Here is a 56818-nt window from a genome sequence, read left to right as displayed (position 1 = left end):
AACCCGATGTGTCTTTATCTGTCGCTGCCATAACTTATCTGTAGCTTAAAAATATAGCTATTGTGAAGGGTACAGTGATTGCTTGGCGATGGCTGCAACTGTCTAACCTAAAGCTCAGTAAACTCTTAGGAATTCTCCCAAAAGGTGCGAAAATGTCAGCGATAGGAGTGTTTTAACGTTTTGCGAATGGATCGCGGACCAAAATCGTGTCTTCACGGTCAGGGCTGGTTGATACCATAGCGACGGGGCATTCAATCAACTCTTCTACGCGGCGGATGTATTTTACGGCACGTGCAGGTAAGTCTACCCAGCTACGAGCACCTGCTGTAGAGCCCATCCAGCCCGGCATCGTTTCGTAGATTGGCTCAACCGCTTCTTGGATATCGCTGGCGGCTGGCAGATAATCATAAATCTTACCATCATATTTATAGCCGATACAGATTTTGAGTTCTTCAAATGTGTCCATCACATCAAGTTTGGTCAGGGCGATACCGCTAATGCCGCCAATCTTACAGGCTTGGCGAACCATGACTGCATCGAACCAACCGCAACGACGTTTACGACCGGTAACCGTGCCAAATTCGTGGCCAATCTCGCCAAGTTTTTGGCCGACTGCGTTATCTTGCTCCGTTGGGAAGGGGCCGCTGCCAACACGTGTTGTGTAGGCTTTGGTGATGCCGAGGATATAATCCAATTGGCGAACACTGATACCTGCGCCACTCGCAGCAGAGCCCGCTGTGGTATTCGATGACGTTACGAACGGGTAGGTGCCGTGATCGACATCAAGCATGGTACCTTGTGCGCCTTCGAACAGGATGTGGTTACCTTCGCGGTGTAATTGGTCAATCAGCATCCAAGTTGGTGCCACATAACTCAATAGCTCATCGCGGATTTCGCGGAGCATTTTGAGGGCTTCATCGAGGTCAGCAGGTTCAATGCCAAAGGCTTCAAGCAATGCATTATGGTGTTTATACATGGCGGTGATGCGTTGAACCATCACCTCATCATTGGTTAAGTCACAGATCCGCAATGCGCGGCGCGCTACTTTGTCTTCGTAAGCAGGGCCGATGCCACGGCCTGTTGTGCCGATTTTCCCATCGCCACGTGCGGCTTCAGAAGCTTGATCCATTTTGCTGTGGATCGGTAGAATCAGAGTCGCATTTTCGGCGATTTTGAGGTTCTCAGGTGTGATCGAGATGCCTTGTGCGCGGATGCGTTTCATTTCATCCATGAGGGCCCATGGGTTGATCACCACACCGTTGCCGATGATGCTGATTTTACCACCACGAACGACGCCGGAAGGAAGTAGGCTTAGTTTGTAAGTGACGCCATCGCAAACGAGTGTGTGGCCTGCATTATGTCCACCTTGAAAGCGTACCACGACTTGCGCGCGCTCCGAAAGCCAGTCAACGATTTTACCTTTACCTTCATCGCCCCACTGAGAGCCAATCACTACCACATTAGACATCGCTTAAGTTTTCCTTTTCGAGAAGATGTTTACACTTATGTTCTTTTGCTTCTTGCGTCGCTTCAGCCGCAGTCCTAGCGGTTGAATAAACCGTATGCCAGCCTTTTTCGCGTAAATCATACGCAATTTTTTCATTTGCGCCTTCAAGCACTAAACAACGAGGGGATTCATCGGCTATTTTACTATTTCGGAGTAAGGGCGTAAGATAAAGGGTGAAGCCGTAGGCGGGGAGGCCTTCATGCGCAATATAACGCCCGCCACGGCCAATTTCGCAACCGAGTGACGTCGAAAAAATGGAGAAAGCGATACTATCGTAATAGCCAAAACCGCTTTCCTCGAGTGGGTCAAGTGTGAGGGAGAGGTTCGGAAAGGCGGCTGCAATGGCGCGAACTTGCTTAACCCATGACATGGCGAAAATAGGAAATTGAGGGGCAAGTTCTTCAAATGTGCCCAAGCTTACGCCATCTATCAAGGTTAGTAGCGCTTCAGCAACCGGATGGTTGATGGCCATGATCGTGTGGCGATCTTTCTGCTCAACGGCGCGTCGTGTTGTTTCACGTTTCTTAGCGGGCAGTTCTTTGAGAAGCGTTGTTAAAAGACCGGGCAAGGTGAGGTCTAAAGAAAGATCATTGACCTCAATGGCACTCAGCGTCTCTTGTGCGCAGCGTAATATCTCAATCAATGAGCTATCGCTTTTTGCGCCAATGCACTCAATGCCGGCTTGAATAACTTGACGAGATTTGTCGAGCCCATCTCCTTTAATACGCAGGCAAGTACCCGCATAGCATAGGCGTAGTGGGAGCGCTTCATTATCCATCCGGCTGGCGGCGATGCGAGCGATTTGCGGCGTCATATCTGCGCGCAATCCCATCATACGTTGGCTCTTAGTATCCATCACGCGAAAGGTTTGGCGGTTTAATTTCGTTTTTTCAAGCAAGCTGTCTTCAAACTCAAGTAGGGGAGGCGAAACTTCCTCATATCCGAAATTGCGGAAACGTTCCAAAACGGTGTTGCGAAGCCTCCGCTCACGCCACGCGTCAGGGGATAATAAATCAGCAAAACCGGAGGGTAGGAGGCTAGAAGATGTTTGCATGTGATTAAACTTTTGTAACTTGAACGAGGTGCAGTCTACTGATTACTTAAGCAGGGTCAATGACTGGCATATAAACTTCTGGCACAAGCGGCATTGTCGCGGTAAGAAAGACGCATGAATACTCCCTATAGTTCCAAGCAAAATATTCCTTTTTGGCAGAACCCCAAAGCGCTTGCATTGATCATTGCTGTTGTGATTGGTGTGTGGGTTCTTTCCGGTGTGATTATTCCATCAGACCGAGCGTCTACTGAAGGTGTGGAGAATGCTACCAAAGCGGCTGCGAAGCCTATTAATACGGCGGATTTGCCGATTAAGATTGAAACGTTGCAGGCGCAAAAGCGTGCCCGTTCAATTACCCTGAATGGGGTAACGGAACCTGAACGTATTACGCTTATCGAAGCGGAGACCGAGGGTAAGGTTACTAAGATTCTGCATAAAGAGGGCGCGTTAGTCGAAAAGGGCGGCACCTTGATGCTCCTTGATGTGCGTGATCACCGTAATAAAGTGACGGAAGCCAATGCGGTATTGAAGCAGCGTAAAGTAGAGCTGAATGCGGCGCAAAAATTATATGAAAAAGGCTTCCAAAGTAAGGTGCGATTAGCACAAGCAGAGGCAGCGGTTGCTTCGGCGCATAGCCAGTTAAAGCTAGCGAATCTTGATTTAAGCTATACCACTATCCGTGCGCCCTATACAGGGTTGATTGAAGAAGTGTTGGCGGAAGAAGGCGACTTGGTGGGTAAAGGTTTCAATACACAAACGGTGATGCGTTTTGTGGATATGTCACCGCTTAACATTATCGGTCAAATTTCTGAAGTTGAGCGTGCCAAAGTAACCAAAGGGGATTTGGCGCATATCCGTTTTAGTTCGAGTGATGAGGTGACGGGTAAGATTAGTTTTGTCGCCTCCGTAGCAGATGAAGATACGCGTACGTTCCGTGTTGAAATTGAAATTCCGAATGAGGATGGAAAATTGCAAGCCGGTGTGAGCGCTGAAATCTCACTGCAATCGGATGAGCAATCGGCTTACGAAGTTCCCTCCTCTGTACTGTCGTTGAATGATATGGGAGCGGTGGGTGTAAAGCGTATTACCGAAGACAATATCGTAAAATTTGAGCCAGTTGAAGTCGTTTCGCAATCACCTAACGGGGTTTGGATTGCCGGGCTGCCCGAGGAAGTGCGCTTGGTCACGGATGGAGTGGCGTTTGTATCCGAAGGACAGGTGATTGATGTTCAAGAGAGTGTTCCGGAAGGTGCGGAAACCATCACGCCTGAATCGGCTGAACCAACGCTTGAAGCCGAAGGATGATTGCTCGTTTTATTGATGCAGCGGTTGAACGCCATCGCACGGTATTTCTGCTCCTTGCTTTTATCCTGTTCGCAGGTAGCTTGAGCTATCAAAATGTACCTAAGGAATCGTCGCCGGATGTGCAGATTCCTATCATTTATATCTCCCTACGCCATGAAGGTATTTCGCCGCAAGATGGTGAACGCCTCTTGCTGCGTCCAATGGAGAAGGAACTACAATCTATTGAGGGTTTGAAGCGTCTAGAAGGGCATGCTAGCGAAGGAGTCGCTTCTGTCGTCTTAGAATTTGATGCGGGTTTTGATTCTGACAAAGCGTTGGAAGATGTGCGTAATAAGGTAGATGAGGTGAAACCGGAATTGCCGGAAGAAACCGATGAACCGGTCGTACAGGAGGTGAATTTTAGTCGTTTCCCTGTGTTGAATGTGATTTTAGGCGGTGATGTGTCCCGCCGAACGCTCATTAAACTAGCGCGTGATTTACAGGATAAAATTGAGTCGATCAGCGAAGTGCTGGAAGCCAAGATTTCTGGTGACCGTGAAGAGGCGTTGGAGATTATCATCGATCCGCTTTTGCTTCAGGGGTATGGGCTGACGACACAAGAAGCGTTCTCGCTGCTTCGCAATAATAACATTCTCGTGCCCGCCGGCGAGCTTGATACAAGCGGCAGTAATTTTGCGATTAAATTGCCGGGCGTGATTGAGACAATGCAAGATTTGCAGAACCTGCCGATTCGCGTGAAGGGCAATGCGGTGATTACGTTGGATGATATTGCCGATATTCGCCGTAGTTTTAAAGATGTGCAAAATGAAGCGAGTATGAATGGTAAGCCTTCGGTTGCTTTGGGCGTCTCGAAACGTAGTGGCGCTAATATCATAGAAACTGTACAGCAGGTGCGTGACTTGGTGGCGCTCGAACGCACAAGCTGGCCAGCAGGGGTGAATGTGACTTTCAGCCAAGATGAATCGAATAAGATTTATGAGATGCTGTCTGATCTGCAAAATAATATTATTTTTGCTGTGCTGTTGGTGGTGATTGTGATTCTGGCTGTGATGGGGATTCGTAACTCTATTTTGGTCGCCGTGACGATTCCGGGAGCGTTCTTATTCGGAGTTTTATGCCTGCATTTGGGCGGCTTTACGTTGAATGTTGTGGTGCTATTTAGCTTGATTCTTTCGGTTGGTCTGCTGGTCGATGCCGGAATTGTGGTGAGTGAATATGCGGACCGTAAAATGATGGAAGGTGTGCCTGTTGAGCAAGCCTATCCGATGGGTGCGAAGCGGATGGCATGGCCGGTCATTGCCTCAACGGTCACGACTCTTATTGTGTTTGCACCGTTGCTTTTCTGGCCGGGTATTGTCGGGCAATTTATGCGCTATATGCCGATTACTCTTATGTTTACGCTGACCGGATCGCTGCTGATGGCGTTAGTGTTTTTGCCCACGTTAGGCGCAAAATTGCGGTTGCCGGGGAAAATTGATCCGGTGCAAGCGAAGCGTATTATGGCCGCAGAGCAGGGACATTGGAGCGAAGTAGGAGGCTTCACGAAAGGTTATGTTGATCTCTTACGAACCTTCCTGAAGCGTCCACTCTACCTCGTATTCGCGACGCTAATCGGGGTGAGTGTTATTATCACTGCCTTTATACAGTTCGGCGCAGGCGTTGAGTTCTTCCCAAAAATTGAACCGGATAATGCGAAGCTTCTGGTACGTGCGCGTGGGAATATGTCTGTGACTGAGAAAGTGACGCGCGTGAAAGAAGTCGAAGCGGCACTGCTTGAAATGAAAGATGAAGTCCGTATTTTCTACACGACAGCGGGTAAGCTCGGCGAAGATAAGCGTAACCGTACGGAAGATACGATTGGTGAAATTCAGCTGGAATTTGTGAATTGGCGTGATCGCCGTAAAGCGGATGAAATTTTGGCAGATGCTAAGCGCCGGACGGCTGGCGTAAAGGGCGTGATTGTCGAAACGCAAAAGAAACAAGAGGGTCCGCCAACCGGTAAGCCGGTGCAAGTTGAAGTGGCGAGTCGTTTCCCTGCATTAATTGAGCCTTATACCTCGCGTCTCATTGCCGCGATGGATAAGATGGACGGCTTTAAAGACCGAGAAGATGATCGCCCGATTCCTGAAATTGAATGGGAGCTGACCGTTGATAGAGAATTGGCCGGGCGCTACGGCTTGGATATTTTGACCATCGGTAACTTCGTGAAAATGGTGACGAACGGTATCATTGTGACGACGTATCGTCCGGATGATGCGGATGATGAAGTCGATATTTTGCTGCGTTTTCCTGAAAAGTATCGCAGCCTATCACAATTGGATCAGTTGCGACTTAATACGACGGACGGGCGCAGTATTCCGATTTCAAATATCGTGTCCCGCAAAGCGAATCAGAAAATCACGACGATTAATCGTGTTGATGGAAAGCAGATGATGAGCATTAAGTCCGACCTGAAAGAAGGCGTGCTGGCGGATGCGAAAGTAAAAGAGATTAAAGAATGGATCGCACAGAATTCCCCGAGTGCGGATTTGGAAATTCGTTTCCGGGGTGAAGATGAAGAGCAAAAAGAAGCAGGAACCTTCCTGGCAGCTGCCTTTATTATTGCACTCTTTATGATGGCGCTGGTTATGGTGACGCAGTTTAACAGTATCTATCACATGATCGTGATTATGAGCGCGGTCTTTTTCTCGACCGGTGGTGTCATGCTGGGGCTGCTTATTGCCAATGAGCCTTTTGGCATTGTTATGTGTGGGGTGGCGATTATTGCGCTTGCTGGTGTGGTTGTGAATAATAACATCATCTTCATTGATACTTTCGTACTGTATCGCAAACAAAATATGGAGCCACATGAAGCATTGCTTCGCACCGGTGCTCAACGTTTGCGGCCAATTTTGCTAACGGCTATTACGACCATGCTTGGGCTGGTGCCGATGGTATTTGCGATGAATATCGATTTTCTTGGGCGTGATGTAAGTTTCGGCGCGCCCTCAACGCAATGGTGGAAACAACTTTCTACTTCCATTGCAGGAGGCTTAGCCTTTGCGACTTTCCTTACCCTATTATTCACCCCGTGTTTGCTCTTGCTCGGAGAACGTTTTTTTGCGAGAAAAGAGCGGAAAACAATCACACAATAAAAGAAGAATCTAAATGGAACTTGCCCAAATTATCGGTTATCTCGGAACGCTTGCTATCACGGTTTGTTATATTCCGCAGGTGCTGCACACTTATCGCTCTAAGGATGTAACAGGAATCTCATTGGGGATGTACTGCGCGTTAGCAACCGGTGTTGCATTGTGGTTGTTTTATGGAATCCTCAAATCAGATATCCCGTTGATGCTATGTAACAGTATTAGCTTGTTGATGATCATTTCGATTTTGACGATGAAAGTCCTTTACAGCAAAAAGCCTGAAGCTTCGCATGTCGATTGATCCGGTTTCCTTTGCACAGGATTTAATTCGTTGTCCCTCAACCACGCCGCAAGAAGCAGGTGTAATGACGGTGCTACAAGAGGCGTTAGAGTCGCTAGGCTTTAAGGTTTGGCGTGAGACGTTTCATGATGAAAATACGGAATCGGTTGAGAACCTCTATGCGCGTTTAGGCGATGCGGAGCCTAATCTTTGTTATGCTGGGCATTTAGATGTAGTGCCGATCGGCGATAGTGCCGCTTGGAGCGTCGATCCTTATGTCGGTGAAATTCGCGATCAGTATCTTTACGGGCGTGGTACCGAGGATATGAAGGGCGCGATTGCTTGCTTCGTTGCGGCAGTTTCTCGTTTCGTTGAAACTAACCAAGGCAAATTTGGTGGCTCACTTAGCTTTCTCATCACGATGGATGAAGAAGGGCCTGCCATTAACGGCACTAAGAAAATGCTGCAATGGATGGAAGAGAAGGGCGAGAGGATTGATATTTGCCTCGTCGGTGAGCCGACTAATCCGCATCATTTAGGCGAGATGGCGAAGATTGGTCGTCGAGGTAGCATGAATTGCGAACTGATGGTCAAAGGTACGCAAGGACATGCCGCTTACCCACAATTGGCGGATAACCCCATTACGAAGCTTGTGCGCATTCTGCACCGTTTCAAAGCGGAGGCGATTGACGAGGGAACCGATTATTTCCAGCCAAGTAATTTAGAAGTTTCATCTGTTGATATTGGAAATCCCGCTTTTAACGTGATTCCCGCGCACGCTTCCGCACGCTTTAATGTACGCTTTAATGATAGCCGCCCTTACGTGGAAATTCAAAAATGGATACGTACGATTTGTGAAGATGAAGCTGAGAAGTTTGATTTAGAGATGACGGTGACCGGCGAAGCATTTCACAGTGCCCCCAACCGTCTGACGGGTATTTTGCAAGAGGTGAGCCAGAAAATTACGGGGCGTGAGTTGGAACTTTCGACGACCGGTGGAACCTCCGATGCGCGCTTTATCAAAGACTATTGTCCTGTCGTTGAGTTTGGTACGACAGGCCGAAGAGCACATCATGTGGATGAAAATGTATCGCTTGAGACCCTCGTGCAGCTTACAGATATTTACGAACAGGTCATAACACGCTACTTTGCGTAAATGGCTGATCATATTGCTCCCTTAAAATCGACCCTGCATACGATTGCAAATGCGCGAACGCATGGAGTTTCCTATGTGGTCGAAGTTGATTCCGGTGTGTCAGGGCCATCGGCGGCACTCCTTGCCTGCACGCATGGTAATGAACCCGTTGGGCTGGCGGCATTTCAGTATTTATTATCCGATTTGACTCTACTCCGAGGAAAAATTTATTTTGTCGTTGCGAACCCGAAAGCGGCTGAATGTTATTTCAATGCTGGTTGCTCGGATGCCAAAGAAGACTCGCGCTATATTGATAAGAATCTTAATCGTCTGCCAGAGCTAGATGAACTCGCAGGGAGTCAGGTCTATGAGTTTCAGCGCGCCGCCGAATTACTCCCTATTTTACAGCAAGTAGATGGAGTGCTCGATTTGCACTCGACCTCATCAGATGCGCCTCCCATGCTTTTATGTGTGGATGAAACCAGTGCTGAATTGGTGAGGGATGCGGTCTTTCCATTTGAAAATGTGATTGCCGATATTCACAAACATATTAGTGGTAAGTTTTTGATCGAATATGCGGAACAAGCAAAGGTGAAAATTCTTGCAGAGTGCGGGCAGCATGAATGTTTAGAAGCTTCACAGCGGGCGATCGATGTTTCTCTCGCATTCTTGCATTGCATGGGATTGGTTGAGGACTTTCAACCTTCAGATCGGACCAAAGAGATTGCTTATTATCAATGTAAGCAAGCGGTTTTCTTGCCGCAGAATTGCGATGAGTTACGTTTACGCAAAGTGATCGAAGCGTTCGAGTTTGTTAAAAAAGGACAAGTGCTTGCCTGTAATGGAGCGAATATAGAGGCGGAATCTCCTGATTCAGGTTACGCGGTTATGTGCCCCGAAACAGACAACACGCTTGATTGCTCAGAGGCGTTGTTATTCTTGTGCGATAAGCTCAGCGTTTAAATATATTGCCCAGCGGCGTACCCGCTCGCCCATGCCCATTGGAAGTTGAAGCCCCCTAAATGACCAGTGACATCGACCACCTCACCGATGAAATATAAGTCGCTGACTTTCTTGCTCTCAAAGGTTTTGGAGGAAATCTCATTCGTATCGACACCGCCCAGGGCCACCTCCGCTGTGCGGTAGCCTTCGGTTCCATTCGGCGTGATATTCCACTCTTGAATTTGTTTGGCGATCGCTTCCAGTGCTTTATTGCCTTGCTCAGCAAGCTTTCCAGCGTAACCATATTCTTCGCAAAGATAGTGAGCAACGCGTTTGGGTAATAAATTCTGCAAACAGGTTTGAATCTCTTGTTTGGGGTTTTGGTCGCGGTTTTCTTTGAGCAACTCTAGGACGTTTTCTTCCGGAAGTAGGTTGAGGCTAATCGTGTCGTCATCTTTCCAATAAGAAGAGATTTGCAAAATAGAAGGGCCGCTTAATCCGCGATGCGTGAAGAGCATACCTTCTGTAAAGGAGGTGTTATTGGTTTTGGCGATCGCATTGAAGGAGACACCGGCGAGAGGCCTTAATTTGTTGAGTAGTTTTTCCTCTAACGTAAAGGGCACCAGTGCTGCGCGGGGCTCAATGACCGCTAAATTGAATTGTTTGGCAATTCGGTAGCCCCAATCAGTCGCACCCATTTTGGGAATGGAAGGGCCACCCGTAGCAATCACAAGGGACTCGCATGTGAGTGTCTCATCACGGTTTGTTTGGATTGAGAACCCTGATTCCAATTTCTCAATTTTATTAACTTCTGTTTGCAATTGGACCGTGACGTTTGCTGCCTCACACTCATCTAAGAGCATTTGAATAATCTCTTTTGAAGAACCATCACAGAAGAGCTGACCGAGGGTTTTCTCGTGATAGGCAATACCGTGTTTCTCAACCAGTTCGACAAAATCAGCGGGTGTATAGCGCCCCAGTGCAGATTTGCAGAAATGAGGGTTTTGCGAGAGATAGTCGTTAGCTGTGGTGTGGATGTTCGTAAAGTTACAACGTCCGCCGCCTGAGATTCTAATTTTATCTCCGGCTGATTTCGACTTATCAATGAGTAAAATCTTGCGCCCGCGCTTGCCAGCTTCCATCGCGCAGAATAACCCTGCCGCGCCGGCGCCAACAATAATACTATCATAATGCATGGTGCTGGCTGGACTAAACGTCCAGTGCATCTTTCAGTTTATCGCCGTGCAAGCTGGTTTGTTCGGTGATAAATTTGAAGCGAAGTTCCGGCTTTTTGCCCATGAGGTCGTTGACACGTTCTTCGGTTGCATCTTCATCATCTTCGGCGATTTCGATCTGAAGAAGTTGTCGATTTTGCGGCAACATGGTGGTTTCTTTTAGCTGCGGCGCGGTCATCTCACCGAGACCTTTAAAACGCCCCACATCGAGTTTTCCACCTTTGGCGGTTAGTTCAGCCACCATCGCATCTTTTGCGGCTTCATCTGCAGGGTAGAAGGTTTTGCCTTTATGCGTGACGCGAAATAAGGGAGGTTGGGCAAGATAGAGGTGCCCTTGGCGCACCAGCCATGGCAATTCCTGATAGAAGAAAGTCATCAGAAGCGCGGCGATATGCGCGCCATCCACATCTGCATCGGTCATGATGATGACTTTATCGTAACGTAGATCATCTTCGCGATAATGTTTCCCAGTGCCGACGCCGAGCGCTTGCAGCATGTCGGAAATCTCGTTATTGGCGCGAATCTTTTCGGCGGTAGCAGACGCCACGTTCAAGATTTTACCACGCAACGGTAAGATCGCTTGAGTCTCGCGGTTACGCGCTTGTTTGGCAGAACCGCCAGCTGAGTCACCCTCAACCAAAAATATTTCAGTTCCTTCGCGGTTGCTGCGGGTGCAATCGGAAAGCTTGCCCGGCAGGCGTAAGCGCTGGGTGATGGTTTTACGCGCCGTATCCTTTTGTTTCTTACGGTTCATACGATGTTCCATCCGCATTTGGATGAATTCCATTAATTTACCCGCCTGTGCGGCATCGTCAGAGAGCCAGTGATCAAACGGATCGCGAATGGCATTTTCGACCAATTTGGTGGCGCCCGCACTCACAAGCTTATCTTTGGTTTGCCCTTGGAATTGAGGATCTTTGATGAAAACCGAGAGCAACATATAAGCAGACCCTGAAATATCGTCCGCCGTAATTTTTGCGAGATTGCGAGTATTTACCATTTCGCCGTAAGCTTTGATTCCCTTGCTCAGAGCAGCACGCATTCCGCTCTCATGGGTTCCGCCATCAGGAGTGCTTACGGTGTTACAGTAAGAGCGACCAAAGCCTTCATCTGTATCCGGCCAAGTGATCGCCCATTCCACGCGTCCCATTCCATCTGCCAACTCTGCTGTGCCGGTGAAAGCATTTGGCGTGGCTAAAGGCGATTTTCCTATTTTCTCTTCGAGGAAATCAGCCAAGCCATTGGGGAATTGAATTGTATCTTTCGCGGGAACTTTGCTGCCTTCTTGTAAAAGTGACTCATCGCAGGTCCAGCGGATTTCGACGCCGCGGAAAAGGTAGGCTTTAGAGCGTGCAAAACGGTAAAGTTTTTCAGGGCGAAATTTCGCCGCATCGCCAAAAATTTCTTCATCTGGATGAAAGGTGATCGAGGTCCCTTTGCGATTGGCAATCGTGCCGCCTTTTTCGATTTTCGTTTTCGCATGGCCGCGGCTATATTTTTGTGTATGCAGGGTCTTGTCGCGGATGACTTCGACCTCTAAATGGTCGGACAAGGCATTGACTACCGAGATTCCAACACCATGCAAACCGCCAGAAGTCTCATAGGCTTTAGAGGAAAATTTACCGCCAGAATGCAAGGTGGTTAAAATCACTTCGAGCGCAGATTTATCTGGAAATTTAGGATGCTTGCCAATCGGAATTCCGCGACCATTATCGCTGATCGTAATGACGTTATTAGGCTGTAAGTTAATTTCAATACGCGAGGCGTGACCGGCTACGGCTTCATCCATTGAGTTATCGAAAACCTCATTCACCAGATGGTGCATGGCGTTCTCATCTGAGCCGCCAATATACATACCGGGGCGCATGCGAACCGGCTCTAATCCTTCGAGGACTTCAATGTCATCCGCGGTGTAAGTCTCTTGTTTGGCGGCGGTTGCCCCGCTCTTGCCGTCTAATTGTAATTCCATTGCCTATCTATACCAGCTCTCAAACCCGCTGCAAGAGCTGATTTTAGACAATTTATCATTGCGAGGAATGCTGTGGTATCGACGAGGCAATCTTAGAGGTTCTAACGGCAGGAGACTCTGGATTAGCGGCGCGACATCCGCGATGATGATATCTTCACAAAACTGTAACACACGCGCTCAATTGGCTTTGCTATATTAGGAGTATGGAAAACACACAAAACGACCCGAATATGCAAGCCCAAACCGAACAGGCAGCGGCTCAAGAAATGCAGACCAAGCTGCTGCTCGATATCGTGCAAAAAACCGGCTTGGATGCGAATAACCCAGCGCATCAAAAGATGGCCGCAGAAGTGTTGAATAATGTTTTTGAGTTACAAGACCCGGCTCGCGAAAAAGAGCGCAACGGTATTATGCGCGAATATGGTTTGCAGCCCGATGAGTTCAAGGCGGCGATTGAAGGGGTTATAGCGCAGAGCGATCAGCTAAACCAAAAGCTTGAAGAGATGGGCAATAAAGCAACGGATTTGGCTGAAAACAAGCTTAAGAAAAGTACAATGATCAGCACAGTTATCGGCGTGGTTGTGGGTGCGATAGCAACCTATGGTGTTCATGCAAAATGGTTAAAAGGACTTGATAAGGGCTGGAAAAAATGGGGGGGAGGAATTGCAACCATGGTGGCAACCTCTTTGGCTGGTGGTGCAATTGCTGATCAATTTACAAGCAAACCCATCAAAAAAGAAATTGAAGGAATAGCGGTGCAAGGAGAGGAGCTGTCGATTAAAAATCAGCAACTCATAGTGCAAGCCCAAGAACTACAATATAATATGATTCGCGACCTTTCGGCGGGAATGTTGAAAACACGCGCGGAAGCGGCGGCGAAGCCTCCTGCACCCGTAGCGCCTATTGTCTCGGTGCCAACAAAGCCCGTAGCGGCGGCTCAGAGACCCCATCCACAGGAAGAAAAACGAAACACCTTGCAGAAGATGACCGATACGGTTGGTATCACCGCGCCTGAGGGAAAAGAAAGTGCGTTAGATAAAGTACTGGATACAGTGGGTGCCAAAGCTCCGATCGATAAAATTCTAGGAAATGCGCCTGCGGCAAGTAATGTTGAAAAAGTTGAAGAGGATAAACTGAAAGCGGCCTCGGCGACGACTTTATTAGGTGGCTAAGCCGCTTTATCTGAACGAGGGCTATTTAGCTTCGCCAATTTCTCTAATATCTGATGTAAGAACGCCAAGCGCTGCGATTGTTGGCGATGGCGTGCATCGTAGGTCATGACCAATTTCTGATCGGCGCGGATTTTAATTTGTTGTTTATGCTGATTGATAAATTCCATCAGTGCTTGCGGATTATTCACTTTATTTTGATAGAAGGTGAGGACGATCCCTTTCGGCCCGGCATCAATACGTTCAATTTTCGCCTCGCGACAAAGAAGCTTGAGGCGCAGCGTTTCGAGGAAATGCTCAACCGTTTCAGGTGATTTCCCAAAGCGATCGGTCAGCTCCAACGCGAAATCATCAATTTGTTCATTGCTGCTAAGCGTGCCCGCACGGCGGTAAAGGCCGAGGCGTAAATCGAGATCAGAGACGTACTCTTCCGGAATAAGTACCGATAGGCCGAGCTTGATTTGCGGGCTCCAATCTTGGATCGCGGCAGATTCCTCGGCGGTCTTATCCTTGCGCGCTTTTTGTACGGCTTCTTCCAACATATGTTGGTAAAGTTCCACACCTACTTCGCGGATTTGACCGGACTGTTCTTCGCCCACTAAATTCCCAAAGCCGCGAATTTCCATATCGTGACTGGCAACGGTGAAGCCTGCGCCGAGCGTATCAAGCGTTTGCATGACCTCTAAACGGCGCATCGCATTGGCGGTGAAATGCTTGTTATGCGGCAAGGTGAGGTAAGCGTAAGCACGGGTTTTGCTTCGTCCAACACGCCCGCGAAGTTGGTACAGTTGCGACAAGCCAAAGCGATCCGCGCGGTTGACAATCAGCGTATTGGCAGTTGGGATATCAATACCGGATTCGATAATACTGGTCGACATGAGTACATCATATTTGCCTTCATAAAAGTCATTCATCAGTGTGTCTAATTCGCTGGCTGGCATCTGCCCATGGGCTACGATGACTTTAATTTCCGGCACTAGATCGGTGATGCGGTTTTTGAGTTCGGCAATATCTTTAATATAAGGGGTCACATAAAAACTCTGGCCGCCACGATGGAATTCGCGCAACAGTGCCTCGCGGATCATAACCGGATCATAAGGCGACACGAAGGTGCGAATGGCAAGGCGATCAACGGGCGGAGTCGTAATAAGCGAGAGGTCGCGCACGCCGGTCAGCGCCATCTGCAAGGTGCGCGGAATCGGCGTCGCAGAAAGGGTGATGACGTGGATATTACTGCGTAGCGCTTTGAGTTTTTCTTTTTGTTTTACGCCAAAGTGCTGTTCTTCATCGACGATTAGTAGGCCAAGATCTTTGAACTTAATGCGTTCGGCCAGTAGTGCATGCGTGCCGATCACAATATCGATTTTTCCTTGTTCAATAAGCTCGATGGTCTGTTTAGTTTCCTTCGCGCTGACGAGACGAGACAGTTGGCGAATTTCAATCGGAAGCCCTTTGAAACGTTCCTGAAACGTTTTAACATGTTGGCGAACGAGTAGGGTGGTTGGCGCGATCAGTGCAACTTGCACGCCACCTTCAGCCGCCGTCGCCGCAACGAATGCAGCACGTAATGCAACTTCGGTTTTGCCGAATCCAACATCGCCGCAAATCAGACGATCTGCCGGACGGCCTGTGCTAAAATCTTCCAAAACATTATCAATAGAACTCTGCTGATCTTCGGTTTCGACAAAAGGGAAGCGACGACAAAACTCGTCATAGAGTCCTTCTGCGGGACTGAGAATCGGCGCTTTGGCGATATTACGTTTCGCGGCAATTTTCAGCAATTCTTCCGCTGCCATTTTGATGCGTTCTTTGAGGCGTGCTTTACGGTTTTGCCAGTTACTCGCGCCGAGTTTGTCCAGCAAGTTTTCGCCATCGCCGTCACCTACATCGCCGTAGCGGGTGATGATATCAATATTTTCAACCGGCAGGAACAGGCGAGAGTTTTCAGCGTAAACGAGCTTGAGGCAATCATGGCTTATGCCTCCTGCTTCGACGGTGACAAGTCCTTCAAAGCGGCCAATGCCATTTTCCTTATGCACGACCAATTCGCCTTCGGTGAAGTTGGCGGCTTCGGCGAAAAACTGTTCGGAGGTTCTGCGCTTTGTACGTTTCTGTACACGGCGCTCGCCGAGGATATCTTGCTCCGAAATAACAGCGACTCTGTTCGAAACGAACCCGCGCGCTAGCGGCACGGTCACGATTTTTGTTTTGGCCGCGAGTGTCAGTTTCTCTTTTAAATTCTCCTGCGAGCCATCAGAGATAGAGGCGATAAAGATCTGCTTGCCATCATTAATCTGTTGCTGAATATACGTTCTTGCAAACTCGAACGGGTTCTTGCCATCGCGTCTTTCACCGGAAAATTCACGTCCCTGTTTGATGGCTTGGCTGGCACCTTTCGCATCCGAAAAGGGCGAGAGGGTGATGTGCTGAATATTATGGGTGAGCACTTGCCATTCATCCTCCATCACGTAAAGCCGTGCGGGGGGGAGCGGGTGATAGATCGCCGCGTCACGGATAATCATCTGACTACGTGCTTGGAAATAATCGTCAATCACCTCACATCGGTCCGTGCGGGCAATTTCGGTTTGATGCGCGAATATCGTAATCACATCATCCGGCAGGTAAGTATAGAGCGTGTCGAGGTGCCCGTAAAATAGCGGCAACCAATGTTCCATTCCCGGGTGCGTATGGCCTTGGCTGATGGAATTATAGAGTTGATCCGGTTTGCTAATTGCGCCGAAGCTTTCACGGTAATTATCGCGGAAGCGTTCGATAGATTTCTCATCAAGTAGCACTTCGCTCACAGGGTGCAGGGTGATCTCCCCAATTTCCTTCTTATCGGAGCGCTGGCTGAGCGGATCAAATCCTTGGATTGATTCAATCTCATCGCCGAACAGATCAATACGACAGCCATGTTCATAGCCGCTCGGAAAGAGGTCAATAATATTTCCGCGTAGGGCAAATTCGCCGGGTTCCATCACCTTACTCACGCGCGTATAGCCATTGGCGACCAAGTAACGCATCAGCGCATCGCGGTTGAGGTCCGAGCCTTGAGTCAGCAAGAGCGTCGCATGCTCAATCGAGCTGCGCGGCGGGAGTTTCTGTGTGAGCGCATTAATCGTCGTGACGATAATCAGACGCTTGCCCGGCGGTGTGTTTAAAATATGCGACAGCGTGGAGAGCCTTTGCGCCATCAAAGAATGTTTCGGCGAACTGCGATCATAAGGCAGGCAATCCCATGCCGGCAAGGGCAGGATGACCGCGCTTTTCGCAAAGGCTTGAAGCTGCTGCACCGCTAAATCCATCTCGCGATCATTAGGCGCAACGAATAAAACCGGCTTAGCCGACTCATGACTCACCCGAGCCGCAACAAAGGCCTCCGCCTCCTTAGGGGTGTCTGAATAGATAAAGTGGTTAGGCATTCTTGAGTTTTACTTTAGCCATCTGAAAGGTTTGAATCTCGGCGATGATGGATTTGTGTTCTTCGGGTTTGGCTTGGGCGTCGGTCAGCCAGCGGTAAATATCCCAATCATCTTCCTCTAAAAGGGCTTCAAAGGCGCTTATATCTTCGGCCTTAGGTAGCCATGCATCGGCGAAAGGGCCGAGAATATCATCGGTCTCTTTGCAGCCTCGGTGCCAGCTTTGGTAACGTAATCGCTTCTTATGGTCGTTCATTTTGTTTTTTAACCCGTTTTTAACAATTTAATGTTTATAGTGATACAGCTGGATGAGCAACGAAGGATTGATCTATGTTAAACACTTATCGTCGTCATGACGCGGTTTTGATCGTGTGTCAGGATAATAATGCGCAACGCATTGAGGTTGCCGCTATTAACGAGCAAGCCAAGAAGATCACAGGTTACAGTAGCGAGGAAGTGGTGGGTAAGCGCCTGCACGAGCTTGTTGATGATAATTTACGTGAGGTTTTGGATGAGCGTATCCACTTTGTTGTAGGACAAGATGATGTGGCCGATGCGTTGATGCGCGTGCGCAAGCTCAGCTTAAAAACAAAAAACGGTGCGATGCAAGAATTTCGCCTACGTGTCGTGCGTTCAGAGGTGATGGACTCTAATCCAACTTTCCACCTTGTGTTGGAAGATGAGCGTGTGGCTCTGGAAAATGATGGCTTTAAGGAGGTTCTGAAAGAGAATTTCCGTGGGCATGAAGTGCTCGAAGAACAAACAGGGCTACCTAACCGTTCCTCGCTTATGAAGGATCTTGAGCTATTTCAATTTTTTGCCAAGAAGCGCGAAGCAACGGCTTGTTTTGCAGTATTGCAGTTAGATAATACGGCAGAACTTTCGGCGATGATGGGCGCGCAGGTGCCGTATCAGGTGTTGAAGCATCTTGGACAGCTTTGTGCGCAGCGTTTGCGTACTGAAGATACGGTGGGTTTGTTTTCAGGGCAGGCTTTAGGGCTTATTCTGATGCAAATAACGCCTGAATCAGCACGTTTGGTGCTGAACCGTTTACGTTGGTCAGCCGCTTCGATGCCAGTGATTTTGGATACAGGGAAACGTGTAGATCCGGAAATTAGTATTGCTTTCCATATGATTGGTGAAGCGACTCCTGAAGCGATCATGATCGGGTGTGAAGAGCAAGTCAGGACCTCTTCAGTCGAAGGTGGCTCGTTGCATGAGGTAAAAATTTAAGCGGCTTTTGGCACTAGTTTTCGATCTTTAATCACCTGGTCATACACGCCAAGTACCTTGTTACACATGGCTTCGGTACTGAAGTTTGCAACCACATGTTGACGTGCATTCTGGGCGAGAGCTTGCTTTGAATTCTCATCGAGCATGAGGGCTTGTTCAATCGCTTGCGAGAGTGCCTTAGAATCTCCGGGAGGCACGAGCCATCCCGTTCCCGTCTCGCCAGTCATCACGGTCTCCATCGCACCGCCATGCGAGGTGGCAATGATTGGTTTTCCCATCGCTTGCGCCTCGACCGGCACACGGCCAAAAGCTTCCGGCTCTATGGCCGGCGAGATAACCACATCAGCCACATTATAGGCATCACGCATATCGCGTGAGGTGCCGGCCATGCGGACATGCCCGTGTAGTTTATATTTTTCGACAAGTTTTTCTAACTCGCGTTTATAGCCAGGGTGTTTGCCTTGTTCGCCTAGGAGTACGCAATAAAACTGGCGATGCGGTAGCTGGCTGAGTGCTTTGAGCAGCACATGTTGCCCTTTCCAACGGGTGAGGCGGCCAGGCAGTAGGATAACAGGAAGCCCTTCCGGCAGATGCCATTTTTGGCAGAGATCCATCGTGCGTACGCCGCTGCTTTTCTCTGGATGGAAATATTCCACATCGGCGCCGCGATGAATTACACGGATAATATCAGAGGAAGCGCCATATTCTTTGGCGACGTGTTCGCCGACGAAATTGGAAACGGCGATGATACGTTCGCCACGGGTCATGATCTCGTTATAGCGGTGCTTTAAGCCTTTGCCGTAGCCATTATAAACGCCGTGGAAGGTGGTGATAAAGGGAACGCCTGTGCGTTTGGCGGCATAATAAGCCGACCAAGCCGGCGCGCGCGAACGTGCATGGACGATCTCAACTTTCTCGCGTTTGATGATCTCGCTTAGGCGTAGCACGTTTTGCCACATAGTGAATGGGTTTTTGCTGGTGAGTGGGAGTTCGAAATGCGTGGCGCCGTATCGGGTTAGTTCATCGACCATGACGCCGCCTGCAGAGGCGACTAAAGCCTGTGAGCCTGACTCTTGCAATGCGCGTGCGACTTCAACCGTGCCACGTTCAACGCCGCCACTACCTAGCTCGGGGAGCACTTGGAGTACTTTAACCATAATTACTATTGATTAACCGTTCATTTACCTTCAACAATGGCAACACTGTTACTGATTAGATAAGAAAGATACCAGTAAAAATGAAGCCACAGATGTTCAAATGCCCTGATGGGGGTGAAATAGCGTATCATAAAACCGACGGTGAAACACCGGGGGTTATCTTTTTAGGCGGTTTCCGCTCTGATATGACGGGCAGTAAAGCCATGGCTTTGGAAGAGTTCTGTAAAGAGCGTGGTCAGCAATTCATTCGTTTTGATTATTTTGGTCATGGTGAATCGGGCGGTGCTTTTGTTGAAGGTACGATCGGTCGTTGGGCCGATAACGCGATTGCGGTGCTGGATGAACTTGCGGGCGGAAAACCACAAATCCTTGTTGGTTCGTCGATGGGCGGTTGGTTGATGCTGCTTGTCGCACTCAAACGTCCGAAGAAAGTCGCCGGTTTGCTCGGTATTGCGGCAGCGCCTGATTTCACGGAATTACTGATGTGGGATAAATTTACGCCGGAGCAGCAAACTGAAATGCGCGAAAAAGGCGTCATTGAAATCCCCAATTGCTACGATGAAGAGCCTTATAAGATCACCATGAACCTGATTGCTGAAAGTGGCGAGCATCTCGTGCTTGATGGCAATATCGATATTAATTGCCCGGTGATGCTTGTGCACGGCATGAAGGATGAGGATGTGCCATGGGAATTCGCCATGACATTGAATGAGAAACTCGCCAGTAAAGATGTCCGCACTCTGTTAGTGGATGATGGCGATCATCGTATGTCATCGGAGAAGCATCTGAAGATTATTCGTAAACAATTAAATCGTATGTTGGATGAGTTAAGCCAGCAGGAAGATGCGGCGTAGCTAAATGGCGGTAAATTTCAAAAATGCGGAGTTCATTATGAGCTGCCCAACGTTAGACTATGTGCCCCCACCGAAAGCCATGGAAGTGACGTTCGCAGGGCGTTCAAATGTTGGGAAATCCAGCTTATTAAATGCACTGACTGGCCGCAAGCAGCTGGCGCGTACTTCTAATACTCCAGGGCGCACACAGGCACTCAATTTTTTCGAAGTGGATGAGCAGTTCTTCCTCGTCGATATTCCAGGTTACGGCTACGCGCGTGCGAGCAAAGACGATATAAAAAAATGGCATAAGACGATGAAAGAATACCTGCTGGGTCGTCCTAATTTACGCCGAGTATTCCTGTTGATAGATAGCCGCCATGGTATCAAAGACGTTGATATTGAGATGATAAAGTTGCTCGATGATTCAGCGGTAAATTATCAATTAATCCTGACAAAAGTCGATAAAATCAAACAGACGGAACTCGCCAAAGTGATAGATGAATGCGAAGCTTTCGTGCGTATGCGCGGCGCGGCGCATCCTGAAATTATCGCTAGCAGCTCTGAAAAGAATGATGGTATAGAGGCTATCCGTAAAGAAATTAAAGGGCTGCTGAGCAGTTAAACGATGAAAAAATACCCCCTATCTGGCCGCCAAGATAAATGGCTTCGCACGGCTGCAACCGTTGCCGCGGCTTTGCCTTATATGCGTCATTTTGCGGGTAAAACTTTCGTGGTGAAATATGGCGGTCATGCGATGGGCGATGATACGCTCGCGGAAAAATTCGCGCGTGATATCGTGCTGCTTAAACAAATTGGTATCCACCCGGTTGTTGTTCATGGCGGCGGGCCGCAAATTGCGAGCATGCTGAAGCGTTTGAATATTGAGAGCGAATTTGTCGATGGCTTGCGTGTCACCACAGAGAGTATTGTTGATGTGGTGGAGATGGTGCTTTCGGGCGCGATCAATAAATCTATCGTTACGGCGATTCAAAAAGCCGGCGGGCAAGCGATGGGGCTGTCAGGTAAAGATGGTAACCTCATTCAAGCCAAAAAGCTGCAGCGCACGAAGAAAGATCCGGATTCCAATATTGAAAGCGTGTTGGATCTAGGGTTTGTAGGCGAGCCGACAAAGGTAAACCCCGCCATTATGGAAGAATTCACGAAGTCTGACTTTATTCCCGTAATCGCGCCGATTGGTATTGGCGAAGATGGCGAGACCTATAACATTAATGCCGATACCGCAGCCGGTGCTGTCGCTGCGGCGATTGGTGCGGAGAAGCTCATCATGCTCTCCGATATCCCCGGCGTGTTGGCCAAAGATGGTGAGCTATTCAGCGAATTAAGCTTAGGCGAAGTGGATCAACTCATGCAGGACGGCACGATCAGTGGCGGTATGATTCCAAAACTTGAAACCTGCGTCAGCTCGCTGAATGCAGGCGTAAGCAAAGCGCACATCCTCGATGGGCGTATCCCGCATGTGATGCTGGTGGAAATCTTCACTGAAGCCGGTGCTGGCACCATGATTAAGAAAAAAGACTAAGTTTGTTTTCAGGGCTATCGCCCAACAGGTTCGGGCATCCCCCACAACCGCCGGGAGGCTTGTTCTTATTTACAACATTCAACCGGGTATTTCCCTAGTGTTAAGCTATGGTCTTTTATTCCCCGATCCTCCCGACTCATAATGAGTGAGTGACCACCAGCGGGGAAGCCCCACTGGTGGCCGGGGTGTTCAAAAACTACCACAAGATAGCTGCGACGCTTTCAGCGTGAGCCTGTTACATAACGTCACCACCCCGACCCTAGGAACGAGGAGACAGTGTAGTTAACGATTGCTGTCACACAACCGCTTGTGGAGAGGTTTTTGAAAGCCCCGAAGTATCTAACCTAGATACTATTGTGCCAATAAATACAATCTGGGCGGGTAAGTCAAGCCAGAAAATTAGCTTAAAGAAGTTCGCGCTTGCCTACGTGGTTGGCTTGGCTGACGACGCCTTCTTCTTCCATTCTATCAATCAGGCGTGCGGCGCGGTTATAGCCGATCTTTAACTTGCGTTGGATGTATGACGTACTGGCTTTATTGTCGGTGCGTACGATGTTGACGGCTTGATTATAGAGCATGGTTTCTTCATCCATCTCGCCGCCGCCATCGAACAGATCACCTGCTTCATCTGGGTCAATGGTTACATCTTCGACATAATTAGGCTCGCCTTGGGTTTTAATGAAGGATACTAAATGTTCGATTTCTTTATCAGACACGAACGGGCCATGCACACGCGTGACTTTACCGCCACCCGCCATATAGAGCATATCACCCATGCCGAGCAGTTGTTCCGCCCCTTGGTCGCCCAAGATCGTGCGACTATCAATACGTGAGGTGACTTGGAAACTGATACGGGTTGGGAAGTTGGCTTTAACGACACCGGTAATCACATCGACCGATGGGCGCTGTGTGGCCATGATAATATGGATACCAGCGGCACGTGCCATTTGAGCAAGCCGTTGGATACTGGTTTCGATGTCTTTACCGGCGACTAACATAAGGTCTGCCATTTCATCGACCACGACCACAATAAAGGGTAGCGGGTTCATATCCATCGGCTGGTCTTCGTAGATTGGCTTGCCGGTTTCAGGATCAAATCCGATTTGGACGGTGCGTTTTAATTCTTCGCCTTTCGTCTTAGCGGCGCGGATGCGTTTATTATAGCCGGCCACGTTACGCACGCCGAGATTGGCCATTAAGCGGTAACGATTTTCCATCTCTTTGGTCGTCCATTTGAGGGCGACAACGGCTTTCGGTGGTTCCGTCACAACCGGACAGAGTAGGTGAGGGATACCTTCATAAACCGAGAGTTCAAGCATCTTCGGATCAATCATGATGAACTTACATTCTTCCGGCGTGTGATGGTAAAGCAGCGAGGCGATCATCGTATTAATCGCGACGGATTTACCCGAACCGGTCGTACCTGCGACGAGCAAGTGAGGCATTTTTGCGAGATCAACCACTACTGGTTGCCCGCCAATATCCTTGCCGAGTGCAAGGGGCAGGTCACTATCGGTTTGCGTGAACTCGCCATCTTCTAGCATCTCGCGGAAATAGACCGTTTCGCGTTTGCTATTTGGTAGTTCTATCCCCATGGCGTTACGGCCTGGGATGACCGAAATACGCGCAGAGATAGCACTCATAGAGCGCGCAATATCGTCTGCTAGGCCAATCACGCGTGAAGATTTTGTACCGGCGGCAGGTTCTAGTTCATAGAGGGTGACGACAGGGCCAGGGCGGATGCCGACAATATCTCCCTTTACACCGAAATCATGCAAAACAGATTCCAGAAGTCGGGCATTCTGTTCTAACGCCGTATCACTCAATGTGTGTTTGCGTGAAGATTTGGGCGGGGGTTTCATCAAGCTTATATCCGGCAACTCATATCCACCTTCGCGGCGGGTGAGTTGCAGGCTTGCCTGTTCTTCTTTTTTAGACGTTTTCTGTACGCGTTTACTGACTTTAGGCTCCGGTCGGGGGTGCTCTTGTATTTCTGGTTTTGCAGTTTTGTGTCGTGCGCGACGTTTCTTGGGGCGTGGGTTCTGAATTTCGCCCTCTTCTTTATTGCCAATAAATGGCAGGAATCGAATCAAGGTGCTTATCTTCGGTAATTCGTAACCATCAAACGTAACGCGGCTGCTATAGCGGAAGAGGCTTGTGATTTTGCGGATGATAGTGAAAACTACGTAACCAAGCAGTAGGTTAATACCTTTCCATTCACGTGGATTGATGCCAGAGCTAATGCCCCAGAGAGCAAGGAAAGCGACGATCATAAAGGCCGCGCCGATGAGTTTGATCGGTCCAGCAGGGAGCTGCGCTTCGAGTAGGCTTCCGATCGCCCCGCCTAATCCAGCAGAAATCGGCCAGCCGGAAGGAAAAGGTATGAGGCTGAATAAGAAAGAGGCGGCAAGTAGGGCTAAAAGCAGCGTTGCGGTGCGTAGTAGTATAAAAAGCTCACCATGACGAATAAATTGGCGCCATCCCCATCCCAGGAAGGTTAAAACGATGAAAATACTCGCGAGGCCGATGGATTGAAGCAAGAAGTCTGCTGTAATGGCGCCGGTAAAACCGAGCCAATTATGGAAGGATTGTTCGCTGACAACGTTATAAGAAGGGTCAGATGAATCGTAGCTGATAAGTGAAAGTGTAAGGAAAAAAGCTAATAAAAACCAGAAGATGCCCGCAAATTCGCGTATCCGTCTCTGTGTAAACTGGAGCAACGCTCCACCTATCCCCAATGTCTGTGTATTCATATATGAATATCTTTTTTTGTAATTTAAGGGTGAGTTTAGGTGGTTTTTGTGCTAAAAGCAATTCCTACGCGAGTCCAAAGATTAACATTTCGTTAAGGAATGTAACATAACTGTAACACTACTCGCGGATATTTCCGTTATATTGACGGTAATGGAAGGACATTAAAACAATGCAAACGACAAATTTAGATACCACAGGTGATAACACCAAGCTTTTAGAATCTTCGCTTAATCAGCCGAAGAAGAAACCTCTTACTTATATTCGCGCCTCGCGCAATGGTGAGAATAAAGGGTATGCCGTGTGTTCAGAGAATGGCGAAGTACTTGCAAGTTTTAATAATTATGACGCAGCATTTTACACCGCACGTCAGTTCCGTTTGGAACCGCTTCTCGTACATTAGAAGCGCACCACACTTAAAAACAGAATTTTTCGGGATGTAGCTAGCCCTTATGCACAGCTATATGTCGTGACATTCTATTTAACTCCCTGAATGTTACTACCTAGGCCGTCTCAATTTGAGGCGGCCCTTTTTTTAGGTTAATTCAGTGATGATGGGGGCGTGGTCAGAAGGCTTGTCTCCACCGCGTGCTGATTTGAGAGTTTCTGTAGACACTAAATCGTCCTTTAATGCGGGGGATACCCAAATATGATCAAGGCGACGGCCTTTATTAGCCGCTTCCCAATCTTTGGCGCGATAGCTCCACCAGCTATAGAGTTTTTCGTCATGCGGCGTGAATTCGCGATGGCTATCAATCCATCCGCCCGCTTGTTTGAGGAGTTCAAGCTTTTCACGTTCAAGGTCCGTGTGGCTGACGACTTTGCGCAGTTGCTTGCTCGACCAGACATCATGTTCTAGTGGCGCGATATTAAAATCACCGACGATCACTTGCTTGCGCGCATCGCTTTGCTTGGTGGACCATTCTGTCATGTCAGCTAAGAATTGCAGTTTATGCGCGAATTTAGGGTTGCTGACAGGATCGGCGATATCCCCGCCGGCGGGGATATAGAAGTTATGCACCTCAAACCCGCTTTCAAGCGTGACGCCGATGTGGCGAGTATGCGCATTGCCGCCAAATTCGATGCGCTCGACTTTGCTGATGGGATGTTTCGAGATTATCGCGACACCATTATAGCTTTTCTCACCCCGAATCTCGATATGCGGGTAGCCCGCGGCTTTGAGTGCTTCAAGCGGGAAGTGCTCATCCGGCGTTTTGGTTTCCTGCAAGCACAGAATATCTGGATTCTGATCCTTTAAAAGTTGCAAAACGATGGGTAAGCGAAGGCGGACGGAATTGATATTCCAACTGATGATTTTCATGAGCGCAGTGATAGCAGTTGCGAGTCTCCAATCAATCAAAGTTTTTCGTGAATATTGCTTGAGTATTGAAGCGCTTTTCACCACATTACTTATCCTATGGTGAAACGTTTTGATGTTGCGATTGTTGGTGCGGGGATGACAGGCTTAGCGCTTGCGGTCGCTTTGGGGCGACAGGATATCTCGACGGTTATTATCGATAAGGCTGATTTAACCCAGCAGCAATTACCGGAATTTGATGGGCGTGTTAGTGCTATCTCGCTTGGCTCGCAGCGTATTTTGCAAAATATTGGCGTGTGGGATGCGATGTTTGCCCATGCTGAGCCGATCAAGGATATCTGTGTGCATGAGGCGGGCGGCTTTGGCCAGGTGCATTATGACCACCGTAACGCCGGTAACGAGCCGATGGGGCATATTATCGAAAATCGTCATACGCGCACGGCACTCCTCGCCGAGGTGAAAAAACATCAATCCGTTACGGTGATGGCGCCTGACCTACTGCAAGAGACTGCGCGTGTGGAAGGCGGAGTGACTCTAACATTAGAGAGTGGAGACTCTGTTCAGGCGAGCTTACTTGTGGCGGCTGATGGTAAATTCTCTCGCTTGCGCCAGTGGGCGGAGATTGACGTAATTGAGCGTGATTATAAGCAAACTGCAATTGTGGCGACGATCTCGCATGAAAAACCGCATAAGGGAGTGGCGCTCGAGCGTTTCTTTGCGAATGGGCCATTTGCTGTGTTGCCGATGCAGGGCAATAGGGCGTCTCTCGTATGGGTGGAGCCGACCGCGACAGCAAAAGCGATTTGTGCACTTCCGGCGCAAGAAGTTCTAGTTTACCTTAAAGATAAGCTGCAGAGTTATCTGGGAGAAGTGAAGTTAGAAACACGGCTTTGGAGCTATCCGCTAACGGCGGTGCTGGCTAAGGAATATACAGCAGATCGTTTTGCTCTTTTAGGCGATGCTGCGCATGGGATGCATCCGATTGCCGGGCAGGGCGTTAATCTTGGTTTCCGCGATGTTGCAGTGTTAGAGGAAGTGATTGTGCAAGCATTGGCCGCAGGTGAAGATATCGGTTCTGCAGGAGTATTAGCGCGTTACCAAAAATGGCGTCGTTTTGATGCGACGGCGATGCTGGCGGCAACCGATGGATTGAATAGCCTATTCTCTAATAGCAGTACGATTCTTTCATTAGCGCGTAATACAGGTTTTGCTCTAGTGAATCAGTGGCCAAGTCTGCGTGATTCTTTCATGCGTCATGCGATGGGAACGGAAGGGGATTTGCCGAAATTGGCCAAAGCCGTGTTGCATAAGTAACCATAAATGAAAAAAGGTTAAACTTTAGGGCGCCTAAGGCTTGCAATAGTAGAGAAACCAGCGATTATCAGGCTACCTTAATAAAAAAGTAACGCATAAGTGTTACAATAAGACGTTAAACAGGGGAATTTGTATGAATAACAGGGCCGTATACCCTGATAATCTACTTTTGATTGCGATTGCAGCGTTGATATTGGCTGTTTCGCCCCTTTCTTCTGTCTCTGCGGGCAGCAAAAACGCCTCTCTTATGATTGATGCAAATTCCGGTAAGGTGCTCCATGCTGAAAATGCGAGTAAGCAGCGCTATCCCGCCTCCCTTACGAAATTAATGACCCTCTACATGACCTTTGATGCCTTGCGCACAGGAAAAGTAGGTATGGGAACGGTGCTCAAAGCGTCGAAAAAGGCAGCGAGCATGCCGAGTACTAACTTAAGAATGAAAAAGGGTGATCGTATTACTGTTCGAGATGCCATTAAGGCTCTCGTCGTACGCTCTGCGAATGATGTTGCGGTGATTATGGCCGAGAAACTGGGTGGATCGGAATATAAATTCGCGAAACGCATGACGGCGGTGGCGCGTCGTTTAGGGATGCAAAATACCACTTTTAAGAATGCATCAGGTTTGCCCAATCGTCAGCAAGTCACAACGGCGCGTGATATGGCCGTGCTAGCGCTGGCGTTACGCCGCCATTATCCTGAATATTATCACTTTTTCCGTACCGATAAGTTTAAATATAAGAAAAAACAATATAAGAGTCACAATAACGCGATGCGCCGTATCACCGGTGCAGATGGCTTAAAAACAGGCTATATCCGTGCTTCTGGTTTTAACCTTATTACTTCGGCAACGCGCCGTGGTAAGTCGATCATTGGCGTGGTGCTTGGCGGTGAAACTTCCAAAAAACGTGATGATAAGATGGTTAAACTAGTGGAACGTACTTTCGCGCGTATGACGTTGCAGACGAATCGTCGCCAATTTGTGTTGAATAATGATCCATTGCCGCGAGCAAAACCTCAGGAACTGGTGGGAGTGCCTCAACAGCGGAATCAATCACAGCAATTTGCTCAAGTGGCGCCAAAAGTCGTTAAAACGGCTGTGTCTCAGCCAGTTGCCCAAGCACCGCAGCAATATGCTGCATTTCAAGCTGCTCCTGCCGCGCAGGCGAAGCAGTATGTGACGGCTGATTTTACTAGCAGGGTGCTTAAAACAAAGTCGTTTACGCCTCCTGTTCCAGCCGCGCCGAAAACGGCCTATGATATTGAAATGAAAGACTATCAGCGTGCGCGCGGTCAATTTATGCCGGTTTCGTATCAATCGCCTGACAGCAATCTAAAGTATCAGGTTAAGGCGAGTGCTGAGTGGGGCGTTCAGGTCGGAGCCTATGAAGAATCTCGAGAGGCGATGGTCGCGGCCTCTAATGCCGCAAGTATGGTGCCGAAGCTATTACGTGTGGCGCGCATCCATGTCGGCGATAAGCAGAAGGTAAAGGGTAAAACGCTCTATCGTGCCCGTTTGGCTGATATGACGGAAACACAGGCTAGGAAGGCCTGTGCGAAGTTAGTAACGCAGAAAATGCCATGCTTTGTTTATCAGGAAAAAAATAGTAGTATTTAAGCGTAAACCCTCCGATTGTCATAGAAATGTCATGTTTTATGTCCTCCTAACTGGTATACTTAGTAGGTTATGAGTAATGAACTATGGTCCAGTGTAAAAGAAGGTATTGAAGCGTCAGCCGACATGCTGTTGGATATTGTCGACAATATTGGTAAGGCCGTACAGTCGGGAGTCATGAGTATGGCTGCTGGTGCTGGTGGTAAGCTTTCTGCCGGTGTAAAAGGTTCAGGCACTGGTCTAGTTAACTTAGTAACCCCCGCTCCAAGTTTAGGTGACACTAAATCAAGCCCATCTCCTACAATGGGAGTTAGTCAAGGCTTAGGACAAGCCGCACCCTCGCAATCTCAAGGTTTTGGGGAGATGCTTGGTGATATGCCGCAAGCTAGTTTCGATGTGCAAGCTGCAGATTTAGGATCACAAGCCGCAATCGGTTATGGCGGCGTCGCCGCTAATGCACACGATGCCCCCGATGTTTCGGTTGGTCAAGGTGTTGGTCAGTCACTTTTTAGTTAATTAAATCCCCTTCTATTTACAAAAAAAGCCCCCCGAAACCGAAGTCTCGAGGGGAAAAGTCATCAGGAGTGATGATCTCGGTGATTTAGCACGAGCGCGGTATGGGCTTGTGCCTAAATCGTATCTTAAAATGGAGAGAGAATATCAATCACTTGATTACCCCAGCGTGGTTGCTGGACATCGGTGATCTGACCGCGCCCTCCATAGGAAATTCTTGCTTGTGCGATTTGCGTTGAATCAATCGTGTTATCGGAATCGATATCTTCGGGGCGAATGACGCCGGCGACAGAAACTTCACGCACTTCAAAATTCACACGAATCTCTTGGCTGCCTTTAATGACCATATTGCCATTAGGTAGCATTTGCGTGACGATCGCTGCAACTTGCGTTTCGATGATTTCTTCACGTTCGACCGTGCCTTTGCCTTCGCCTTTATTACTACCGCTTATGCTGAGTAAGCTGGCAGGGTCTTGTCCGCCGGGAATGGCACCGTAAATGACGTCTTCAAGCCCGAAGAGTTTGGGAGCATTGAGTGACTCAGTGCTTTTACGTTCACGTGAAGTTTCGTTCTCGAGCTCCGCTTTATCTTTAATTTCAATTTTAACACGGATGATATCGCCGACACGCGCTGCCCGTTGATCACGGAAGAAGTGACGTGAACCTTGCTGCCAAAGTGATCCTGCATATTCACGGCTCGGTGCTTGTGCTTCGGGTAAAGGCCATGTGACGGGTTTGTAATCGGATTTCTCGACTGGATTGCTGACCGTGTTTAACGCCGGCGGTTTGCCGATATCTTCAATACGATCCAGTGCGTTGCTACAGGCGCTAAGCAGGGTGGTGCTTGCGAGTATGATAATTGCTTTTTTAATAAGTGCCATTAGTAGTTACCTCCTGCTTGTGCGAGTACGCCCAGTGGCATCGCTTCGGCCAAGCCTGCGGCAATGATGCGAGCATGTACCGGTTGATGGCTATCCTTGTTGCGGATGCGGATGATATCGCCTGCAGCGCCATCCTCCATCGCTTCGCCGAGTGTTTTAATTTCCATCGCTGCATTCTTGAACTGTAACGTCACCTGATCGCTCTTTTTCACTACAGAGGGGCGCGCTAATTCTGCCAACCGTACCGAACGGTTTGGCGAGATGGTGCGCAAAGGCGCTTGCCCGACAATTTGTTCCGCTTGCAGGGCAGTATCTGCACGTAAACGGCTGGCTTCGACCGTATGCCATTTAATATCAGCGAGCGTAATGATCTCATCACGGCGTACGCGGCGCGTGAGTACGGGGACTTCGACCACTTCATCATATTGGCCTTCTAGCTTGATTGGCGAGAGTGGGCGTTCTGATTCGTAAGGGTAGAGGGTTGCGCTCCAGACGAGTTCGCGTGCATTGTAATCCACATCTGAAATTTCAAACGTGATCGGCGCGCGGTGCGTGAGTAGTGCTTTTTGGCGGCTATGGTCAATGATTTTAACTTTCAGCGTTTCGCCTGCACCTTCTTTCTTTAGTGCTTTCGCGATCGCTTTTTCGGCTTCTTTGAAGGTGATACTGCTTTCAATGCCTGTTTGTTGGCGAGCCGTTGAAATGGCGTCAGCTACCGCAGGCAGAGCTACCGGAAGCGGTTCTGCTTTCTTGGCATAATGTTCCGCCCAAGGGTTGCTGGCAAAAGCAATCGCTGGAATGATAAACCCTATGGCGAGGCCAAGCATTATAATCATTAACTGTTTCATCGTTTTATCTCCTGATTGAAGCTTTATTTTAAAGCCTGATATTCGATCTTTATGCCGATTGGTTGAGTTGTTGCAGCATCTCATCTGATGCTGTGATCACCTTCGTGTTCATCTCATAGGCACGTTGTGCGACAATGAGTTGAGTAATTTCGGTGACGGGATTCACATTGGATTGCTCTAGAAAGCCTTGAAGAATTGAACCAAAACCTTCATCGCCTGCGAGGCCGACAACCGGCGCGCCAGAGGCTTCTGTTTCTTTATAGAGATTGCCACCAATCGCTTCTAAACCTGCTGGGTTGATGAAGGTGGCCATATCAAATTGACCGAGGTTGGTGGGTTCGATCTGTCCGTCAATCGTGACTTCTACTTCACCGGTCGCGTTGATTGAGATGCTGGTAGCATCATCAGGGATCGTAATGGCAGGGGAGATCAGGTAGCCATCAATTGTGACGATCTCACCGTCTTGGTTACGTTGCATCGCGCCACTGCGAGTGTAAGCGAATTCGCCAGTTGGAAGTTCTACTTGGAAGAATCCACGTCCCTGCATCGCTACATCCAATGCATTTTCCGTTTGTGCAACCGTACCTTGATTATGGTTACGGTAAACCCCGGCGGTTTTAACACCCAGACCAAATTGAGTGCCAGTCGGGACAATTGTTCCCACGTCGGAAGAGTTCGTGCCTACACGGCGCTGGTTCTCGTAGATGAGATCTTGGAACTCCGCACGTTGGCGCTTGTAGCCAGTCGTCGTCATGTTCGCGAGGTTGTGAGAAATAACGTCAACATGAGTTTGTTGAGCCTGAATTCCGGTGGCGGCAATATTAAGTGAACGCATGATTTAACTCCTGATTAGCTTTGTGCTGTCCAAGTCTGGGACGATTTACGTTGGAGGTCGTACATGACCTCGATAAATTTGGCGGTACTGCCAGTGCTGCGCGAGAGTTCAGTCAATCGCACGAGTTCGGTTACGGGTTGAACGTTAGATTTCTCTAATGTGCCATGCAGAACGCGTGATTTCTGCGCTAAAGCGGGCGGCACGTCACTTTCGAATAACGTACTATTCATACGTTTAAGGTCTTGGCGGTTGGGGAATTCTACGAGGCCTAATGTGGCACGTTCTTGTCCATCTACAAAGAGCGCACCATTTTCACCAATACGAATATCGCGATCTTCAGCTTCAAATTGAATACGTTGTCCTGCATCATCGACTACGGGGAAGCCATCAGCAGTCACAAGCGTGCCTTCCGCATCCATTTGGAAGTTACCAGCGCGTGTGTAGCGCTCGCCTGCAGCGGTTTCCACCACGAAGTACCCTTCGCCCATCACCGCGACATCTAGATCGTTGCCGGTGACATTCATACTGCCTTGGCGTAAGTCGTGATAGGTTGCGATATCTTGCGAGAAAGCGATGTCTTCGCGATTCCCGTCATCCACTAAATAATCCGTGAACATGGTTTTTTCGGTTTGATAACCGGTTGTATCTGCGTTAGCGATGTTATTTGCCGTAACATCCATGTCGCGAAAGAGCGTCATTTGGCGAGAGAGAGCAACATATACACTATTATCCATGGGACCTGTTTCTTCAGTTGGTTTTCGTTTCACAAAATTACTATGCAGGAGGCGTGCCAAAATGCGATGGTGTGGTGCTTTCGGGTCTCAGATAAAGACTTCTTGCGGATAGCCATTGCTCCTGCGCGTGCTTGTCGCTAATAATTAGAAAAAGAAATAGGGAGAGCTTCATGGCTGACGATGAAGGTACAGGTAACGACGAAGTCGAACTGGATGACGAAGACGAAGAAGGTGGTGAGCAGGGTAAGAAGAAATTACTCTTTATAATCATTGGTGTTGTGGTTCTGTTGTTGGCTGCCGGCGGTGCCGCTTTCTTTATGATGGGCGGTGAAGAAGAACCCACGAAAGAAGAAGTTGCTCTTGCAGAAGATGGAACGCTTGCTGATTCAGCCGAAGGTTTGGCTGAGGCTGCTAAAGGGCCGCAAGTGCCTGTCTTTTATGATGTGCCAGAGTTTTTGGTGGATCTTAATACGTCAGATCGTCGTAAGTCGAGTTTCCTGAAGATGAAAGTGTCGATTGAATTGGCGAGTCAGGCCGATGTGAAGACTCTGGAGGCTTATATGCCGCGTGTGCGCGACAATTTCATCACTTATTTACGTGAATTGCGTGCGAGTGATTTATCAGGCTCTGCTGGGCTTTATCGCCTGCGTGAGGAGTTGATGTTGCGTATTAACCAAGCAATTGCTCCTGCAAAAGTGAATAACATTCTGTTTAAAGAGATTATTGTCCAATAGAGAGTTTGGCATAAATGGTGCAGAACGATAGGACGAAACGATATCGAAAGCTACTTTTGGTAGGATTTCTAATAATGCATAAAATATGCTAGGATATAGGAGCTATGGCAGACGAAGAGAGCAATTTACCCGCAAATGAAGAAGAGGCTGCCGCCGCTTGGGGTGATATGGCTACGGGCGGTGATGATGCAGAAGCTGCTGCTGCCGAAGGTTGGGGTGATACCGGTGCCGGTGGTGCTGGTGGTGATGATCGCGTTTTAGATCAAAGTGAAATTGATATGCTCCTCGGCTTTGAAGCGGAGGATGATGGCGATAATAATACCGGTATCCATGCGATTCTTGATCGTGCGCTTATGGCGTACGAGAAAATGCCGATGCTGGAGGTCGTGTTTGACCGTCTCGTGCGTATGCTTTCCTCTTCCTTGCGTAATTTTACGTCCGATAACGTGGATGTCAGTCTTGATTCGATGACGAGTTTGCGTTTTGATGACTACCTGAATTCGATTCCGTTACCGGCGCTTTTGGTTGTATTCCGCGCTGTGGAGTGGGAAAATTTTGGGATTATCACGGTTGATAGTTCTCAGATCTATTCGACGGTTGATGTATTATTTGGCGGTCGCCGTTCGCAAAAACCTGTGCGTATTGAAGGCCGGCCTTATACGACGATTGAACAGGATATCGTGCGTAAGATGGTGGAAATTATCTTGAGCGATATGAGTCAGGCGTTTGACCCGATATCGCCCGTGACATTCCAGTATGACCGTTTGGAAAATAACCCGCGCTTCGCGACGATTACTCGTCCGAATAATGCGGTCTTACTCGTGCGTTTACGTGTCGAGATGGAAGACCGTGGCGGCATTATCGAATTATTGCTCCCACATACTACGCTAGAGCCGATTCGTGACATGCTCTTGCAAATGTTTATGGGCGAGAAATTCGGTCAAGATACGGCGTGGGAACGTCACTTCGGTACAGAGATGCGCCAAACGGATATGGATGTCGAAGTTGTGCTGGATGAAATGAAACTCCCGTTGGGCGATGTGGTGAATCTCAAAGTCGGTAACACGATGATGCTAGAGACAAAGCCCGGTGAGGAAGCGCGCGTGAAGTGTGGTGGAGTCGAGCTTTCAACAGGTAAAATCGGTCGGGTGGGTGATACGGTTGCCGTCTCTTTAAGCCAATCTATCCGTAAGAAATTAGAGGAATTGAACGTATGACGGTACTTATTGCAAAGCTGCTAATTGATAGTTTGATGGTTGTGTTGCTGGTTGCGACCATTTTTTATTGTGTGATGGTGAGTCGTCGTATTCGCGTGCTTCAAGATAGCCGCGAGGAATTTGCGCAACTGATTACGAAGTTCGATGAGACGACGAAGAGAGCGCAAGAATCGATCGATGACCTGCAAAAAGTGGGCAAGAAAGTCAATGAATCACTCAATGAGCGTCTCGATAAAGCGAATTTCTTGGCGGATGATCTCGCCTTTATGATTGAGAAGGGCAACAAGGTTGCTGATAAAGTGGATAATACGCTACCTAGAGCCGATAGAACGGACGGAAATAGCGTCATTGCACCAAAGCGCGAGCCAATGATTGGCCGCAATAAAAAGAAAGATAATGCTGCGAAAGAGTCGCTAATGAGAGCGGCAGGTAGGGGTAAAAAGCAAGATAAAGTTGATTCTGTATTAGAGCGTTTAGGCGATAAGCAGGCCGCTGCGCAGCCGCGACGCTCACGTGCGTCGGCGCGTTTGCGTTCGAAGGCGGAACAAGATTTGCAAGATGCATTAAAGTCAGGGAATGAATAATGAGCGCTCGACGTTTTCGATTTAGACTATTGCCGATCACGCTGATTGCGTGCGCTTTATTCATTTTGCTCAAGGTCGATGAGATGGCGATGGATCAGAAATATCTAGCCAGAGGGATCATACCGCCTGCATATGCGGCAAAGGCTGATAAAAAAGACGATAAAAAGGAAGTGGCGAAGGCAAAGAAAGCCGAATCCGAAGACGACACTGAGAAGACTGAAGGTGAAGAAGAGGCTCCAAAGAATGAAAATGTTTCCCTTACACCGCCAGAAAAGGTGGTCGATGTTGATAAACGTTTCAACCAAATCGAACTAGATCTATTGCAGAGTCTCTCGCAGCGCCGTGAAGAGATTGATCAATATGAGCAGGAAGTCGGCTTGCGTGAGAATTTGTTGGAGGCGACAGAAATGCGCATCGACAATAAAATCAAGCAAATGGATGTCATGCGGGTGGAGTTGCAAGAGTTGCTTGAACGTAACAAAGTGCAAGAAGATACGGAACTTAAAAGTCTCGTGAAAATTTACGAAAGCATGAAGCCGAAAGAGGCCGCACGTATCTTTGAAGAGTTGAAGATGAGCATTTTACTTGAAGTGATTGATCGTATGTCGGAGCGTAAGGCTGCGCCTATTCTCGCGAATATGACCCCTAAGCGTGCAACGGAAGTAACCGTGAAATTAGCGGAACTCCGTCAATTGCGTCAGCAGGCGACGAAAGATTTGGCTGAGGGCGCGCTTGCGGAAGGCAATTAATCTAGCTATCACTTGCTCGTGAACAAAGCGTTGAAATATGAGCGTAGCAATAAGCTGCGTATGGCTCTGGCGATTAATCGTGGGATTGAGTTCTTACGTAGTTTTAAATCGAAATCTAATGTGACTCAAACCCAGTGGGGTAGTTACTTAGATGACTTGTTCCGTCAAGTTTATCTGGAACTCTTTATTGATACGACGCCTATCTCGCCGCAGCAAAAATTACAAGGGTTGCTCGAAACATCGCAGCGCGCGATGGAGTTGAGTGTGATCTTTCATGATTTTGCACGTAAATTTTACGATCATAATGGTTTCTTCAGTACGACGGATAGGAAGCGTAATGCCGAATTGATGGCTGAGCTCTATGTAACGTTAGAGCGTTTCTATCCATTTGCGGATGCGACGAGCCTTGTGTTGCGCGTCTTCTTTACGGCGTTAGGCCGCATGCGTGGTTTTCAGGAGAAGCTTGGGGGAATTGATTTTAGGCGTTTGTCGACTCGTCAGGCCATTATTGTGGCCGATGAACATAAAACGCCAGAGCAAATGCGGGAAGTACTCCTAACGACGATGGAGAAGGGGCGTATCCAAGAATATCGGGAGAACACGCCGCCGCATTTTTATTGGGAAGATCGCAGTGTGACGCTTTATGGTAAGCGGTTCATTCAAGCGGACCGTAATGAGGTGGGGATTGAATTAACCACCCCCGTGCCGGATGATGAGGCGTTAATTGTGCTGGTTAATGGGGCTTTAATTACACATAATCAATGTGTTGCTCATGTGCGCGAACATATGGAGTCAGGCGAATTGCTTGGAACATTACGGATTCCACCAGAGCATTGGGTGGGGCGTTTAACCGATTTGGGAGCTGATATTTTCGGTCGTCCTATCTTTGATAAAACGGATGTGGATTGTATTGATGTGACGGAAGGTTCTTTGCCAATTTGTATGAATTTGCATCCGCTGACCTTGTTATCGCATTCGCAACATTCGCGTTTGGAGCATTATCTGGCCAGCGAATTCAACTCTACGATTCTAGAATTGCGATCTTCTAGTTTTGCTGAAGAGGTGACGGTTAGTTTGCGTGGTTTTGAGCGTGGCGAAAAGATAGTGGCGCTCGCGGCTCAGCAGATTCAGCTCGTGGTTGAAAGCCTGCGTGCAGGAATCGAGCATGAAATTTCAAAATACCCCAATGCTAAAGCAGTGGAAACACCGCACTTGGTGATGACCATGGGCGGTAGTGGTTCGGGCAAAGGTTCTAACCATTATTTCAACGAGCATTATAAAGATGAGAACGGTAAAATTCGTGATGACTATATCTATGCCTCGCTCGATGAGGGGCGTCCGTATAGCGATATTTATCATGTGTTGATCGCCGCTGGGCATCATGCAGATGATTATGAGGCGGTGCATTTATGGGCAGATACACGCCGTAACTGGCTGTGCGAAATGGCGCGTGACGGAAATTATAATGTCGTATTCGATGGCTCCGGTGTGGATTACAAAGGGCGCTACGATAAAATCGTCGAGGCATTTTCGAATGCCGGTTATCGCACCGAAGTTGTGGCTGCAGATTGTTTGCTACTTACGCCAGATTCCCGCCGTGATAAATATCCCGTGCCTGCGCTTGATCGTATCATGTATCGCGCGGGTTATAATCCAGATGGAGCGCCGCTACCGCCAAAAGAAGACGGACATTATCGCACGCTTCCTTGGCGTATTGCCATCAATAAACATATTGGCTTCCCTGCTTCACTCTTGGCCGCATGGACGGATAAGCATTTAGGTAAAGTCATACTGGTTGATAATGCGGGCGTTGAAGGCGAGGATCGGGTGATTGCCGAATCCTTTATTCTCGATGATCGCGAGTTGTTTGCCCTTGAAGCGGCAGAGCAATCCGATGGTTTAGTACCATATCTTATGCGTGAAAAGCTTATGCCTTACGGCGTATTGTCGCAAGAGGTGGCGGCTGAAAATACCGGCTATCTTGCGGCGCGGGTAGGGGGGGTGAATCACGTATTTGTGATGGTCGATACGGAGCGTATGGTGGATGTGATGGAGAAAGCGCAGATGAATTTGAACGCGCATGGCCCCTCGAACCTCACGCTTGTGAAGTTCCTGGCATCCTTCGTGATTGACCGAATCGATAAGCCAGATGCCGAGGATATGACGCCACCAGAAATGATGGAAGCTTATAGAGAAGTGCTGGCGAAGAACCCTGACACACCGCGTCCGAATTATCTGGGATTGAACGCGGGCAGTTAAGCTGCTAGCTATAGGCTCTTAAAATACGGAGAATTCTATGAGTATCGGTTTCTGGCAGTTAATTCTTATTCTAATCATTGTGTTGCTAGTGTTTGGCGCAGGTAAATTACCGCGCGTGATGGGGGATTTGGGCAAAGGCATCAAGTCTTTGAAAGAAGGCATTAACGAGGGCAAGGAAGAAGGCGATAAGCCGGAAGACGACGCAAAAGCCTAATGTTTGATTTATCAATCGCTGAGATGGCGTTTATTGCTGTCGTTGCGTTGCTCGTTATTGGGCCAAAAGAACTCCCTATTCTATTGCGTACGGTTGGTCGCTGGGTTGGTCGTGCAAAGCGTCTTGTTCATGGGGTGATGGATCAGTTAGAGCTCAATGACTTGCAAGCGGATGTCAAAACCATCCAAAATGATGCGGGCGAAATGTTCGAGTCTTACGACTTATCCGAGGTTCAAGATAAAAGCCGTAAGCCTAAATCTAAGGGCGAATAATGGAAGAATATCGCGCGCCTTTAATGGAGCACTTGCTCGAATTCCGTAAGCGTCTGATGGTGGTGTTTGTCGCGTGGATTCTTGGTTTCGCGATCGCCTATCTGTTTAAAACGCAAACTTACGGTTTTCTTATGCAGCCGCTTGTCGAGGCTTATGGCGATAGCGGCGCGCAAGGCCGCAGGCTCATTTATACAAGCTTGCCGGAAACGTTCTTTACCTATGTAAAGCTCTCAATTTTTGTCGGATTTGTGATGGCTTTTCCAATCATCGCGCAGCAGTTCTATGGCTTCGTTGCACCTGGTTTATATAAAAAAGAGAAGCGGGTGATTTTGCCATATCTTGTTCTGTCGCCGCTGCTTTTCTTTGCAGGGATGGGTTTGGCTTACTATTACGTCTTCCCGCTCGCATGGAAGTTCTTTATCGGATTCGAGCAGCTCGGCACGGAGGGTGATTTGCCGATGGCAGTCGTATTAGAAGCAAAAGTAAGTGACTACCTTGCGCTTGTTATGCAGATGCTGATTGCCTTTGGCTTGGCCTTTCAACTGCCTGTCGTACTCACCTTGATGGCGCGTGTAGGTATGGTGAAAGCCGCTACATTGGCCCGCACTCGTAGGTTTGCACTTGTCGGAATTGTCACAGTGGCCGCCATTTTCACGCCTCCAGACGTCATAAGTCAGGTCGCGCTGGCAGTACCTCTGATGATACTGTATGAATTATCCATAGTGAGTTGCAGGCTCATCGAAAAGAAACAAGATACGTCGGAATAAGAGAACTTATGCACGATATACGTTGGATTCGCGAGAGCCCGACTGCGTTTGACGCAGCGATGAAAGTTCGTGGCCTAGCGCCGCAAGCGAACAAGCTAATTGCATTAGATGAAGAGCGCCGCAGCGCAATCACTAAATTAGAATCGATGCAGGCGGAGCGTAATGCCGTTGCCAAGCAAATTGGCGAAAAGAAGCGCGCCGGCGAAGATGCAAGCGAAGTGATGGCGCGCGCCGCTTCGCTTAAAGCTGAAATAGCAGAGATCGAAATTTCTTTAGAGACCGGCGATGCACTGACCGCAGCCTTAGAAGTGATTCCAAATATATTGAACGAGGGTGTGCCGCAAGGTGATGATGAAGACAGTAACGTCGAAATTTCTCGTTGGGGTGAGCCAAAAGAAATCGAAAATGCGAAGCAGCATTTTGATATTGGTGAAGCGCTAGGGAAGATGGATTTTGAAACTGCGGCTAAATTATCAGGTTCGCGCTTTGTCATTTTGCGAAAAGACCTTGCTCGTTTGGAGCGCGCACTCGCTAACTTCATGTTGGATCTGCACACGCAAGAGGCTGGTTATGAGGAAACAACTATTCCGGTGCTTGTGCGTGATCATACCATGTATAGCGTCGGGCAGTTGCCGAAGTTTGAAGAAGATTCATTCAAAACGACCAATGATTATCGCCTTATCCCGACGTCTGAAGTAGCTCTGGTAGGACAGATGGCGGATAGTATCGTTAGCGAAACAATATTGCCGCTGCGTTATACGGCGTATTCTCAATGTTTCCGTTCTGAAGCGGGGTCAGCAGGTAAAGACACGCGTGGCATGATTCGTCAGCATCAGTTTAGTAAAGTTGAGCTTATCAGTATCGTGAAGCCAGAAGATTCCGAAGCGGAGTTTGAGCATAAGCTTGCCGCTGCTGAGAGAGTTCTGCAGCGTTTAGAATTGCCCTACCGTGTCATGTTGCTTTGCAGTGGTGATACAGGTTTCTGTGCGCAAAAGACGTATGATTTAGAGGTATGGCTTCCGGGGCAAAATCAATATCGCGAGATTTCATCAGTCTCTAATTGCGGTGAATTCCAAGCGCGTCGTATGAAGGCACGTTTCCGTCGTGAAGGTGAAAAGAATACAGAGTTTCTACATACCTTAAATGGTTCTGGTTTAGCGGTAGGTCGTACGATTGTCGCAATCTTAGAAAATTATCAGCAACCGGATGGTTCGATATTAGTGCCAAAAGCATTGCAGTCTTATATGGGCGGGTTGGAGAAGATAACGGCATGAGTGAACTTCGCCAGATAAATGACCTAAAAGGTAAACGCATTCTGGTGACGAATGATGACGGCATTTATGCGCCGGGTTTAGAGGTGCTGCATAGTATTGCGAGCGAACTATCAGATGATGTTTGGGTTGTTGCGCCAAAAACAGAGCAAAGCGCATCGGGGCATTCGTTGTCTATTCATGCTCCATTGCGCCATCAACAGCATGGAGAGCGTAAATACTCTGTTACAGGAACGCCGACTGATTGCGTTATTTTTGCACATGAAGTTTTGTTGGAGCGTAAAATTGATTTAGTGCTCTCAGGCGTAAATCGTGGTCACAATTTGGCTGAGGATATTACCCATAGCGGCACGGTTGCAGCAGCAATGGAGGGGACGTTCTGTGGTGTGCCATCTATTGCGATGTCACTTAGCTTCGAGATGGATGATACCGCCCCTGCGGTGCGATGGGAGACTCCTAAAAAGCATGGTGCAGAAGTGGTGCGTAAAATATGTACCGCTGGCATTCCGGAAGGCATGCTGATGAATGTGAACTTCCCCGATTGTGAGCCAGATCAAGTGCAAGGTACTCGCATGACGCATACGGGGCGTCGCGGGGTAGTAAAAAATCTTGATGTGCGTCACGATATTAAAGGGCATCCTTATTATTGGATCCATTGGGGAGATGAGCAAAAAATGGATGAACCCGGCTCGGATCTTTTAGCGATTGCCAATAAGTATATTAGCGTTTCGCCGATCAATATGGATTTGACGGATTATAAAACGCTCGAACAAATGCGCGGAGTGATGGAGGTATGATGTATATGCAAGATATGTTGATGAATTCACCGCTGATGGCTGAGGGGGCGGAGGATACTCTGCGCCTGATTATGCAATTACGCACGCAAGGTATTACCGACACAGCTGTACTTTCAGCCTTCGAGAAGGTCCCGCGTGAGCAGTTTGTTGAGAATACATTCTTAGAGCGCGCTTATGAAGATACAGCGCTGCCGATCCCTTGTGGGCAAACGATTAGTCAGCCAAGCATCGTTGCATTGATGACTCAGGCGCTTGCGGTAACAGATCGCCAGCGTGTATTGGAAATTGGAACGGGGAGCGGTTATCAAGCGGCTATCTTAAGCAAGGTCTGTCGTATGGTTTATACGATTGAGCGCCATAAAGACTTGTATGACCTCGCACATCAGCGCTTTGAGTCATTGAAGCTACGTAACATTATGCAGCAATGTGGTGATGGTTATGAGGGCTGGGCAGAGGCTGCGCCCTTTGAACGTATTATGCTCACGGCAGCCCCAGATGAATTTCCGCAAATGTTATTGGCTCAACTTAGCGATAATAATGGCGTGATGGTGCTGCCGTTCGGTCGTGAGGCGCAAGTTCAGGATCTACTTAAAATCACGAAAACACCGCAGGGAGTGACGCAAGAAGTCCTCGCATCGGTTAGATTCGTGCCGATGGTGAGCGATAGCTAGGCAATAATATTGCCTGTGGGTAACCTTGTGTATATCATTTGTATATGATGCATAATTATATTCTCTTTGTAAGCTCTATTGCCATGCTAACTGCTTGTACGCAGGAGCATCCAGCGGAGATTGTTTATAAAGGAAGTCAGCATTATGATATTCAGCAAGCGCAATCGCCGGCACCAACGGTTCCAGATGAAACCCCCGCGATGGTACTCACAAAGCGCCAGTCGCCAGACCGCATCTTCATGACCGATAACATGAGTGCAACGCCGGTCAAAACTGAAGAAGAGTTTCAACGTGTTGTTGAGAGTTTGAAAGTAGAAAGCGCAAAAGCCGAAACACCGATTACGATTGTTGCGATTCCGGTTGAAAAGCCAGTCGTTGAAACACAAGAGATTGCGGAATATGGAGCGCGTGGTTTGCATGGGGTGAAACCGATGGCTAAACCGCAGGCGCCGCAATGGTTTGCGCAGCGTGCTGACGACAGTGCGAATGTGACGAAAGGCTTTGTTTGGCCTATTCGAGGTAAAATACTTTCGACCTTTGGTGAGAAAAATAGCGGCACCTTTAATGACGGCATCAATATTGCGGCCCCTGAAGGCAAGCCTATTCATGCCTCTGCTGATGGCGAAGTGGTCTATGCAGGCAACGAATTGGCCGGATATGGCAATATGCTAATTGTTCGCCATAATAATGGTTGGATAAGTGCTTACGCGCATACGCAAAAAATGAATGTCGGGTTGGGAAGCCTTGTTTCGCAAGGGCAAGCGATTGCTGAAGTCGGTAAAACAGGCGATGTATCTGTTTCTCAATTACATTTTGGGCTTCGTAAAGATAAGAAAGCTGTTAATCCGATGGACTTTTTAACGGATGCCATTGCGGCAAATTACTAAACTTGTCATTTAACAGTAATAGAAGTTTGCTATACTAACATTATGGATGGATTTGGTATAGGCGCCACCATGATGGATTGGCATAGTTTCGACGATGCTGATTTCGAAGAGTTTAGCGCAGAGTATTTTCGTATAAACCAAGAGCTAATGGCTGCTGGGCTTGATATCCACATGCTTTCGCCGATGGATCGCGCGCGTGTTTCAGCGGCTTTATGGTCAGATAATGATCTGTTCGAAGAAGCCGGTGCGATGATCTCAATGTTTCGCCAAAGTTATGGAATGCTCGATGCGATGTATTCGGAGCATGATGAACACGCTCATAAAGTGGGTGCGGTTGATGAGCATCTCAAAGAGGCAGAGAAAGCGCTGAAAGAGTTGCGAGAGTCATGGAAGACGCGCCCGAAAGAGCAGCGGGACTTTGTTCAACATGATTGGAATACGCGGAGTAAGAATATTACAGGCTATTTTTTCGAGAGTGACGATTTGCGTCTGAATGGCGCTTCGCAAATCGTGCAAGATAATGCGTTGATACATTTTATGGAGATGACGCCGCAAGGGCAATTGCCTAATGCGCAATATCATCTTGGGCGGATGCATTTAATTGAGCAAAGTCATCATGAGCGCTTAGTAACAGGTGAGCTAAAGGATAGCCTAGCTGGCATTATGGCGGGCTTTGGTGGTTCTATGCAGGCTATCGACCTAGTTCAGGAAACATCCGCGCTGGATAAAGAACCAGGTTTTTGGGTTAAGAGAGTCGAAGCGGAGCGTGCGGAGGCTAAGTCGACGCAGCAAGAAACGCAAGGAACGAACCCGATTGATGTTGATAATTGGGTGGATCATATTGAAGAGCAAGCTCGTCGTGCGGCGTTATTGGAAGAAGAAGTGCAAGCAAACTAGGTTGAGCTTAAGCGCGTTTACCGACACATTGATATTCAAAGCCCGCTTGCTGCATCTCTTTGGGATCACAAATATTTCGTAAGTCGAGAATGACAGGTTTTGTCAGGGCTGTTTTTAGTTTTTCTAAATCGAGCGAGCGGAAGATATTCCATTCGGTAAGAATGGTGAGTGCGTCGGCACCGGTTGCTGCATCATAGCTATTTTCACACCATTCAATATTGGCACCAGCAAAATGCTTTTTACCTTCTTCCATTCCTTTAGGATCGTAAACGCGGAGTTTTGCGCCTGCATCGAGCAATAGTTGCATAATGGTAAGGGAAGGGCTCTCGCGAATATCATCGGTATTTTGTTTGAAGGTGATGCCGAGGACGCCGATCGTCGCATTTTCAGGAGCTGCGGCGAGAATACGTTTGGCCATACTCTCTTTGCGCAAGTCATTTGCCTCAATCGTACTCTCTAGAATGCGGAACGGGACACCTAAGTCATTGGCGATATGCTGCAATGCACGAGTATCTTTAGGGAAGCATGAGCCGCCAATACCGGGGCCGGGGTTGAGGAATTTGCTTCCGATACGTTCATCTAGCCCCATGATGTGAGCAACTTGGCGGATATCTGCGCCGGTATGTTCGCAAAGATCAGCCATTTCATTAATGAAGGCGACTTTGGTGGCGAGAAATGCGTTTGCGGCATATTTGCTCATCTCCGCGGTTTCGAGATCGCAAATGATCAGTGTGATTTTATCCAAGGTGAGAGGATGGTAGAGGCGGCGTAACTTGGCCGTTGCCGCATCATCTTCAACACCGACTACGACGCGCTCTGGGTGCATGAAGTCAGTTACTGCTGACCCTTCACGTAAGAATTCAGGGTTGGATGCGATGGCGTTATCGCCAATGAACGTTTTGATTTTGCGGTTGATGCCAACTGGGACGGTTGATTTTGTGACCACGACAGCCTCTTTGGTCAAATGCGGCGCAATCTGTTCTGCCGCGGCGAAAATATACTGCATATCAGCTTCGCCTGTCTCGGGGTGAGGGGGGGTTCCTACCGCTAAGAATACGATTTCTGCATCGGCGACACCGGCAGGGCTATCAGAGGTGAAAGTAAGGCGACCAGCGTCGCTATTTTGCTGCATGAGGCGGCTTAGTCCTGGTTCGAAAATTATAGGGTCGCCAGATTTTAGGCGTTCCACCTTACTTTCATCCATATCAATACAGGTCACGTGATGTCCGTATTCTGAAAGACAAACTCCTGTGACAAGACCGACATAGCCGGTTCCGATAACTGCAACTTTCATCTATTATGCCGCCTGTGTTTTGGAGCTGTAACGATTGAGGACTTCCTGCAAACTGTCGCGCATGTCGTCGCGCTCAAGTGCGAAGGCGATGTTTGCTTCTAGGAAGCCAACCTTGCTGCCGCAGTCGTAACGAGTGCCTTCAAAGCGATAGCCGTTGAAAGGAGTGTCTGGAATCATAGACGCCATCGCATCTGTCAGTTGGATTTCTCCACCAGAACCAATTTCGTGATTGCCGAGTTTATCAAAGATCTTTGGATCCAAAATATAACGCCCTATAATAGAGAGGGTGGAAGGCGCATCTTCCGGTTTTGGCTTCTCAACCAAACCGCGCGCTTTGACTAAACGGCCATTTTCTTCAGCAATATCGAGGATACCGTAACTTGCGGTTTTCTCTCTCGGCACATCCATCACGGCTGTCATGTTGCCGCCTTCATACGCATCTAGCATTTGTTTGAGACAAGGAGTGTCCGCCTGCACCATATCATCGGCGAGGATCACGGCGAAAGGCTCGTCTTTAATTAAGTGGCGTGCACACCATACGGCGTGGCCGAGGCCGAGCGGCTCTTGCTGGCGAGTGAAGAAGATATTGCCCGGATTAGGCAGCCAATCGCGTGTTAGGCCAAGCTCCGCGGCTTTCCCTTTAGAATGCAGTAATGTTTCCAGCTCGTAAGAGTGATCGAAATGATTGTCGATCGCGTTTTTATTGCGGCCTGTGACGAAAATAAATTGCTCAATCCCAGCGGCTTTTGCTTCTTCATAAGCGTAGTGTACGATGGGCTTATCAACCACCGGAAGCATCTCTTTAGGCATTGATTTGGTGGCGGGTAGGAAGCGTGTTCCCATGCCCCCGACGGGGAAGACTGCGGTGCGTACTTTTTGTGTCATAACGCAAGAACTATAGCTTTGCGCAATAGCCAATGCTAGTGATAATACGATTTTGATGCAAATTCGCTTGACTTGATGCCGCTCATGCGTAGATTTCGCCTCTAAATTTACCCTTTATAGGACTGTACCATGGCTAAAAAGAATATCGTTCTGATCAAACTAGAAAGCACCGCAAACACGGGTTATTTCTACGTGAAGAAGAAAAACCCTAAGAATCACACTGAGAAGTTCAGCTTCCGTAAATACGATCCAGTCGTACGTAAGCATGTGATTTTCAAAGAAACTAAGCTGAAATCATAGCACCAGATGCTTGATTTTATCTCATCAGCGCAGGCCCAAGAAGCTGCTAGTGCTGCCGCGGCGGAACCTTCGCTTATCAGTGGTATTTTACCGCTCGTTTTGATGCTTGCAGTGGTCTATTTTCTGTTGATTCGTCCGCAACAAAAGAAGCTTAGTGAGCATAAAAAGACGGTAGCTGCCCTGCGCAAAGGCGATAAAGTTGTGACGTCGGGTGGTATTTTTGGCACGATTGTCAAAGTGGATGAAGAATCCGCCCAAGTCGAAATTGCGAAAGATACGAAAATCAAACTCGATAAAAACAGTGTATCCGTGGTGCTTACGCGCTCCGAACCTGCTGACTCTAAGAAGAAATAATGCTGGAATTTCCAGGATGGAAAATAGGGTTGGTCTTAGTGATTTGCCTTTATTCTCTATTTTTAGCGCTCCCTAATTTTACGGGCGGCGGTGATGCAGAAAGCTTTTTGCCATCGCGCACCGTGAATCTAGGTTTGGATTTACGGGGTGGTTCACACCTCCTATTGCAGATTGATACGGATCATTACATGCGCGAGCAGCGTGAAAACTTGTCCGATGATATTCGCCGTGCGTTGCGGAAAGAAAAACTCACTTACAGTGGCTTGCGTCTAAAGAGTGGTTCGGTTAATTTTACGAGCTCGGCTGATTCAAGCACCGTTCGCTCTGCCGTAGGTGCCATTGATCCACGTTTGGAGATTGATTCAGGCGACGAAGATAATAGCTATACAGTTGAGTTTAGTGATGCGGCGCTGAGTGCGATTAAGCAAGAGTTGCTTGAGCAATCGATTCAAATCGTGACACGTCGTGTTGATGAGACCGGCACGCGTGAGCCGGTGATTCAACGCCAAGGTGATGACCGTATTCTTTTGCAAGTCCCGGGGTTAGATAACCCTGAGGAGTTAAAACGTATTTTGGGTAAAACCGCGAAAATGACCTTCCACATGGTGGATATGGATACCGACGCGCTTTCAGGCAATGTGCCTCCGGGAACACGCTTGATGCCATCGGATGATTCTAGCGAAGTGTACAGTGATGGAAGTCCGCTCCGTTATGCGATTAAAACACGAGTGATGCTCAGCGGTGATTTACTGACAGGTGCTAGTGCGACTTACGATCAAGGGCAACCGGTTGTGTCGTTTAAGTTCAATAATAAAGGCGCTCGCAAGTTTGGTAAAATTACGCAAGAAAATGTGGGCAAATTATTTGCGATTGTTTTGGACGGTAAGGTTATTACTGCGCCGCGTATCAATAGCCCAATTTTGGCTGGTAGCGGAATTATTACAGGGAACTTCACGGTCGAGTCCGCGAATGAACTTGCTCTACTATTGCGCGCCGGTGCATTGCCAGCTCCCTTGGAAGTGATTGAAGAGCGTAGCGTCGGCCCAAGTCTCGGTGCAGATTCGATTGCAGCCGGTAAAAAAGCTGCCTTGCTTGCGATGCTCCTTATTCTTGTGGTGATGCCGATCATGTATGGCCGTTTTGGTTTATTCGCTTCGGTCTCGCTCTTGATGAATATGATTCTGATTCTGGGTGGTTTGTCGCTCTTACAAGCAACACTGACGCTGCCAGGTATTGCAGGTATTGTACTTACCTTTGGTATGGCGGTTGATGCGAATGTGCTTATCTTTGAACGAATCCGTGAAGAGCTAGCCATTGGTAAAACCACGCGTGCAGCGGTTGAACATGGTTTTCAAAGTGCATTTGGCACGATTGTGGATGCGAATATCACGACGCTCATTGCCGCAGTTTTACTCTTCTATTTTGGTAGTGGAACGGTCAAAGGCTTTGCGGTTACGCTTTCTATCGGGATTATCTCTTCGATGTTCTCAGCGATTTTGTTGACACGCATGATGGTTTATCTATGGATGAACAAGGCGCGCCCTAAAACCATTCGCATTTAATGGATATTACGCCACAGCTTGCCGAAGGTGCGCAGCGTATTACTGCTTATGGTGCGGGTGTGATAAAGGTCAATCAAGAGAGTTTCGACACCCCCCTTATTATTCACCCTGATCGTGTGGTCGTATGGGATAACCCGGCTATTGATGAAGCGGGTATTGACGCCTTACTAGGGCAGCAGTTGGGTAGTTTAGAGATTTTGCTTATCGGCGCCGGCGAGCAGAGTGAGTTTTTGCCTCCTGCCTTACGCATGAAAATACGCGAGGCGACAGGCGCCGGCGTAGAGGTGATGGATACCGGTGCGGCGTGTCGTACGTACAATGTGTTATTGGCTGAAGGTCGCCTTGTAGCGGCAGCGGTGATGCCAGTTTAGCCAGCCATAAAGGTTTCGGGTAGCCACTGAATGCTGGCGAAATTATGGCACTCTTTACAATGCGCGTGCCATTCTTTGGGCTTGGCGCCGCAATGGGTGCATTGCCAGTTAGCGTCTGGTGAGGCGGTAATCGCCTTATCGAGCCAGCGGCGCTCTTCCACCTCATCGCCATAGCCTTTCTTGTAAAGCTTGGCCATTAGGCGACATAGGGCAACGGTTTGCTGCTTGCTGAGGCCAATCTTTAGATAATTTTTCGCACTATCCCATTGTTCAGCCTGCATTGCGGCTTCTGCAAGGAGTATTTGTGATTCCAGAGCATCAGGGTTTTGCTTGGCCAGCTCTCTAGCTTTCTTCGCCTGCTTCTCGACTGGAAGTTCAGTGTAGAGTTCTGCGTGAGCCTGTGCGACGCTTTGGTGCGGCGTGTGTTTCCAGCTGCTGCGTAGAATCTTTGCGGCGTGCGATGGTTTGCCGATTTGACGTAATAGTTCAGCATATTGGATCGCGGCTGGTTGCAAGGAAGCATCCATTGAAGTCGCTTTTTTGAGCATTTCCATCGCGCCTTGACGGTTTTTCTCTTCCAGCATGGTGGTGGCTTGTTGCATGGCGATAGTTGCGGAGGCGCGTTTATACTCATCGTCGTTCAAGTGGCTCTGCGTGTAAGCTTGTTTAACAATCTTCATCGCCTCCTGCCAGCGACGGTGATAGGAGAATATATCAATCGCGAGCTTCTGCGTGCTGGCTTGGTTGGGTGCTTCTTTGAGCAAGTCATCCGTATAAGTCAGGGCGAGATCCATATCGCCTTGGGCGCGCGCTTGTTCGGCTAGGCCACGTAGGGCGAGAGGTTTGGTAGGCGTAAAATGCTGTAACTGCACGAATTGCTGATGGGCGAGGGTGCTATCTTTTTGATGGCCTGCGAGTTGCAGTTGCAAGAGGCGTGGTAGTGGCGAACCGGGTAAAAACCTACGCGCTTTGTTTAGGTGTTTCTGAGATTTATCCGTATCATTCTCACTGGCGGCAATCATGGCTTGGGTGATATGATCGAGGCCTTTGCCGCTCAGTAGGCGTTCGCGTTCTTTGCGTAATTCGCTCGGTAGATGCAACAGCGTATTAAGCCAATGCATTATCAGCCACATGATCGCTGCTATGAAAAGAAGGGCGATTAATAAGAATGCGACAGAGCCTTCAATTTGCCATCCCATCCAGTTAAGGTTGAACACACCAGCATTATCGGCCATCCAGCTAGCGCTAAAGGCGACAGCAACCACGATTAGGAGGAGGATAATCTTACGCATTGGTCTTACTGGCTCGCTTCAAGAGAGTTTGCGAGTTGAAGCTGAACTACATCCAGCCACTCAGGGAGTTGGTAATATTTACGCGCTTGTGGCAGCCATGTTTTGAATGCATCGCTTTCAAGTTTGAGCAGCTCAGTGTAAGCGGTTTTGATATTGCCTTTGGTAAGGGCGGTTTCGGCTGTTGTGATGAGTGCATCATCGAGACTGCCTGAGCCATCGGTGCGGCGCACACGGACGAAAGAGCTTAAGTTCTGTTTCAGTTGGCCCATGAAGGAGGCATCTTCAGCCTTGCCTGATTGCATGTAGTTACTTACGGCTATTTCAAAGCTATCCTGTAACTGGCTTAAAGTGGGACGACCTGTCGGTGCGACTTGTTCTAACTTGCCGATCGTATCTTCGATAGGAGCGCTATCATCTAACAAGGCGATCACGCGCTGTAGCGAGTCTTGGAATGGCTGGCCGCCCAACGCTTTTGCTTGCAGGTTCTGGAAAGCGACTAGGCCGCGAATATCTAGCGGTACGGCGGGAGTGTTAGGCTTATTAGTGAGCGCGGTTGTCAGAGAATGCGTCTCTTGTAACTTTGCCTCAAGCGTGGAGATACGTGCCATTGATTCGGCAAGTTTCGTTTGCGTTGAGCGGAGAACCTCGGTCATTTCTGCATTATCGCTAACCACGGTTTGTGGGGCATTTGTCATCAATTCGTTCATTTGTGCAGCAAGTTGAGTTTGCGCGGCTTTGAGTGATGCGAATTTTTTGGAATTGGCTGTGTCTAAAGATGGCATTTCCGCCATCGCGGGGATTGGCACAAAGCCGTGCGGAGGCGTAAGAGATGTGGTTTTTATTTCCGGTAGTGCAAGATAGTGATGCAGGTACGGAAGCAACGTATCGCGAAAGGCAAAGGCTCCGCTGAGTACTGCTGCAAGAGTGAGAAGGCTTAGGAACACAGCACCGAAAGGTGAGACGCTTGTGCGTACTGTTTGAGGCGTTTCGTCCTCTGTGTTTTTTTCTTCGGCGGGGGAGATTTTTTTTGTATCGCTCATAGCCTATTGTTATAAGCGTTATTGTTCGGGTGACCAGTGTTTTATCATCTCTAAGAGTGCGTTTTCGGTTGGCTCCTCAGGAATGCGTGCCTGTGCCTGCATCTCGTTAGGTAATGCTTGGGCGATACGTTGACTCAGGCAAAAAAGTGGCTTTGTGCTAAGAGGAAGCTTAGCTGCGATGCGCGCTGAAAGTACGATCAGCCCATCATGCTCGGCGAGGGGCGGAGGCGGTGCGACATGATCAGCCGTATAACAAATATATGATGGGATATCTAGCTCTTGCGAAACGTCGCGCCCTCTCAGATACAAGGTGCCAGTTGGTAGCTTATCTTTTAAGTAACTAATATTAGTGGCGATTTGCTCAATGTGATGGCCTTTTTCCATCGCGAGATTAGCGGTTTGTTGTCCCACAATATAGAGAGGAGTGCCAATGTGATGTTCTGCAGCACGTAATGCATAACGGCTTGAGATAAGGATGGCGGTTGGAGGCTCTATCCCAGCGGTGTCATCAAAGTAGGTTATCTTAAGTAGAGGCATCAGCAGAGCCTTATGCCCAACTGCTTCTATCTTCGGTGCGAGCGTTTGTGAAACATCACGCGTTGAGGTTAAGAGCAGCGTTGCCATAGTTCCTCTGCTTTCGGGAGGAGCACGCTGCCGCAGGCTTCGCCCAGTTGAGCTGCTTGTGCTATTGCGCCCGTCTGAGCTGCCTTATAATGCGTTTTTCCGTCGGCTGAGAGAATCTGTGCGGTGATAGATAGAGAATCTCCCGATAACGTCGCATGAGCGGCAAGGGGAGTGTGGCAATCGCCTTCTACAGCCTTTAATACGGCGCGCTCGGCCAATGTTTGTTGCCAGCTGGGGAGGTGGTTGATCTTCTTGATCCATTGGCGTGTTTCAGTATCGTCGCTGCGGCATTGTAATGCGATAATGCCTTGGCCAATAGCGGGCAGGACATCTAGCGCGAGTGAATGCTGCGGGGTTATGCTCAAGCGCTCCAATCCTGCAGCGGCGAGAATTGTCGCATCGACTTCGCCACGCTCTACTTTTACGAGCCGGCTGGGGACATTGCCACGGAAGTTCACAATAGTGAGGTCAGGGCGAAGCACTAATAGTTGTGCTGCCCGTCGTGGAGAGCTGGTGCCGATGGTTGCACCTTGTGGGAGGTCATCTAAGGAGGTGAGCGGTTGATGGCTTATGAGGAGATCGGTTGGATTGGCGCGCGGCAGGACTCCGGCGATCATCAAGCCCTCCGGCATGGTTACGGGCATATCTTTGAGTGAATGCATGGCGATCTGTGCGTTGCCATTGAGGAGGGCTTGCTCAATCTCTTTAGTAAAGAGGCCTTTGCCGCCAATGGCGAGTAGTTCGCGTTCTTTGTCTGCATCGCCTGTTGTCATAAGGGGGAGTAAATCGACATCCGTAGCGCCCACTTGCATAAGGGCGGCTTTAATCATTTCGGACTGAATCAGCGCGAGTTTACTTTTACGAGTAGCGATAGTTAGCATGATGATTGTCTAGGCGTTACGAATAGGATAAGCAAGAGCCATGAAGATTCTAGGCATAGAAAGTAGCTGCGACGATACCGCAGCGGCAGTGATTACAAGTGATAAAGAGATTCTCTCCAGCGCTGTTTGGTCGCAGTTAAAGGAGCATGCCGCTTTTGGGGGCGTCGTGCCAGAGATTGCTGCACGCAGCCATGTGGCTGTGATGGATGAAGTGATAGAGGTGGCGCTTAAAGAGGCGGATACCACGTTAGACGAAATTGATCTTATCTCCGTGACTGGGGGGCCTGGGCTTATTGGCGGTGTGATGGTCGGCGCGATGACGGCGAAAGCTCTCGCGCTTGCTTCAGGTAAGCCGTTGGTGGCGGTGAACCATCTGACAGGGCATGCGTTGACGGTGCGCCTTACAGAAGAAGTTGAATATCCGTATCTATTGCTTTTAATCTCTGGCGGGCATTGTCAGTGGCTCGCGGTGGAGGGTGTTGATAGGTTCCGCCTGCTAGGCGCGACCTTAGATGATGCGCTGGGCGAAGCATTTGATAAAACGGCGAAGATGCTTGGTCTTGGTTATCCAGGTGGGCCAGCGGTGGAGATTCTAGCTGAGAAAGGCGATGCTTATCGTTTCGATCTGCCTGTGCCGCTGAAGGGGAAGCCTAACTGTAATTTCTCCTTCTCGGGTCTTAAGACGGCGGTGCGCGAAGTTATCCTCAAGGCGCCGCCTTTCTCAGAACAAGATAAAGCTGACCTCTGTGCCTCGTTCCAGCGAGTGGTAAGTGAATGTATTGCCGATAGACTCAAGCGCGCGATTAAGCTGTATGATGATGCGCCGCGTCTAGTGGTTGCGGGGGGGGTGGCGGCGAATAAGGCGCTTCGTGCGAGCATTGAAGCGGTGGCTGCAGAGCATGGTTATAGCCTGCATGTGCCGCCGATACATCTTTGTACGGATAACGCGGCGATGATCGCATGGGCCGGATATGAGCATTATTGTGTTCATGGTGCCACAGCGTTGGGTTTTGAGCCGCGCGCGCGATGGCCTTTAGTTGATAAAGCTTAACAAATTCCTAACAGCGCGGTATCTCTTTAATCTAATTTCAGTGAAACAGAATTATCAAGCATTTGATATAAATTGTTTATTTTTGTTGTTGTAACACGATTGTCATGTTATACTACATTAACGAATAGTAGATAAGCGGGAGAGTAATTATGACATTAGTATCAGCAGTAAAAAAAGAAACCGGTGGTATCCTTTCAAAACTAGGTTTGCGCACGGACGATGTGATGATGGCTAATTTCCGTATCCATGGTGCGGCCATGGGCTTTCACGATATGCAAGATTACCAGGCTTATGCGTCACGTATTTACCGTGAAGCAATGAAAAACCCTGAAGGCTTTACGGTCGTTGATCTGCCGAAAAGCAAGAAAGCGATTGATTTTCAAGGAAGAATTCGCGGTGTTTACACCGAATTTGGTGAGCCTCTAGCATTTTTCCGTCCTGAGCCTAAAGCGATGGGTTTTGATAGTCCAGAGCAAGAATTCAAAGAGTTTATGGATTCTATCCGTTCTCTTGCTTAGGCTTTTCTATACTCGCAGTGACTGCGGGATAAAATCTGTATTTTATAAATTCTCGTTGGGCTGCTTCGCTTTGTAAGAAGCTTTGAAACTCACGTGCAGGTTCCATGCTTTCCCCAGGAATGACGGCTGAGGTGAAGATCGCTTCATCGTGCCATTTAGCAGGGATCGTATGAACAATGTGATCTGCGCTATTGAGTAAGGCGTCAGGCTCAAACATGACGGCGAAAGCCGCGTTTTCTGTTTTGCTGAGCAAATTCAACATCGATTCTGTATCGGGCATTTCTGCAATGGAGCGATTGGCTTTTTGTGAATAGCTAATGGCCTGTTTTGCATAAAAACCTTCCGCAGTGGCGGCAGGGCTGGCAATAGCGATGAATGCAGCAGGCTCTTTTAGGAGTAACTCGACATCATCACGATGATTGAGTTTATCTTTATCGCCCGTGTAAATGAGCGATAGGTTAGCTCTCACTAAAGGTTTTAGCGAGCTAACATCGAATAACCCGCGCTGTTTTAAGTGTTCAAGCGATTTTGGATGGGCTGAAATGAATAAATCAGCGGCTTCCCCCTCCTGAATCTCTACCGTTTGTTCAAAACTCGGCGCGTAGCCGACCGTAATGGTGATATTATGTTCGCGGCTATATTGACTCGCCAACTTTGACAGGGGAACGGCAAGGGCTCTATCAGCCAAAACAGTGATATTTGTCAGTTCAATATCGGTTAATTGCGCCGTTCCGGTAAACGGTAGCGTTGCAATTAGAAGTGGGAACATGTAACGAAGCATTCATTATGCTTACAATCCAGAACATCGAGCGTCAATCGGGTGGCGTGTATTTATTTAGTGAATTTGGAATCACGCTCCTACCGGGCAGCTTATTGCGCATCGAAGGCGCGAATGGCAGTGGTAAGACGTGGCTGCTAGAGATGATCGCCGGCAAGGTTCCCGTTGAAACAGATTGTATCCTTTTTGCCCAAGAGGAAACACGTGGCGATAGTGAGTTTTTTAATGAAGTCATTTACCTACCACAGCGTAGTGATGCTTCGCTGAAGCCAAAATTGACCGTGCGTAAGCAGGTAGAGCGCCTCGCACATAAAGGTTCAAATGAGCTGATTGATGCGGCGTTGAATTATTTTGGCCTCAATGCTTTGGCGAATGAGAAAGTTGCTGCGCTCACATACGGTCAGCAGCAGCGGGTGTATCTAACGCCGCTTATCACGCAGCCATCGCTGATTTGGCTGCTAGATCGCCCGATGATGGGGCTGGATATGACGGCACGTAAGGCAGTGGATACGCTGATTGCAGGGCGTTGCCAGCAAAATGGCATCGTAATTTATACGCATGAAGGCGATAGCTTGCTTAACCCACATGGCTTGATTCAAATGGATGAATACCTAACGGCCTAAGCGTAAAGCTCTCTTGCGCGCGCTCGAAAGGCAGAAACCATCTTCTCTGATGCTTTGCTGAATAACCCACCAATCATGCCCTCGAGTAATTTACTTTTAAATTGAAAATCTAACTCCAACTCAATCTGACAGCCCTCAGCTTTTTCGATAAAGCGCCAGTCATTAATCAGATGATGAAACGGGCCATCGACCATTTCGGCTTTGATAGTATCGTTAGGGGCGAGAGTAACGCGCGAGCTATAACGTTCAGTGAGCCCCTTAAAGCCGATAATAAGTTCAACTAAAAAGACGGTATCTGATTCTTTTTTAAGAATTCGCGCGCCTTTGCACCACGGTAAAAACTGAGGGTAACTTGCAACATCGGCCACTAAATCGAAGATTTGCTGGGCCGAGTAGCGTGTGATCTCAGAATGTTTTAAGGTTGGCATCGGAACCACTTGTAGCGTTGATTCTTAGAGATGTAAATAAGTCCTAATTTAGAACACGTGTGAGTTTTATCTTTTGTGTTTTTTAATGAAAGATTAACCTCGTCCCCGTATCCTAAGTGTAAATACGGGGAGAATAACAATGCAAATTATCAAACATTTGAAAAATCGTCACCTTGAGGCATTGAAAGCTGCCGTTCGCATCCATACGTTGACAGCGACCGATGATAGCTGCATTTATGGCCGAAATTCATGGAAAAACTACTGCCAGAGTGTTGAAGAAGGCGAGATGCATGATGAGCTTATGCGCCGTTACCATTTAGCAGAGCATGCGGCAAAACAAGCGCACTTGAATGAAGAGGAGTCATTGCAACTCGCACTCGATATCTGTTTAGAAACCGGTATTAGCCACTCCGAATTTGAACTTGCTCGCGAATATAACCGCGCCGTGCGAGCCGCTGATGAGAGTTTGCTTCATTAGTATAACTTGCTGAAATATAATAAATAATTAAAGGCTCTCCTTGTTGGGGTGCCTTTTTTGCGGAGTTCATAAAATTGTCATATTGCTGGGCTATACTAAGAGGGTATTTTTATTGTTTTTACTTTTTAAATTTTGTGACGAGTGAATGATTCTGGCTTTTATAGCCCACCTGATTTGTAACCAATTTTTTTGGGGCTGACACCTAATAATATTCTTTGAGCAACTTTTTCAGGTCTGCCAGTAAGTCACTTGGTGTGCCCATATTAAACCTCCACTCACATTCTTTCAAGAACAGATTAAAATGC

At 48.4% G+C, this 56818-nt stretch carries 58 protein-coding genes (1 of these 58 cut by a window edge); 35 read left to right on the top strand and 23 right to left on the bottom strand.

Annotated elements, in window-relative coordinates; all coding sequences use genetic code 11:
• The 3 genes from P8P30_06085 to P8P30_06075 form a co-directional block, all read right to left on the bottom strand.
• Positions 1 to 31, bottom strand: partial view of a hypothetical protein gene (locus P8P30_06085; GenBank protein MDG1287119.1) — the start only. The gene continues 2036 nt to the left of window position 1, outside the view; the window shows 31 of its 2067 coding nt (coding positions 1-31); its start codon is at positions 29 to 31; the stop codon falls past the left edge of the window.
• A gap of 141 nt (positions 32 to 172) precedes the next feature.
• Positions 173 to 1468: an adenylosuccinate synthase gene (locus P8P30_06080; GenBank protein MDG1287118.1), complete on the bottom strand. Its 1296-nt coding sequence runs from the start codon at positions 1466 to 1468 to the stop codon at positions 173 to 175.
• Entirely contained in the window at positions 1461 to 2561 is a 1101-nt protein-coding gene (locus P8P30_06075) for an ATP phosphoribosyltransferase regulatory subunit (GenBank protein MDG1287117.1), read from the bottom strand. Before P8P30_06075 ends, P8P30_06080 begins: the two co-directional genes overlap by 8 nt.
• Positions 2562 to 2675: 114 nt before the next feature.
• Here P8P30_06075 and P8P30_06070 point away from each other — a divergent pair, with 114 nt between their 5' ends.
• Genes P8P30_06070 through P8P30_06050 form a run of 5 tightly spaced genes read left to right on the top strand, consistent with a single transcriptional unit; the run spans position 2676 to position 9372 of the window.
• Positions 2676 to 3866 carry an efflux RND transporter periplasmic adaptor subunit gene (locus tag P8P30_06070; protein MDG1287116.1) on the top strand — a complete coding sequence of 397 codons (1191 nt, stop codon included), beginning with the start codon at positions 2676 to 2678 and terminating at the stop codon, positions 3864 to 3866.
• Complete coding sequence (locus P8P30_06065) at positions 3863 to 7000, top strand: efflux RND transporter permease subunit (protein ID MDG1287115.1); 3138 nt, start codon at positions 3863 to 3865, stop codon at positions 6998 to 7000. The genes P8P30_06070 and P8P30_06065 overlap by 4 nt, the downstream gene beginning before the upstream one ends.
• A 13-nt stretch (positions 7001 to 7013) precedes the next feature.
• Entirely contained in the window at positions 7014 to 7295 is a 282-nt protein-coding gene (locus P8P30_06060; GenBank protein ID MDG1287114.1) for a SemiSWEET transporter, read from the top strand.
• The gene (gene dapE, locus P8P30_06055) at positions 7285 to 8430 is read left to right on the top strand and encodes a succinyl-diaminopimelate desuccinylase (GenBank protein ID MDG1287113.1); all 1146 of its coding nucleotides are present in this window, start codon (positions 7285 to 7287) and stop codon (positions 8428 to 8430) included. The genes P8P30_06060 and dapE overlap by 11 nt, the downstream gene beginning before the upstream one ends.
• On the top strand, positions 8431 to 9372 hold the full coding sequence (locus P8P30_06050) for a succinylglutamate desuccinylase/aspartoacylase family protein (protein MDG1287112.1): 942 nt from the start codon (positions 8431 to 8433) through the stop codon (positions 9370 to 9372).
• Here the strand turns inward: P8P30_06050 and P8P30_06045 are convergent.
• Together P8P30_06045 and parE are read right to left on the bottom strand one after the other, a co-directional pair.
• On the bottom strand, positions 9369 to 10577 hold the full coding sequence (locus tag P8P30_06045) for an NAD(P)/FAD-dependent oxidoreductase (GenBank protein MDG1287111.1): 1209 nt from the start codon (positions 10575 to 10577) through the stop codon (positions 9369 to 9371). The genes P8P30_06050 and P8P30_06045 overlap by 4 nt on opposite strands.
• Entirely contained in the window at positions 10561 to 12555 is a 1995-nt protein-coding gene (parE, locus tag P8P30_06040) for a DNA topoisomerase IV subunit B (protein ID MDG1287110.1), read from the bottom strand. The genes P8P30_06045 and parE overlap by 17 nt, the downstream gene beginning before the upstream one ends.
• A 203-nt stretch (positions 12556 to 12758) precedes the next feature.
• On the opposite strand from parE, the gene P8P30_06035 reads away from it, so the two are divergent.
• Entirely contained in the window at positions 12759 to 13727 is a 969-nt protein-coding gene (locus P8P30_06035) for a hypothetical protein (GenBank protein MDG1287109.1), read from the top strand.
• Here the strand turns inward: P8P30_06035 and mfd are convergent.
• Together mfd and P8P30_06025 are read right to left on the bottom strand one after the other, a co-directional pair.
• Positions 13724 to 17146 (bottom strand): transcription-repair coupling factor, encoded by a 3423-nt coding sequence (gene mfd, locus P8P30_06030; GenBank protein MDG1287108.1) that lies wholly within the window; start codon positions 17144 to 17146, stop codon positions 13724 to 13726. The genes P8P30_06035 and mfd overlap by 4 nt on opposite strands.
• On the bottom strand, positions 17139 to 17399 hold the full coding sequence (locus tag P8P30_06025; GenBank protein MDG1287107.1) for a succinate dehydrogenase assembly factor 2: 261 nt from the start codon (positions 17397 to 17399) through the stop codon (positions 17139 to 17141). The genes mfd and P8P30_06025 overlap by 8 nt, the downstream gene beginning before the upstream one ends.
• A 74-nt stretch (positions 17400 to 17473) precedes the next feature.
• Here P8P30_06025 and P8P30_06020 point away from each other — a divergent pair, with 74 nt between their 5' ends.
• On the top strand, positions 17474 to 18376 hold the full coding sequence (locus tag P8P30_06020; GenBank protein ID MDG1287106.1) for a diguanylate cyclase: 903 nt from the start codon (positions 17474 to 17476) through the stop codon (positions 18374 to 18376).
• Here P8P30_06020 and P8P30_06015 read toward each other — a convergent pair.
• A complete protein-coding gene (locus P8P30_06015) occupies positions 18373 to 19533 on the bottom strand; it encodes a glycosyltransferase family 4 protein (GenBank protein ID MDG1287105.1) in 1161 nt (386 codons plus the stop codon). The genes P8P30_06020 and P8P30_06015 overlap by 4 nt on opposite strands.
• 80 nt (positions 19534 to 19613) lie before the next feature.
• Between P8P30_06015 and P8P30_06010 the strand changes: the two genes are divergently transcribed.
• From P8P30_06010 to argB, 3 genes are read left to right on the top strand one after another with little or no spacing between them, the layout of a single operon-like run.
• Positions 19614 to 20387, top strand: a complete 774-nt coding sequence (locus P8P30_06010) for an alpha/beta hydrolase (GenBank protein ID MDG1287104.1) — start codon at positions 19614 to 19616, stop codon at positions 20385 to 20387.
• A 37-nt stretch (positions 20388 to 20424) separates the two neighbouring features.
• Positions 20425 to 20991, top strand: a complete 567-nt coding sequence (gene yihA / locus P8P30_06005; protein ID MDG1287103.1) for a ribosome biogenesis GTP-binding protein YihA/YsxC — start codon at positions 20425 to 20427, stop codon at positions 20989 to 20991.
• Positions 20992 to 20994: 3 nt separating this feature from the next.
• Positions 20995 to 21909 (top strand): acetylglutamate kinase, encoded by a 915-nt coding sequence (gene argB / locus P8P30_06000; GenBank protein ID MDG1287102.1) that lies wholly within the window; start codon positions 20995 to 20997, stop codon positions 21907 to 21909.
• Between the two features lie 404 nt (positions 21910 to 22313).
• On the opposite strand, the gene P8P30_05995 is transcribed toward argB, so the two are convergent.
• Complete coding sequence (locus P8P30_05995; GenBank protein ID MDG1287101.1) at positions 22314 to 24662, bottom strand: DNA translocase FtsK 4TM domain-containing protein; 2349 nt, start codon at positions 24660 to 24662, stop codon at positions 22314 to 22316.
• A 170-nt stretch (positions 24663 to 24832) separates the two neighbouring features.
• On the opposite strand from P8P30_05995, the gene P8P30_05990 reads away from it, so the two are divergent.
• On the top strand, positions 24833 to 25063 hold the full coding sequence (locus P8P30_05990) for a hypothetical protein (protein ID MDG1287100.1): 231 nt from the start codon (positions 24833 to 24835) through the stop codon (positions 25061 to 25063).
• Positions 25064 to 25195: 132 nt separating this feature from the next.
• Here the strand turns inward: P8P30_05990 and xth are convergent, their stop codons facing one another.
• Positions 25196 to 25981, bottom strand: a complete 786-nt coding sequence (gene xth, locus P8P30_05985; GenBank protein ID MDG1287099.1) for an exodeoxyribonuclease III — start codon at positions 25979 to 25981, stop codon at positions 25196 to 25198.
• A gap of 96 nt (positions 25982 to 26077) precedes the next feature.
• Here xth and P8P30_05980 point away from each other — a divergent pair, with 96 nt between their 5' ends.
• The 3 genes from P8P30_05980 (at position 26078) to P8P30_05970 (ending at position 29420) form a co-directional block, all read left to right on the top strand.
• The gene (locus P8P30_05980; protein MDG1287098.1) at positions 26078 to 27292 is read left to right on the top strand and encodes a UbiH/UbiF/VisC/COQ6 family ubiquinone biosynthesis hydroxylase; all 1215 of its coding nucleotides are present in this window, start codon (positions 26078 to 26080) and stop codon (positions 27290 to 27292) included.
• A 133-nt stretch (positions 27293 to 27425) separates the two neighbouring features.
• Positions 27426 to 28907 (top strand): D-alanyl-D-alanine carboxypeptidase, encoded by a 1482-nt coding sequence (locus P8P30_05975; GenBank protein MDG1287097.1) that lies wholly within the window; start codon positions 27426 to 27428, stop codon positions 28905 to 28907.
• Positions 28908 to 28976: 69 nt separating this feature from the next.
• Positions 28977 to 29420: a hypothetical protein gene (locus P8P30_05970; GenBank protein ID MDG1287096.1), complete on the top strand. Its 444-nt coding sequence runs from the start codon at positions 28977 to 28979 to the stop codon at positions 29418 to 29420.
• Between the two features lie 125 nt (positions 29421 to 29545).
• Here P8P30_05970 and flgH read toward each other — a convergent pair whose 3' ends face one another.
• The 4 genes from flgH to flgF are packed head-to-tail and all read right to left on the bottom strand — an operon-like array spanning position 29546 to position 32715.
• Positions 29546 to 30298 (bottom strand): flagellar basal body L-ring protein FlgH, encoded by a 753-nt coding sequence (flgH, locus tag P8P30_05965; GenBank protein ID MDG1287095.1) that lies wholly within the window; start codon positions 30296 to 30298, stop codon positions 29546 to 29548.
• A complete protein-coding gene (flgA, locus tag P8P30_05960) occupies positions 30298 to 31146 on the bottom strand; it encodes a flagellar basal body P-ring formation chaperone FlgA (GenBank protein ID MDG1287094.1) in 849 nt (282 codons plus the stop codon). The genes flgH and flgA overlap by 1 nt, the downstream gene beginning before the upstream one ends.
• Before the next feature lie 49 nt (positions 31147 to 31195).
• Positions 31196 to 31981: a flagellar basal-body rod protein FlgG gene (gene flgG, locus P8P30_05955; protein ID MDG1287093.1), complete on the bottom strand. Its 786-nt coding sequence runs from the start codon at positions 31979 to 31981 to the stop codon at positions 31196 to 31198.
• A 14-nt stretch (positions 31982 to 31995) separates the two neighbouring features.
• Positions 31996 to 32715, bottom strand: a complete 720-nt coding sequence (gene flgF, locus P8P30_05950) for a flagellar basal-body rod protein FlgF (GenBank protein ID MDG1287092.1) — start codon at positions 32713 to 32715, stop codon at positions 31996 to 31998.
• A gap of 170 nt (positions 32716 to 32885) precedes the next feature.
• Here flgF and P8P30_05945 point away from each other — a divergent pair, with 170 nt between their 5' ends.
• From P8P30_05945 to P8P30_05885, 13 genes are all read left to right on the top strand, one after another.
• A complete protein-coding gene (locus P8P30_05945; protein ID MDG1287091.1) occupies positions 32886 to 33449 on the top strand; it encodes a flagellar basal body-associated FliL family protein in 564 nt (187 codons plus the stop codon).
• Between the two features lie 104 nt (positions 33450 to 33553).
• Positions 33554 to 34666 (top strand): flagellar motor switch protein FliM, encoded by a 1113-nt coding sequence (fliM, locus tag P8P30_05940; protein ID MDG1287090.1) that lies wholly within the window; start codon positions 33554 to 33556, stop codon positions 34664 to 34666.
• Positions 34663 to 35250 carry a DUF6468 domain-containing protein gene (locus P8P30_05935; GenBank protein ID MDG1287089.1) on the top strand — a complete coding sequence of 196 codons (588 nt, stop codon included), beginning with the start codon at positions 34663 to 34665 and terminating at the stop codon, positions 35248 to 35250. Before fliM ends, P8P30_05935 begins: the two co-directional genes overlap by 4 nt.
• Complete coding sequence (locus P8P30_05930; protein MDG1287088.1) at positions 35250 to 35999, top strand: hypothetical protein; 750 nt, start codon at positions 35250 to 35252, stop codon at positions 35997 to 35999. Before P8P30_05935 ends, P8P30_05930 begins: the two co-directional genes overlap by 1 nt.
• A gap of 18 nt (positions 36000 to 36017) precedes the next feature.
• Entirely contained in the window at positions 36018 to 38258 is a 2241-nt protein-coding gene (locus P8P30_05925; GenBank protein ID MDG1287087.1) for a zeta toxin family protein, read from the top strand.
• A 37-nt stretch (positions 38259 to 38295) separates the two neighbouring features.
• Positions 38296 to 38472, top strand: a complete 177-nt coding sequence (gene tatA, locus P8P30_05920; GenBank protein ID MDG1287086.1) for a twin-arginine translocase TatA/TatE family subunit — start codon at positions 38296 to 38298, stop codon at positions 38470 to 38472.
• Positions 38472 to 38744 carry a twin-arginine translocase TatA/TatE family subunit gene (locus P8P30_05915; GenBank protein ID MDG1287085.1) on the top strand — a complete coding sequence of 91 codons (273 nt, stop codon included), beginning with the start codon at positions 38472 to 38474 and terminating at the stop codon, positions 38742 to 38744. The genes tatA and P8P30_05915 overlap by 1 nt, the downstream gene beginning before the upstream one ends.
• On the top strand, positions 38744 to 39511 hold the full coding sequence (gene tatC / locus P8P30_05910; GenBank protein ID MDG1287084.1) for a twin-arginine translocase subunit TatC: 768 nt from the start codon (positions 38744 to 38746) through the stop codon (positions 39509 to 39511). The genes P8P30_05915 and tatC overlap by 1 nt, the downstream gene beginning before the upstream one ends.
• 8 nt (positions 39512 to 39519) lie before the next feature.
• Complete coding sequence (gene serS / locus P8P30_05905) at positions 39520 to 40785, top strand: serine--tRNA ligase (GenBank protein MDG1287083.1); 1266 nt, start codon at positions 39520 to 39522, stop codon at positions 40783 to 40785.
• Entirely contained in the window at positions 40782 to 41579 is a 798-nt protein-coding gene (gene surE, locus P8P30_05900) for a 5'/3'-nucleotidase SurE (protein MDG1287082.1), read from the top strand. Before serS ends, surE begins: the two co-directional genes overlap by 4 nt.
• Positions 41576 to 42250, top strand: a complete 675-nt coding sequence (locus tag P8P30_05895) for a protein-L-isoaspartate(D-aspartate) O-methyltransferase (protein MDG1287081.1) — start codon at positions 41576 to 41578, stop codon at positions 42248 to 42250. Before surE ends, P8P30_05895 begins: the two co-directional genes overlap by 4 nt.
• Before the next feature lie 44 nt (positions 42251 to 42294).
• The gene (locus tag P8P30_05890) at positions 42295 to 43137 is read left to right on the top strand and encodes a M23 family metallopeptidase (protein ID MDG1287080.1); all 843 of its coding nucleotides are present in this window, start codon (positions 42295 to 42297) and stop codon (positions 43135 to 43137) included.
• Positions 43138 to 43179: 42 nt separating this feature from the next.
• Positions 43180 to 44034 (top strand): hypothetical protein, encoded by an 855-nt coding sequence (locus P8P30_05885; GenBank protein ID MDG1287079.1) that lies wholly within the window; start codon positions 43180 to 43182, stop codon positions 44032 to 44034.
• A 7-nt stretch (positions 44035 to 44041) separates the two neighbouring features.
• Here the strand turns inward: P8P30_05885 and P8P30_05880 are convergent, their stop codons facing one another.
• The gene (locus tag P8P30_05880; GenBank protein MDG1287078.1) at positions 44042 to 45328 is read right to left on the bottom strand and encodes a UDP-glucose/GDP-mannose dehydrogenase family protein; all 1287 of its coding nucleotides are present in this window, start codon (positions 45326 to 45328) and stop codon (positions 44042 to 44044) included.
• Between the two features lie 3 nt (positions 45329 to 45331).
• Positions 45332 to 46213 (bottom strand): UTP--glucose-1-phosphate uridylyltransferase GalU, encoded by an 882-nt coding sequence (galU, locus tag P8P30_05875; protein ID MDG1287077.1) that lies wholly within the window; start codon positions 46211 to 46213, stop codon positions 45332 to 45334.
• Positions 46214 to 46342: 129 nt separating this feature from the next.
• Here galU and rpmG point away from each other — a divergent pair, with 129 nt between their 5' ends.
• Genes rpmG through P8P30_05855 form a run of 4 tightly spaced genes read left to right on the top strand, consistent with a single transcriptional unit; the run spans position 46343 to position 48800 of the window.
• Positions 46343 to 46513, top strand: a complete 171-nt coding sequence (rpmG, locus tag P8P30_05870; GenBank protein ID MDG1287076.1) for a 50S ribosomal protein L33 — start codon at positions 46343 to 46345, stop codon at positions 46511 to 46513.
• Between the two features lie 6 nt (positions 46514 to 46519).
• Positions 46520 to 46867, top strand: coding sequence for a preprotein translocase subunit YajC (gene yajC, locus P8P30_05865; protein MDG1287075.1), 348 nt, complete (start codon positions 46520 to 46522; stop codon positions 46865 to 46867).
• A complete protein-coding gene (gene secD / locus P8P30_05860; GenBank protein MDG1287074.1) occupies positions 46867 to 48429 on the top strand; it encodes a protein translocase subunit SecD in 1563 nt (520 codons plus the stop codon). Before yajC ends, secD begins: the two co-directional genes overlap by 1 nt.
• Positions 48429 to 48800, top strand: coding sequence for an Mth938-like domain-containing protein (locus tag P8P30_05855; GenBank protein ID MDG1287073.1), 372 nt, complete (start codon positions 48429 to 48431; stop codon positions 48798 to 48800). Before secD ends, P8P30_05855 begins: the two co-directional genes overlap by 1 nt.
• On the opposite strand, the gene P8P30_05850 is transcribed toward P8P30_05855, so the two are convergent.
• From P8P30_05850 to hemC, 4 genes are read right to left on the bottom strand one after another with little or no spacing between them, the layout of a single operon-like run.
• Positions 48797 to 50092 carry a heme biosynthesis HemY N-terminal domain-containing protein gene (locus P8P30_05850; GenBank protein ID MDG1287072.1) on the bottom strand — a complete coding sequence of 432 codons (1296 nt, stop codon included), beginning with the start codon at positions 50090 to 50092 and terminating at the stop codon, positions 48797 to 48799. The two genes, P8P30_05855 and P8P30_05850, sit on opposite strands and share 4 nt — an antisense overlap.
• Positions 50093 to 50097: 5 nt before the next feature.
• Positions 50098 to 51132: a hypothetical protein gene (locus tag P8P30_05845; GenBank protein MDG1287071.1), complete on the bottom strand. Its 1035-nt coding sequence runs from the start codon at positions 51130 to 51132 to the stop codon at positions 50098 to 50100.
• Positions 51133 to 51150: 18 nt separating this feature from the next.
• A complete protein-coding gene (locus tag P8P30_05840; protein ID MDG1287070.1) occupies positions 51151 to 51756 on the bottom strand; it encodes a hypothetical protein in 606 nt (201 codons plus the stop codon).
• Entirely contained in the window at positions 51738 to 52637 is a 900-nt protein-coding gene (hemC, locus tag P8P30_05835) for a hydroxymethylbilane synthase (GenBank protein ID MDG1287069.1), read from the bottom strand. The genes P8P30_05840 and hemC overlap by 19 nt, the downstream gene beginning before the upstream one ends.
• 40 nt (positions 52638 to 52677) lie before the next feature.
• On the opposite strand from hemC, the gene tsaD reads away from it, so the two are divergent.
• Together tsaD and P8P30_05825 are read left to right on the top strand one after the other, a co-directional pair.
• On the top strand, positions 52678 to 53688 hold the full coding sequence (gene tsaD, locus P8P30_05830; GenBank protein MDG1287068.1) for a tRNA (adenosine(37)-N6)-threonylcarbamoyltransferase complex transferase subunit TsaD: 1011 nt from the start codon (positions 52678 to 52680) through the stop codon (positions 53686 to 53688).
• A gap of 149 nt (positions 53689 to 53837) precedes the next feature.
• Positions 53838 to 54206 (top strand): hypothetical protein, encoded by a 369-nt coding sequence (locus tag P8P30_05825; GenBank protein MDG1287067.1) that lies wholly within the window; start codon positions 53838 to 53840, stop codon positions 54204 to 54206.
• On the opposite strand, the gene modA is transcribed toward P8P30_05825, so the two are convergent.
• Positions 54187 to 54975, bottom strand: a complete 789-nt coding sequence (gene modA / locus P8P30_05820) for a molybdate ABC transporter substrate-binding protein (protein ID MDG1287066.1) — start codon at positions 54973 to 54975, stop codon at positions 54187 to 54189. The two genes, P8P30_05825 and modA, sit on opposite strands and share 20 nt — an antisense overlap.
• A gap of 17 nt (positions 54976 to 54992) precedes the next feature.
• Between modA and P8P30_05815 the strand changes: the two genes are divergently transcribed.
• Positions 54993 to 55607: an ATP-binding cassette domain-containing protein gene (locus P8P30_05815; protein ID MDG1287065.1), complete on the top strand. Its 615-nt coding sequence runs from the start codon at positions 54993 to 54995 to the stop codon at positions 55605 to 55607.
• On the opposite strand, the gene P8P30_05810 is transcribed toward P8P30_05815, so the two are convergent.
• The gene (locus P8P30_05810; protein MDG1287064.1) at positions 55604 to 56035 is read right to left on the bottom strand and encodes a type II toxin-antitoxin system RatA family toxin; all 432 of its coding nucleotides are present in this window, start codon (positions 56033 to 56035) and stop codon (positions 55604 to 55606) included. The two genes, P8P30_05815 and P8P30_05810, sit on opposite strands and share 4 nt — an antisense overlap.
• A gap of 139 nt (positions 56036 to 56174) precedes the next feature.
• Between P8P30_05810 and P8P30_05805 the strand changes: the two genes are divergently transcribed.
• Positions 56175 to 56513: a hypothetical protein gene (locus tag P8P30_05805; protein MDG1287063.1), complete on the top strand. Its 339-nt coding sequence runs from the start codon at positions 56175 to 56177 to the stop codon at positions 56511 to 56513.
• Between the two features lie 202 nt (positions 56514 to 56715).
• Here P8P30_05805 and P8P30_05800 read toward each other — a convergent pair.
• The coding region (locus P8P30_05800) for an IS1595 family transposase (protein ID MDG1287062.1) at positions 56716 to 56818 on the bottom strand (103 nt) is incomplete at its 5' end.

The organism is Rickettsiales bacterium, from assembly GCA_029252805.1.
GTDB lineage: Bacteria > Pseudomonadota > Alphaproteobacteria > Rickettsiales > JALZUV01 > JALZUV01.
Note: the sequence above shows the minus strand (reverse complement) of the source record. Positions and strands in the feature narration are given on the sequence as shown.

Coding starts and splice junctions, on each gene's coding strand:
- P8P30_06080 (MDG1287118.1), bottom strand. CDS start 1,468: ATGTCTAATGTGGTAGTGATTGGCTCTCAGTGGGGCGATGAAGGTAAA.
- P8P30_06075 (MDG1287117.1), bottom strand. CDS start 2,561: ATGCAAACATCTTCTAGCCTCCTACCCTCCGGTTTTGCTGATTTATTA.
- P8P30_06070 (MDG1287116.1), top strand. CDS start 2,676: ATGAATACTCCCTATAGTTCCAAGCAAAATATTCCTTTTTGGCAGAAC.
- P8P30_06065 (MDG1287115.1), top strand. CDS start 3,863: ATGATTGCTCGTTTTATTGATGCAGCGGTTGAACGCCATCGCACGGTA.
- P8P30_06060 (MDG1287114.1), top strand. CDS start 7,014: ATGGAACTTGCCCAAATTATCGGTTATCTCGGAACGCTTGCTATCACG.
- dapE (MDG1287113.1), top strand. CDS start 7,285: ATGTCGATTGATCCGGTTTCCTTTGCACAGGATTTAATTCGTTGTCCC.
- P8P30_06050 (MDG1287112.1), top strand. CDS start 8,431: ATGGCTGATCATATTGCTCCCTTAAAATCGACCCTGCATACGATTGCA.
- P8P30_06045 (MDG1287111.1), bottom strand. CDS start 10,577: ATGCACTGGACGTTTAGTCCAGCCAGCACCATGCATTATGATAGTATT.
- parE (MDG1287110.1), bottom strand. CDS start 12,555: ATGGAATTACAATTAGACGGCAAGAGCGGGGCAACCGCCGCCAAACAA.
- P8P30_06035 (MDG1287109.1), top strand. CDS start 12,759: ATGGAAAACACACAAAACGACCCGAATATGCAAGCCCAAACCGAACAG.
- mfd (MDG1287108.1), bottom strand. CDS start 17,146: ATGCCTAACCACTTTATCTATTCAGACACCCCTAAGGAGGCGGAGGCC.
- P8P30_06025 (MDG1287107.1), bottom strand. CDS start 17,399: ATGAACGACCATAAGAAGCGATTACGTTACCAAAGCTGGCACCGAGGC.
- P8P30_06020 (MDG1287106.1), top strand. CDS start 17,474: ATGTTAAACACTTATCGTCGTCATGACGCGGTTTTGATCGTGTGTCAG.
- P8P30_06015 (MDG1287105.1), bottom strand. CDS start 19,533: ATGGTTAAAGTACTCCAAGTGCTCCCCGAGCTAGGTAGTGGCGGCGTT.
- P8P30_06010 (MDG1287104.1), top strand. CDS start 19,614: ATGAAGCCACAGATGTTCAAATGCCCTGATGGGGGTGAAATAGCGTAT.
- yihA (MDG1287103.1), top strand. CDS start 20,425: ATGAGCTGCCCAACGTTAGACTATGTGCCCCCACCGAAAGCCATGGAA.
- argB (MDG1287102.1), top strand. CDS start 20,995: ATGAAAAAATACCCCCTATCTGGCCGCCAAGATAAATGGCTTCGCACG.
- P8P30_05995 (MDG1287101.1), bottom strand. CDS start 24,662: ATGAATACACAGACATTGGGGATAGGTGGAGCGTTGCTCCAGTTTACA.
- P8P30_05990 (MDG1287100.1), top strand. CDS start 24,833: ATGCAAACGACAAATTTAGATACCACAGGTGATAACACCAAGCTTTTA.
- xth (MDG1287099.1), bottom strand. CDS start 25,981: ATGAAAATCATCAGTTGGAATATCAATTCCGTCCGCCTTCGCTTACCC.
- P8P30_05980 (MDG1287098.1), top strand. CDS start 26,078: ATGGTGAAACGTTTTGATGTTGCGATTGTTGGTGCGGGGATGACAGGC.
- P8P30_05975 (MDG1287097.1), top strand. CDS start 27,426: ATGAATAACAGGGCCGTATACCCTGATAATCTACTTTTGATTGCGATT.
- P8P30_05970 (MDG1287096.1), top strand. CDS start 28,977: ATGAGTAATGAACTATGGTCCAGTGTAAAAGAAGGTATTGAAGCGTCA.
- flgH (MDG1287095.1), bottom strand. CDS start 30,298: ATGGCACTTATTAAAAAAGCAATTATCATACTCGCAAGCACCACCCTG.
- flgA (MDG1287094.1), bottom strand. CDS start 31,146: ATGAAACAGTTAATGATTATAATGCTTGGCCTCGCCATAGGGTTTATC.
- flgG (MDG1287093.1), bottom strand. CDS start 31,981: ATGCGTTCACTTAATATTGCCGCCACCGGAATTCAGGCTCAACAAACT.
- flgF (MDG1287092.1), bottom strand. CDS start 32,715: ATGGATAATAGTGTATATGTTGCTCTCTCTCGCCAAATGACGCTCTTT.
- P8P30_05945 (MDG1287091.1), top strand. CDS start 32,886: ATGGCTGACGATGAAGGTACAGGTAACGACGAAGTCGAACTGGATGAC.
- fliM (MDG1287090.1), top strand. CDS start 33,554: ATGGCAGACGAAGAGAGCAATTTACCCGCAAATGAAGAAGAGGCTGCC.
- P8P30_05935 (MDG1287089.1), top strand. CDS start 34,663: ATGACGGTACTTATTGCAAAGCTGCTAATTGATAGTTTGATGGTTGTG.
- P8P30_05930 (MDG1287088.1), top strand. CDS start 35,250: ATGAGCGCTCGACGTTTTCGATTTAGACTATTGCCGATCACGCTGATT.
- tatA (MDG1287086.1), top strand. CDS start 38,296: ATGAGTATCGGTTTCTGGCAGTTAATTCTTATTCTAATCATTGTGTTG.
- P8P30_05915 (MDG1287085.1), top strand. CDS start 38,472: ATGTTTGATTTATCAATCGCTGAGATGGCGTTTATTGCTGTCGTTGCG.
- tatC (MDG1287084.1), top strand. CDS start 38,744: ATGGAAGAATATCGCGCGCCTTTAATGGAGCACTTGCTCGAATTCCGT.
- serS (MDG1287083.1), top strand. CDS start 39,520: ATGCACGATATACGTTGGATTCGCGAGAGCCCGACTGCGTTTGACGCA.
- surE (MDG1287082.1), top strand. CDS start 40,782: ATGAGTGAACTTCGCCAGATAAATGACCTAAAAGGTAAACGCATTCTG.
- P8P30_05895 (MDG1287081.1), top strand. CDS start 41,576: ATGATGTATATGCAAGATATGTTGATGAATTCACCGCTGATGGCTGAG.
- P8P30_05890 (MDG1287080.1), top strand. CDS start 42,295: ATGATGCATAATTATATTCTCTTTGTAAGCTCTATTGCCATGCTAACT.
- P8P30_05885 (MDG1287079.1), top strand. CDS start 43,180: ATGGATGGATTTGGTATAGGCGCCACCATGATGGATTGGCATAGTTTC.
- P8P30_05880 (MDG1287078.1), bottom strand. CDS start 45,328: ATGAAAGTTGCAGTTATCGGAACCGGCTATGTCGGTCTTGTCACAGGA.
- galU (MDG1287077.1), bottom strand. CDS start 46,213: ATGACACAAAAAGTACGCACCGCAGTCTTCCCCGTCGGGGGCATGGGA.
- rpmG (MDG1287076.1), top strand. CDS start 46,343: ATGGCTAAAAAGAATATCGTTCTGATCAAACTAGAAAGCACCGCAAAC.
- yajC (MDG1287075.1), top strand. CDS start 46,520: ATGCTTGATTTTATCTCATCAGCGCAGGCCCAAGAAGCTGCTAGTGCT.
- secD (MDG1287074.1), top strand. CDS start 46,867: ATGCTGGAATTTCCAGGATGGAAAATAGGGTTGGTCTTAGTGATTTGC.
- P8P30_05855 (MDG1287073.1), top strand. CDS start 48,429: ATGGATATTACGCCACAGCTTGCCGAAGGTGCGCAGCGTATTACTGCT.
- P8P30_05850 (MDG1287072.1), bottom strand. CDS start 50,092: ATGCGTAAGATTATCCTCCTCCTAATCGTGGTTGCTGTCGCCTTTAGC.
- P8P30_05845 (MDG1287071.1), bottom strand. CDS start 51,132: ATGAGCGATACAAAAAAAATCTCCCCCGCCGAAGAAAAAAACACAGAG.
- P8P30_05840 (MDG1287070.1), bottom strand. CDS start 51,756: ATGGCAACGCTGCTCTTAACCTCAACGCGTGATGTTTCACAAACGCTC.
- hemC (MDG1287069.1), bottom strand. CDS start 52,637: ATGCTAACTATCGCTACTCGTAAAAGTAAACTCGCGCTGATTCAGTCC.
- tsaD (MDG1287068.1), top strand. CDS start 52,678: ATGAAGATTCTAGGCATAGAAAGTAGCTGCGACGATACCGCAGCGGCA.
- P8P30_05825 (MDG1287067.1), top strand. CDS start 53,838: ATGACATTAGTATCAGCAGTAAAAAAAGAAACCGGTGGTATCCTTTCA.
- modA (MDG1287066.1), bottom strand. CDS start 54,975: ATGTTCCCACTTCTAATTGCAACGCTACCGTTTACCGGAACGGCGCAA.
- P8P30_05815 (MDG1287065.1), top strand. CDS start 54,993: ATGCTTACAATCCAGAACATCGAGCGTCAATCGGGTGGCGTGTATTTA.
- P8P30_05810 (MDG1287064.1), bottom strand. CDS start 56,035: ATGCCAACCTTAAAACATTCTGAGATCACACGCTACTCGGCCCAGCAA.
- P8P30_05805 (MDG1287063.1), top strand. CDS start 56,175: ATGCAAATTATCAAACATTTGAAAAATCGTCACCTTGAGGCATTGAAA.